Source organism: Streptomyces smaragdinus (assembly GCF_009604385.1).
GTDB classification, from domain to species: domain Bacteria; phylum Actinomycetota; class Actinomycetes; order Streptomycetales; family Streptomycetaceae; genus Streptomyces; species Streptomyces smaragdinus.
The window spans coordinates 1-57,250 of sequence record NZ_WEGJ01000003.1; the positions used below are offsets into that span (position 1 = coordinate 1).

Below are 57,250 nucleotides of genomic sequence, written 5' to 3' on the forward strand. Positions count from 1 at the left end.
CACTGGACGCGGCCGTCTCCGACACCCCCAACACGGGGCCGCGGCCTTACAGGGGTTCAGAGCTCCTCGAGCTCCACCCCCACCTCCCACAGCTCCTCCACCCGCTCCACCCGGTTGGCCACCCGGTCCTCGCGCAGGACGAGCCTGGTCGCGGCCACGGACGGGACCTCGGAGCGGGCGCCGTCCTCGGGGACGACCTCGTAGCTCACCGTCTGGTCGAAGACGATGAACCCGTACATCGGGTCGGCCCCCAGCGGCAGGTTCTTCTTGAACGCCACCCGCACCTCGAAGCCCAGCTCCCGCTGGCCCCAGCACTGGTCGCGGACCCGGTCGTCCACGCTGTCGCGGTCGTCGACGATGAACAGCCGCCGCACGGACACCCCGCGCCGCGCCGCCTCCCGCTGCGCCGTCAGATAGCGCCGGCCCAGCTCACTCGGCCAGAACAGCAGGTCGACCTCGGTGCTGATGGCGTCGATGGAGTGGGCCGCGCACCGGGTGAGGCCGAGCATCCAGTCCCGGTCCTCCCCCTCGTACTCCACCTGGTCGGCCTTCAGCTCCCGCATCAGCGTCGCCACCCGGTCGATCTCCCGGCGGGCGAAGTCGCTGATCAGGGAGCTGCCCGCGGCCCTGATGTCGGCCACGTTCTGGACGAGCTGGACGACGCCCTCGGTCGGCAGCGGATGGGTCTGCAGGGCACCGAAGACCCGGGTGGCCTCGTTGATGTCCTTGAAGCCCTCGTGGACGGTGTCCTTCATCTGCTCGGAGTTGTCCGTCATATGGCGGTCGACGTCCTGCAGCCGGTGGTCGAACTCCGCCATGTACTGCACGATCATGGCCGCGCCCGCGAAGAAGATCGTGATGATCAACCGGGACGCCTCGGCGTTCGGATTCCCGTCCTCGCTGATCAGTCCGTTGGTGACGAGATAGGTCAGGCCGCCGACGATCAGCGTGATCAGCACCTTGACGACTAACGGCGATATCTGACGTGAGCGGTCCATCTTCCGGGTCCTCCCCCTAGTGGGTCGTCATATGCTCCGCGGGTACCCGCTCGGCGTGCAGCAGCGAAATGGTGTGGAGCGCGAGCTGGTCCCGGATGCGCTGGACCAGGGTCTGCCACTGGCGGGAGAACCCGGGCTCGCCCTCCAGCACGTCCCACAGCGGGGAGAGTTCCTTCGCCACCCGGGCTCCGGGCATCCACAGGTGCAGCAGCTGGTCGATGGCGGGGCTGAGCGAGCGGACGGCCCGGGCGCGGTCCGCGGAGCCGAGCCGGCCGCGTTCGACGAGGTGGACGAGGTTCGTCAGCAGCCAGTCGTGCTGGGCGATGTCCTCGCAGAACGCGGCGACGACGCCCGGCGCGGCGAGGGTGCTCGCGGGCAGCCGCAGCGCGAGGGTCCGCAGGCCGCCCTCGGCGAGGGTGAAGCCCTCGATGACCGCCTCGCCGTCCGGCGCGGCGCGGGCGGTCCAGCGCAGTCTGGTACGACGGGACTTGAACGGCACCCGCCGGTTCCCGTCGAGGGCCGGATGCGCGGTGACCCGGGTGAGCAGCCGCTCCGCTGTCGCGCCGGCGTCGAGCACCCCGGCCGCGGTCTGGCCGGTGCCGAGGAAGCCGCGGACGATGTCGTCGTGCCGCAGCCGGCCGAACGTCTCGACCGTGCCGGGTCGGGCGAGATAGTGGCTCCACTGCCGCCGCTCGCCGCCCTGCGCCACCGCGACCCCGAAGTAGCCGGCGGCCTGCAGCACCCGGCCGTCGTTGACGCAGGCGCGGGCCCGTACCGTACCGACGCAGCGGGTGCGGGCGCCGCTGACGCTGGGCAGCACGCAGTCGACGCCGGTGAGCACCTCGGGCGAGCGGGCGTGCAGATTGGGGCGCTCCGACAGCAGTACGGGCGCGTCGCCGCGCAGCTTCAGCAGCTGGGCGGCGCTGGAGTGGGGCACCGGGTCGTACGAGTGGAGCAGCGCGGTGCGCACCTCGCCGCAGAGCAGCTCCGGGCGGCCCGGCTCCGCCCCCGGGGCCCGCATCAGGACTCCGGGAGGAAGACGTAGGCGATGCGGTCGGGGATCTCCTCCGGCAGCGTGATGCCTTCGGCCATGGCCCGCTCGGCGGCCTGGGCCAGCGGGCCGGGCTCGACCTCGGTCTGCTCGAGGATGACCCGTACGGCGTGCTCGACGGGCAGGAAGCGCGACGGCAGCAGGGACCAGATGCGGTACGCGCTGAACGCCGCCGCCCGTTCGTTCAGCCGGATCACCGACGGCAGGGCGTCCCAGTCCTCGGGGAACGCCCCGGGGTGGTCCTGCGGTACGAGCAGGGGCTCCCCGCGGTGGCGCAGCAGCCCCAGCCGGGCGAGCTGCCAGACGGCCGCGAGGAACGGGCAGGACCACACCCGCCGCTGCTCGGGCTCGTCCCATAACTCGACGTCGACGAAGACCGAGTGCCGCCGCGCGGCCGTCTCCCGCGGCGGCTGCCAGGGCGTCCGCGGGCTCAGCGCCTGCAGTGGTACGTCCAGGGGGCTGGTCCCGGGCGTGCGGGCGCCGTTGGACAGCCAGCCCACCTCGCCCGCCGGCGGCCGGCGTCCGTCGCTGCCGGGCGCGGGCGATTCCACCAGCCGCTGCTCGACGACCCGGGCCACATCGGTCTCACCGGCGCGGGCGCAGGCCGACTCGCGGGCCAGGTAGTCGATGACGAGTCCGGACTCCTTCGCCGCCTCGAGCACCATCGGCACCAGCTCGGCGGGCGAGGAGAAGCGGGTGAAGTAGTCGTCGATCAGAAAGCACGTGCTGATCCGGGGCCGGCCGCGCGGAACCGCCGCGGCAGCCGCCGCGCGGGCCGTCTCGGCCCAGGGCGCGATCTTCGCGAAGTGCTCCCGCAGCCGCTCGGGGCCGCCGGCGAAGTCCTCCATGTACAGGTGGCCGAGCTCCAGTGAGACGTGCGACAGCGGCACGGACCGCGTCTGCGGTTCGGCGGCCGTCTCGTGGAACACGCTGGTCATCGCTCCCCCCATTCCTCGTCCAGGGTGAGCTTCCCGGCAAGCTCGACGAGGGCGTCGCGGGTGGCGGTGTTGGCCACACCGCTGTCCGCGTCCTCGTCCGTGATGAGCACCTCCCGCCACTGCAGGACGGGCTCCAGCGGCACCGTACCGAGCCGCCGGCTGTCGGCGGCGTCGAGCCGGGCGGCGAGATCCATGAGCTGTTCGTCGCACTTGCGCATCCACGAGACCTGCGCGGCCGGCACCTGGTTCCACGGCACGGCCTCGGGGTCCGGGACGGCCGCCCGTACGAACCGGATCGCCTCGCGCAGCTCGTCGCCGTCGTGCCCGTGTCCGACGCCCGCGGCGAGGATCCCGCGATCGCCGTAGACCAGGCCGGAGGCGGCGATGACGTGCTGGCGGGTCCAGCGGTGGAACACCAGCCAGCGGCTGGTCAGCTCGGCGAGGCCGGGCTGCGCGGTGGCCGCGAGCACCATGTCGACGGCGTACGACCGTCCGGCGCTCAGGTCGACCATGACCAGGTCGTACTCCTCCTCGAGCCGCTGCAGCAGGGAGACGCAGCGGCCCACTGTGTCGTGGCCGAGGGCGAACTCACCTCCGCCGCTGTCGCCGGGCAGCAGCACCATCCGCCCCGAGCCGAGCGGCCGGGTGCGCAGGGCCTCGTGCTCGGTGTCGGCCCAGACGTCGACGAGCATGGGCTCGGGGACGTCGCCCTGGAGATACGAGTGGAGCCCGCCGCTGGTCACGCCGCGCACCACGCGCGGCACGTCGAAGACGGCCGCCGCGGTGGGCGAGCCGAAGTCGAAGTCGAGATAGCACACGTCGTCGCCGGACAGCGCCCGCCGGTAGGCGAGGTTGGCGCTGGTCACGGAGCGGCCGGTGCCTCCCTTGTCGGAGGCCGAGAACAGGAGCACGGCTCACATCCCCCGGACGGCCGCGCGGCGGCCACTGGCCAGGTTGTCCAGCTCGGTGAGCGCCTGCATGGCCAGGGCGCCGGCCGTGCCGGGCTGGTCGTCGAGGAGCCTGGTCGAGCGGTTGAGCTTGCCCTCGACGCTCTTGAGCGCGGCGCTGCGGGACCCGCCCTCCGACGACGAGGGCTCCAGCAGCTCGTTCCCGTACAGATGGCCGGCCTCGCTGAGCAGGGCGCGCGCCAGCTGGGCGAGTTCGGTGCTGCGGATCGGCACCTGCTGGTAGAGGTTGCGCCCGGCGACCATGCACTCGGTCATGCGCTCGGTGTTGCTCCAGGACACCGGGACCAGCGGGGTGCCCTGCGGGAACACGCCCGTGATGTCGTCCCAGAGCCGGGCACCGGCCCGGTCGGTGCGGCGGCGGCGCCACAGATGTCCCAGCACCCGCTCGGCGAGGCGCAGCAGCCGGTCGTGCGAGTCGCGGTTGCGCGACAGGGTGCACAGCTGGATGCAGCGTTTGAGCAGCTGCGCGGAGAAGTCCGGCGCGGTCCAGGTCATCAGCGGGCCGAGCTTGTCGGAGCCGGCCAGCGACAGCTTGACGCCCGGGTTGTGCAGCTCGAGCACGGGGTCGTCCTCGGCCATCCGGCTGGTGATCCTGGCGCGTTCGGCGAGGCGTTCCATCACGGCGACCGTACGGGTCAGGTCGTCGTCCGTGGCACGCAGCCGGACGAGGTCCTGGACCACGATGGCCGCGACGGAGAGGGAGAAGTACGGCGACTCCTGCTTCTGTCCGGTGGCCCGCCAGGGGATGTCCTCCAGCGGCCAGCGGTCCTCGCCGAAGCGGGCGAGCGTCGACCAGTACTGCTGGGTGATCTCCCAGCGCAGTCGCAGCGCCTCGGCCAGGGTCTGCTGCTCGGAGTTGAGCAGACCGAGCGAGAGCGTACGGTCGGAGTAGAGGTCGGCCAGACCGTCCAGGGCGTTCACGGTGAAGTACAGGTACGGCGTGGCCTGCGCGACGCCGTCCGCCTGGACGCCGATCCCGGATTCGACGGTGACCTCGGGCGCGCCCTCGATGACACTCCAGCCCCAGCCGCACTCGAACAGCTGGCCCTCGTCGTCCAGTCCGCCCTCGACCTCGAGGCCGAGGGAGAGACGGTCCTCGATGACCGCGCGCACCGGTCGCAGATCGCGGTGCAGCTGCTGGAGCACCTGGCGGTCGGCGCCGCGGCCCTCGCTGACCAGCCGGCCGAGCTCGCGGCCGCGGCTGGAGTCGGTGTCGAAGACGTTGACCGTGAAGCTGCGCAGCAGGCAGACCAGGGCGGCGGTCAGCCGGGTCTCGGTGGCGTCCTTCAGCTTCTCGGCGGCGGCGAGGACGGCGGGCCGGCGCGGCTTCTGCGTGAAGACCTTGAGGAAGCCCAGTGTGGCGAGGCAGAGGGTGACGGCCAGGGAGTAGCTGTCGACCACGCCCAGGGCCCGCTGGTCGGGCGTGAGTTCCTCGCCCGTCTCGACCGGGACGAAGTAGTAGCCGCCGGCGAAGCTCGGTGTGCCGTCCTTCGCGGTGTGGTTGTCCGTGTACGACTGGAGGGCCTCGATCAGCCGGACGGGGATCTCCCGCCGGCCGCCGACGCTCTCGAGCGCCTGCAGGACATCCCGGTCCGTCGTGTCGGGATCATCCAGGCGGAACGCCGGGACCTCTGTGGCCGGATACATCAGGCACAGCAGCCGCTCGGCGTCGGCCACACTGCTCAGCCCGCCCGTCTCGCCCCAGTTCCACTTGCCGTTCCGGAACGAGTGGGCGGCGAGCGCCTCCCAGATCTCCAGCAGCTGCTGCCGAGGCTGGATCCGCATCCCCCGGTTCCCCCTTGTCTGTACGTGTCACTCACCTGTCAGGACGCGCGGCGTCCGCAGGCCAGGATCATCCCCGTGTAACCGTCACGGATCGGGTCGGCCCCGTGCCCGAGACGGTGAAGTTCCAGTTCACCCTCCCGGACGTACGAGGCCAGTGCCTTCTCCACGTCATCCTGCACGATCTTGCAGGCAGGGAAGATCTGTGATCCGACTTCATACCCCCGGGAGTTCTCCATAAACGCCGCCGCGAACGGGGCTCCCGGGGCGAGGACGCGCATGAAGCAGCCGACGGCGTCCTCGAACTCCTGATGTGACGTGGACATGGATTCGGCCACGAAGAACATCGTCCCCATGCCGCGGGGGGTGACGTCGAGTTCGAAGAGATCGCCTTGAGTCACGATCGCGCGCCGGGGAAGTTCCGTACGGGGATCGGCGACTTCCGCATACGCCTCCGCGGACCGGAACACATCCCAGAACTGATCCCAGTTCGATCCGTAGTCACGGACCTCGTCCCTGAGCCAGGCGACGTTTCTGGCCGATCTCTCGTAAAGGACGATCTCGTCACACCACGGCAGCATGCCGAACGCGGGGTAGAGATTGGTCCCGGCACCGATGTCGATCCCCTTGGCGGGGACCGTCGACGGGTGGTTGGCAGCGAAGAAGTCCCTGATCAGCTCCATGATCTGGCGATCTACGGGCCACATCTTCGCGTAGTTGTGATCGACGTACGATCCCGAGTCGAAGTCGTCCCACGGAGCCTCGCGATTGCGGACCGAGCCCATTCCCGCCGATTTGAGATCCATCTCGCATTCCTTACGCGTAGTGCCTTGCGTGCGACTTGAGGGCACGACTACCCGCCACGCGGTCTGGACAAAACGGAAACCCGCAGAGTACACCCGCAATGCGACCTCTCGCTCACGCGCGCGAGGGTCTCGGCAACGTGAATCCTAGCCCCCACAAGGAGCGGTATGGATCAGATCACCTTCACCAATCGGGATAGTCGCACGTCGTTAGGGGTACGACTCGCCACTGAGGAGGACCTTCTGGAACTCGACCGCATCGACCGCGCGTTGTTCGGGCCAATGCACTACCCGTTCTTCGTATTGCGCCAACTGTTCGATGTCCATGGCCAAAACCTTTTGGTGTTGGCCGATAAGCACTCCCTGTACGGCTACGTTCTGCTCGGGACCAACCGTGCGTCGGAACTTGGCTGGATATTGGGCCTCGGTGTTGACGAGCCCAGCCGCCGCAGCGGCCACGGCCGCCGGCTCATGCTCGCCTCCCTCCGCCAGGCCGCGGCGATGGGGCTGCGCGAGGTACGGCTGACCGTGGAGCCGGAGAACGCCGCGGCCATCCAGCTCTACCGGTCGCTCGGGTTCACGGCCGGGGAGCAGCGCGACGAGTGCTTCGGCCCGGGCGGCGACCGGCTGACGATGTCGGCCACCCTGCCCGCCGCGACCGTCTGACGGCCCGTCGCGTACGCGATCTCCCCCGCCCTACCGGGGGAGCTCCGTCGAACGCGTGAACTGATCTTGAGGCTCAAGCCGCTATGCTCCCGCGGAACCGTTCGCGACGCCGCCCTGTCTCCCCTGGTGCGCCGCACGCGCGCTGGGGAACGGATCGCCGTCCCCGTACCAACTGACCGTCCCCCGGGGGTAACCCGTAATGTCCTGGCAGAACAACCCGCAGCCGCCGCAGAATCCGTACCAGCAGCAGCCGCAGGGGCAGAACCCGTTCGCACAGCAGCCGCAGAATCCCTACGGTCCCCAGCAGGGGTTCCCGCCCGGGCAGCCGCAGCCGCCCCGGCGGCCCAGCCGGCTGCAGCCGGTCCTCGTCAAGCTGATCGGCGTGGTCGTCGCGCTCGGCATAGCCGGCGCCATCGCGGTGCTGCGGGACGACGACTCGTCGTCCCCCCGGTCCTCCGGCTCCGACTCGTCGCAGGAGTGGAAGGAAGGCGGCTGCGGCGGACCGGACAAGGACAAGGGCGGCACCGCCTACCGGACGTACGACTGCGACGACGCCGCGGCGACCCTCAAGGCGCTGAAGGTCATGGGCGGCAGCTTCATGCCGGACTCCATCCAGTGCCCGGCCGGCACGGACGCGATCATCGAGGTCAAGACGACCTACGGCTCGGGCGGCGGCGGCATCCCCAGCTCCACCGTCTGCGGCCGCAACCTCAAGGGCGACCACCCCGGCGACGCGGGCGCCGGCGGCGGCCAGCTGGTCGAGGGCGACTGCATCGACAACACGGCCAAGGAGATCGCCTGCGCCACCGCCGGCGACTCGGACTTCAAGGTCATGGGCCTGGTCAAGGACAAGGCCCAGTGCCCCTCGGGCACCACGGAGCCGCTGGAGCTGATGATGGCGATCGGCCGCCCGTACAGCGTGATCTGCGGCGGCAAGCCGTAGCCTCCACTGCCTGACGCATCGGGAAGCGGGAGCGGTCGCAGGCCGCTCCCGCTTCTGCTGCCGCGGCCCCACCGCCCGTCCCCGGTACCGAAGATGTGCGCGGTTCGGCGCCGCCTGCCCTAGAATGGTCAGGTTCATGATCAGAATTACCGGGTGGTGAGCAGGGCTCGGTCCCCTGGCACAGCAGAACATCCACCGAACGCCGCACAGGCCGAATGAACCCCCCACAGGGTGCGGCACCTTCGGTGGCAGCGCCGGCCGCATCATGCCTGCCGGTATCCATGCCTTGGCCTGACGGGGGCTCCATGAGGGTTCAGATCAGCGTTCCGGACGACCCTGCCGCGCTCGCGCAGTTGCACGCCTCGCTCAAACGGCATCCGCGGACGAGGCGGCTGGCGGCGGAGCCCGCGACACGGCCGGGTGACGGTCATATGGGGGCGCTCGATGTGCTCAACCTGATCCTGCCGAACACCGCCGCGTACGGATCGCTCGCCGTCGCCGTGGCCACCTGGCTCGGCACCCGGCGTACGCAGACCGCCCCCGTGTCCGTGACGCTGCAGGTGAACGGGGCTCCGGTCACCGTCAGCGGCGGATCCCCGCAGGACATCGAGCGGATCCTCCGGTCGCTGGACGAACGCGCCCGGTCCACGGCCCCCGACGCGCCCGGCCGGGAGCCCCGTTGACCGTCCCCGTCCCGGGCACCTCCAAGGCGATCCTCCTGGGCGCCCACGAGTACGCCCGGCTCAACCCGCTCACCGCCGTCCGGGCCAACCTCGAGTCGCTGCACGCGCACGTCCTCGAGGACGAGGTCTGGCGGCTGCGCGAGGAGGACTGCCTCTTCCTCTCGCAGCCCGAGGCCGGTGTCTCCGCGATCACCGACAACCTGTACGAGACGACCGCCCAGGCCACCGGCACCCTCCTCGTCTACTACGCCGGCCACGGCACCGGCGACCCGGACCACGCCGACCGGCTCATGCTCGCCCTCCCCGGTTCGCACTACGACCGCCCCTGGACCTGGCTCGACTACGCCCATCTGCGCCGCGCCGTCCAGGACTCCCCCGCCGCCCGCAAGCTCGTGGTCCTCGACTGCTGTTACGGCGGGAAAGCCATCGACGGCGGCATGTCCGGCGACAGCTCCCCGTCCCCCACCGCGACGAGCCTCATCGACCTCGCCGACATGGACGGTACGTGCGTGCTGACCGCCGCCTCCGGCGAGGAGCGCGCGATGTGTCCCCCGGACGCCGAGTACAGCGCCTTCACCGGCGAACTCCTGCGACTCCTCCGCCAGGGCGCCACCGGCCCCATCCCCTCCGACCCGCACGGCCGCCACGGCGAGCAGCTCGAGGTCCTCGACATCTCGACCCTCTACGCCTACCTCCGCGACCGCCTCTCCGCCCGCTCCGTCGCCGGCTTCCCCCTCCCCGAGCCCCAGCTGGGCACCCGCAACAACGGCGGCGGCATCGTGGTGGGCCGCAACCGCTCGTACGTCCCCCCGGCCCCGCCCCCCGGCACCAGCGCGCCCGACGCCCCCGTCACCCCCATGTCCCTGACGGCCCCCGACGCCGTCCACGTCGGCCGCGGCAGCGAGCTCCGCCAGATCCTCGACCTCGCCGAACGCATCCGCCCCGGCGAGGGCCGCCCCGCCTCCTGCCTCGTGCACGGCATGGGCGGCAGCGGCAAGACCCACCTCCTGCGGATGGCCGCCGCGGAGCTGCGCGAGCGCTTCCCCGACGCCGCCTTCGAGATCGACCTCCACGGCTTCGCCGCCGCCCGCTCCGCCGCGTACGACTCCTCGACGGAGGGCATCCGCCAGCCGGCCGAAGCCCTCGAGTCCCTGCTCAGCCAGGTCGGCCACCCCAAGATCCCGCCCGGCCTCCAGGCACGTCAGGAGGAGTGGCGCGCGTGGCTCGCGGGCCGCCGGGCCCTGCTGCTCCTGGACAACGCCCACGACGCCAAGCAGGTCGCGCCCCTGCTCCCCGGCCAGGGCGCGGAGTGCCTGGCGCTGATCTCCAGCCGGAGCCGCGACTTCCCCTCGGACATCCGCATCGGCCTCGGCGAGCTGCCGGAGAAGCTGGCCGTCGACCTGCTCACGACGATGGCGCAGGCGGAACGCCCCGAGGGCCCGGTCTCCGCCTCCCCTGCCGACCTCGTCGAGATCGCCCGCCGCTGCGGCCATCTCCCCGTCGCGCTACGCCCCATCGGCGCCGCACTGGCCACCCTGTCGGCGGCGGCCATCCTGGACGCGACGGGCGGCCCGGAGCCGTTCCGCGAGCTGCCGAGCGCGGAGTCGGCGGTACGGCTGGCCTTCGAGTCCTCGTACAACCGCCTCCCCGACGACCTCAAGGAGACCCTCTGGGCCTGCGCCTGGCATCCGGGCCGGACGTACTCGGCGCCCACCATCGGTGTGATGCTCGACATCTCCCCCAGCTACGCCGAGCTCCGCCTGGACCGGCTGACGCGCCTCCACCTCCTCCAGGGCTCGCACACCCGCCCCGACCTCCACGACCTGTACCTCCCCCTGGTCCGCGCCGCCGCCCGCGAGGTCCCCGGCCGCCGGGAGGCACGGGCGCGGCTGTACCGGCAGCTGGCCGACCTCACGACGGCCGCCTGGAAGATCGTCACGGAGGAGGCGTCCGGCGACCGTTTCGACTCCCCCGCGAGCGCCAGGGAATGGCTGGTCGAATCCACCACCGACCTCGAGGCGGCGGCGATCGCCGCCCTCGCGGACCGTTGGCCCGACGCGCACGGCTTCGCGGAAGCCACGGCCCGCTGGCTGCGCTTCAACAGCCAGTACGACACGGCGGCGATGGTGTACGTCGCGTCCCTGGAGCTGGCCCGCACCACCAACAACCGCCTGGCCCAGGCGAACGCCCTCCAGGGCCTGGGCGACTGCCACCGCCTCCAGGACCGCTACGACGAGGCGGCCGAGCACTACCAGCGAGCGCTGGAACTGGCCCGCACGACGACCAACCGCACGACCCAGGCGTACGCCCTGATCGGCCTCGCCCACTGCCACCGCCCCCAGGACCGCTACGACCAGGCCACGGAGCACTACCAGCAGGCGCTGGAGCTGGCCCGAAGCACGGGCAACCGCACCACACAGGCGTACGCCCTGATCGGCCTCGCGCACTGCCACCGCCTCCAGAACCGCTACGAGCAGACGGCGGAGCACTACCAGCAGGCGCTGGAGCTGGCCCGCGAGACCGGCAACCACGCCACCCAGGCCAGCGCCTTGGTCGGCCTGGCCGACTGCGACCGCCTCCAAGGCGACTACGACCACGCGATCGACCACTACCAACAGGCCTTCGACGTAGCCCGCCTGACGGGCAACAACCACGCCACGCAAACGAACGCCCTGATCGGCCTGGCGGACTGCCACCGCACGGAGAACCGCTACGACCAGGCGGCGGCCCGCTACCGGCAGGCGTTCGACCTCGCCCGCACCATCAACAACCGCACCACGCAAGCAATGGCGCTAATCGGCCTGGCCCACTGCGACCGAGTCCAGGACCACCACCCCGAAGCCATCAAGCACTACCGCCAGTCCCTGGAACTCGCCCGCGCCACCAACGACCGCCTCATCCAGGCATACGCCCTCAACGGCCTCGCCGACTCCCACCGAGCCCAGGGCCGCTACGACCACGCAACAGCCCACTACCGCGACGCCCTCGACCTGTCCCACGCCACGAACAACCGCACCATGCAGGCCCTGGCCCTGACGGGCCTCGCGGAATGCCACACCGCCCAGGACCAGCGCAGACCGGCGCGCAAGTACCTCCGCCGCGCGATCCGCATCTACACGGACATCGGCAGGGACGACCGCGCCGAACTCCTCCAGGAGCGCCTGCGGGAGCTCAAGTAGGGGAACGGCGCCCGCCTGGAACGTCCTCCACAGGGCGACGACTGCGTCGGGATATCCCCCCAAGCCATCCTCGTCCACGACTCCAAGGACCCCGGCGGAAACCGCGTATCCCACGTCACCCGTGACGTTATCCACAGGCAGACCCGCGTAGAGGGCTCCTCCCCGGGATAATGAGGGCCGTCCCCGCCGCCCGTGTGAGCGGTCCCCCTCGGAGGAGCCCTTGATGTCCATGCCGCCCGTCGCGCCCATCGCGCACTCCCTGCGGGAGCACATCCGTGAGCACATCGTGGAGGGGATCATCAGCGGGCGATGGAAGCCCGGGGAGCGGATTGTCGAGCGGCGGATCGCCACCGAGCTCGAGGTGAGTCAGACGCCCGTGCGGGAGGCGCTGCGGGAGCTGGAGAGCCTCAGGCTCATCGAGTCCGCGCCGAACAAGGGGGCCCGGGTGCGCAGCCTGACGGCGGCGGATCTGGAGGAGATCTATCCCGTACGGGCCGGGCTGGAGGCGATCGCCGCCGAGCTCGCCGCGCCGGCGCTCGCGGAGGACGCCTCCGCGCTCGAGCCCCATGTGACGGCGCTGCGGGAAGCCGACGCACGGGGGGATGGAGAAGCGCAGGTCAGGCACACCGTGGCGTTTCACCGGGAGCTGGTGCGCGCCGCGGGGAACAGCGTGCTGCTGCACACCTGGGAGGGGCTGGGCATCGAGGTCTTCACCTCGCTGTCGATCCGGTGGCTCGGGACCCATCAGCAGGCCTTCGCCCAGGAGCATCAGGACGTCGTCGAGGCCTTCCGCAGGCGTGATCCGCAGGTCGCGGAGCTGGTCAAGGCCCACGTGCTGGGCTGCGCCCCACGTAAGTAGACAGATCGACCGAAACGCACCCAAAGAACCGCCCATCTGAGCCACCTCAGACGCAGGTGGGCGGCACCCCGTGCCTGCACCTTTGGCACCGCGTGCCGACTTTACCCCCCGAGCTTTGATCGATCATCGATCAGATTTACAGTCGATGACATGACCGAAGCCGCACACCGCATCCGTCCGAGCGAGCTCGACCAGCTCCCGGACCGCGACCCGCAGGAGACCGCCGAATGGCGTGAGTCCCTGGACGCCGTGACGCGTCACGCCGGCCCCGAACGGGCCGCCCAGCTGGTCCGCCGTACCGTGGAGCACGCCGGCCGCAGCGGCCTGGACGTGCCGGGGCTGCTGCAGACCCCGTACGTGAACTCCATCCCCACCGCCGCGGAGCCGGAGCTGCCCGGCGACCCGGAGCTGGAGGCGCGGATCACCGCGTGGAACCGGTGGAACGCCGCCGCCATGGTCACCCGTGGCGCGAAGCACGGCGTCGGCGGGCACATCGCGACGTTCGCCTCGGCGGCCTGGCTGTACGAGATCGGCTTCAACCACTTCTTCCGCGGGAAGGAGGCCGACGGCTCCGGCGACCAGCTGTACATCCAGGGCCACGCCTCCCCCGGCATCTACGCCCGCGCATTCCTCGACGGGCGGCTGACCGAGGAGAACCTCGACAACTTCCGGCAGGAGGCCGGCGGCAAGGGACTCCCGTCCTACCCGCACCCGCGCCGGCTGCCGTGGCTGTGGGAGTTCCCCACCGTGTCGATGGGCCTGGGCCCGCTGTCGGCGATCTACCAGGCGCGTTTCAACCGCTATCTGACCGGCCGCGGCATCAAGGACACCAGCGCCTCGCACGTCTGGGCCTTCCTGGGCGACGGCGAGATGGACGAGCCCGAGTCGACGACCGCCCTGACGCTGGCGGCGCGCGAGCGGCTGGACAACCTGACGTTCGTCATCAACTGCAACCTGCAGCGGCTCGACGGTCCGGTCCGGGCCAACTTCCGGGTCGTACAGGAGCTGGAGGCGCAGTTCCGCGGCGCCGGCTGGAACGTCGTCAAGTCCCTGTGGGGCTCCGCCTGGGACGAGCTGTTCGCGCTGGACGTCTCCGGGGCGCTGGTGCGCCGGCTGCGCGAGGTGCCGGACGCCCAGTTCCAGACGTACCAGACGCGTGACGTGGCGTACATCCGCGAGCACTTCTTCGGCGCGAACGCCGAGCTGCGCGAGCTGGCGAAGCTGATCGGCGACGACAAGGTCGCCGAGTGCTTCCACTCCTCCCGCGGCGGCCACGAGGCGCGCAAGGTGTACGCGGCGTACCGGGCGGCGCTGGAGTTCGAGGGCGCGCCGACGGTGATCCTGGCGCAGACCGTGAAGGGCTACACGCTGGGCGGCGGCTTCGAGTCGAAGAACGCCAACCACCAGATGAAGAAGCTCACGAACGACCAGTTCAAGGACATGCGCGACCGGCTCGGCCTGCCGATCCCGGACAGCGCGTTCGTCGACGGCGTCGTCCCGTACGGGCACCCGGGCGCCGACTCCCCCGAGGTCCGCTACCTCCAGGAGCGGCGCGCCGCCCTCGGCGGTCCCGCCCCGGCGCGGCGGCTGCACGCGGCGCCCGCGCTGCCGGCGCCGGCGGACCGTGCCTTCCAGAGCGTGTACAAGGGGTCCGGGACGCAGGACGTGGCCACCACGATGGCGTTCGTCCGGCTGATGAAGGACCTGATGCGGGACAAGGAGACCGGCCGCCGCTGGGTGCCGGTCGTCCCCGACGAGGCCCGTACGTTCGGCATGGAGTCGCTGTTCCCGTCGGCCGGCATCTACTCGCCGCTCGGACAGACGTACGAGCCGGTCGACCGTGACCAGCTGATGTACTACAAGGAGGCCACGGACGGCCAGATCCTCAACGAGGGGATCACCGAGGCCGGGGCCATGGCGGACTTCATCGCCGCCGCGTCGTCGTACGCGACGCACGGCGAGCCGATGATCCCGTTCTACATCTTCTACTCGATGTTCGGCTGGCAGCGCACCGCCGACCAGATGTGGCAGCTCGCCGACCAGCTCGGCCGCGGCTTCATCGTCGGCGCCACGGCCGGCCGTACGACCCTGACGGGCGAGGGCCTGCAGCACGCGGACGGCCACTCGCAGCTGATCGCGGCCACGAACCCGGCGTCGCTGAACTACGACCCGGCGTTCGCGTACGAGATCGCCGTCATCGTCAAGGACGGTCTGCGGCGGATGTACGGGGAGAACCCCGAGAACGTCTTCTACTACCTGACCGTCTACAACGAGCCCAAGCCCCAGCCGGCCATGCCGGAGGGCGTCGAGGAGGGCATCCTCAAGGGGCTCTACCGATTCAAGACCTCCGAGCTGAGCGACCCCGAGGCCCCGCGCACGCAGCTGCTGGCCTCCGGTACCGCGATCCACTGGGCGCTCGACGCCCAGCGGATGCTCGCCGAGGAGTGGGGTGTCGCGGCCGACGTCTGGTCCGCCACCTCGTGGAGCGAGCTGCGCCGCGATGCCCTGTCCAGTGACGCGGCACAGCTCCGGGGTGAAGACCGGGTCCCGTACGTCACCCGTGCCCTGGAGGGCGCGCGTGGCCCGGTCCTCGCCGTCAGCGACTGGATGCGGCAGGTGCCGGACCAGATCGCGCAGTGGGTGCCCGGCGACTACACGTCGCTCGGCACGGACGGGTTCGGCATCTCCGACACCCGCGACGCGGCCCGCCGGTACTTCGGCGTGGACGCCCAGTCGGTGGTCGTGGCGACGCTGGCGCAGCTGGCGCGGCGCGGCGAGGTCAAGCACTCGACGGTCGCGGAGGCGGCTGCCCGGTACGGGCTGTAGGACTCATACAAGAAGCGGGGCCGCCGGTCTTCCGGCGGCCCCGCTTTGGCATGGTGGCCGTATGCGTGCCGCCCGGCTCATCCATCTGGTCCTGCTGCTCCAGCTCCGCGGCGGGCTGACCGCCGCGGAGCTGGCGTCGGAGCTGGAGGTGTCGGAGCGCACCGTGCAGCGCGACGTGCTGGCCCTGTCCGAGGCCGGGGTGCCGGTGTACGCGGACCGGGGGCGGGCCGGCGGATACCGGCTCGTCGACGGCTACCGGACGCGGCTGACGGGGCTGGGGCGGACGGAGGCGGAGGCGCTGTTCCTGTCCGGGGTGCCGGGCGCGCTGCGGGAGATGGGGCTCGGGGACACGGCGTCGGCGGCGCGGCTGAAGGTGTCCGCGGCGCTGCTGCCGGAGCTGCGGGACGCGTCGGCGAGTGCTTCTCAGCGGTTCCATCTGGACGCGCCGGGGTGGTGGCGGGAGCCTCGTACACCGCCGCTGCTGGCCGGCGTGGCGCGGGCGGTGTGGGCGGACGAGCGGCTGGCGGTGACCTACCGGCGGCGGGCGGGGGCGGAGGCCGTCGAGCGGGAGCTGGAGCCGTACGGGCTCGTGCTGAAGGCGGGGGTCTGGTATCTGGCGGCGCGGGTGGACGAAGGCTGGCGGGTGTATCGCGTGGAGCGCTTCGAGGCCGCCGTGGGGTGCGGGTCGCCGTTCGTACGGGATCCGGACTTCGATCTGCCGGGGTTCTGGGCGGAGCGGGCGGCGGCGTTCGCGCGGTCACTGCTGCGGGAGCGGGTGGTGCTGCGGCTGACGGAGGCGGGGGTACGGGCGCTCCCGAGGGTCACCGACCCGGTGGCCGCGCGGGAGGCGGTGGAGGGCGCCGGGGAGGCTTTTGCCGGGGGGTGGGTGAGCGTGACGCTGGCGGTGGAGTCGCTCGACGTGGCTTACGGGCAGCTGCTGGGGCTGGGGCCTGAGGTGGAGGTGCTGGAGCCGGCGTCGCTGCGGGGGCGGTTCGCGGAGGGGCTGCGGAGGGCGGCGGGGTTGTACGAGGGGGCTCTCGTACAACCCCGGGAGGGTCAGCGGTAGTCGGCGGGGTCGGGCTTCTCGCCTGTCGTGTAGCGGGCGAGGAAGCCCCAGGCGTCGGGGCGGGAGCCGTCGGTGTCGGTGAAGTCGTACTCCTTGGCGAGCTGTCCGCTGGAGAGGGACTGCCCGTTCCAGCGGGCGCGGTCGGGGTCCGCCGCGAGGGAGGCGACCGCGCGGCCGACGAGCGCGGGGGTCTCGGAGATGGCGAAGGTCGGCTCCTTGGCGATGCCGTCGCGCCAGTTCTCCTCCGTGACGCCGAAGCCGTCGAGCATCTGCTCCGAGCGCAGGAAGCCGGGGGTGATCGAGACGGCGGTGGCGGCGGCCTCCTTGAGGTCGTGGCTGAGGGCGAAGGCCATGCGGATGGGGGCGTTCTTCGTGAGGTCGTAGAAGAACTGCTCGCGGTAGCCCTTGTTCGACTCGGCCGTCCCGTCCGTCACCTCGACCACCAGGCCGCCGGGGTTGCGGATGAGAAGGGGGAGGGCGAAGTGGGAGGTGATGATGTGGCTGCGGACACCGAGGTCGAGCATCCGCAGACCGCGGTCGAGCTCGATCTCCCACATCTTCCTGCCGAACTCGATGAGGTTCTCGCCACCCCAGATGTCGTTCACGAGGATGTCGAGCCGACCGTGATCGGCGTCGATCCGCTCGACGACGGCCCGTACCTGCTCGGGCTCGAGATGATCGGCGGGTACGGCGATGCCCCGGCCCCCGGCGGCGTCGACGAGCTCGGCGGTCCCCTCGATGGTCTCGCTGCTGCGCCCCACCTCGCTGACGCGCTCCCGGGTGGTCCGCCCGGTGACGTACACGGTCGCGCCCCTCTCCCCGAGCGCCACGGCGATGGCCCGCCCGGCCCCCCGGGTCGCCCCGGCGACGAGGGCGATGCGTCCGTCCAGTTCCTTGCCTGTGGTGTTTCCCATGGGTCGATCATCAGGGGGATACCCGACATCTGCTGTCGGGATTGGAAACCGGCAGCACACAACACCCCGCACCAATACCCCACTCCGCATGCGCCCCGGCCCCCCAGGCCGGATCCTGGACCGTGTGATGGACGAGACGGAGTTCTGGGAGCTGATCGACCGCACCCGCGAGCTGACCGGGGGCGACCCCGAGGAACACGCCGACGCCCTGGTCGACGCCCTCAAACAGCTCGACCCCGACGCCGTGCTCGACTTCGCCAGACACTTCGAGTCCCGGATGAACCGCTCGTACCGCTGGGACGTCTGGGGCGCCGCCTGGGTCCTCATGGACGGCGCCAGCGACGACGCGTTCGAATACTTCCGCTGCTGGCTGATCGGCCGCGGCCGGGACGTCTTCGAGGGCGCGCTGCACGAGCCGGACGATCTGGCCGACCTCCTCGACGACTTCGACGAGGAGACGGACGGCGAGGCGGAGGCCCTGGGCTATGTCTCCGACGAGGCGTACGAACAGCTGACCGGCCTCGAGGCGCCCCCGCTCGACCTGCCGCCCCCGCCCCCGGAGCCGGCCGGACCGCCGCTGGATTTCGAGAGCGAGCGCGTACTGGCGGACCGCTTCCCCCGGCTGTGGGAGCGGTACCGGGAGGAGTGACCCCCTACAGCGCCCGCCCCATCAGCACGTCGTCCACCGGCTTCCCCTCGAGCAGGAACTCCCCCGGCAGCACGCCCTCCACCGCGTACCCCTCGGACTCGTACAGCGCCCGCGCCGGCGCGTTGTGCCCCAGCACGCGCAGCGTCAGCCGTACGGCGCCCTGCCGCCGCGCGGCGTCGGCCGCCGCCCGCAGCAGCGCGCGGGCGATGCCCCGGCCGCGCGCCCAGTCGTCGACGGCGAGGCCCTGGATCTGGCGGACGTGCGCGTTGGAGGCGAGGAACGTCGCGGGCGCCACCCGGATGTAGCCGGCGAGCCGGCCGTCGGCGTCCGCGACCAGGTAGTCCTCCGGGCGGTGGCGGCTGTCGAAGAACGGGTCGTACGGCGGCCGGGGCTTGGGGGTGACGGCGTGCAGCGGCGACCAGGTGCGGATGTCGAGGTCGCGCAGGTCGCGTTCGTCGGTGTACTCGGCGGGTCGTATGAAGTGTCGCGCCATCGCCTCACTGTGCCATGTCCCTCGTCATCGGGGCGGCGTACGGGGGAGGATGTCCCCCATGCGTATCGCCATCACCGGAGCCTCGGGACTGCTCGGATCCGCCCTCGCCCGTTCGCTGGAGGGCGACGGGCACGAGGTCGTACGTCTCGTACGCCGGGAGGTGGAGCGGGCCGGCGAGGTCCGGTGGGATCCGGAACGGGGATATGTCGACACCGCGGGGCTGACGGGGTGTGACGCGTTCGTCCATCTGGCGGCGAAGAGCATCACGATGCGCCGGTGGACGCCCGCGGTGAAGCAGGCGCACTGGGACAGCCGGGTGCACGGCACGGCGGCGGTGTCGGAGGCGCTGGCGTCGATGGACCGGCCGCCGCGGGTGTTCCTGTGCGGCAGCGCGGTGGGGTATTACGGGGACACCGGGGACCGGCGGACGGACGAGACGGCGCCGCCCGGGGAGGGATTTCTCGCCGACATGGTCCAGGCCTGGGAGGCCGCGGCGGCACCGGCCCAGGAGGCGGGGGTGCGGACGGTGTTCGCGCGCACGGGGCTCGTGGTGGCGCGCGGCGGGGGCGCGTGGGGGAAGCTCTTCCCCATTTTCCGGGCGGGGCTGGGCGGGCGGATCGGCAACGGGCGGCAGTACTGGAGCTTCGTCGCGCTGCACGACCATGTGGCGGCGATGCGGCATCTGATCGACACGGACTGGGTGTCGGGGCCGGTGAACGTGACGGCGCCGGAGCCGGTGACGAACCGGGAGGTCACGGCGGCGATGGGGCGGGTGCTGCACCGGCCGACGGTGCTGGCGGTGCCGGGGCCGGTGCTGAAGCTGGTGGTGGGTGACTTCGCGAACGACATGCTGGGGAGCCAGCGTGTGGTGCCGGCGCGGCTGCGGGAGTCGGGCTTCAAGTTCGCGTTCCCGACGGTGGAGCAGGCGGTACGGGCGGTCGCCTGAGGCTGGGGTGACGGACGTTGCTCACGCGCGGGCGCACACGCGCCGGTTGTGCTGCCGTGCCCACCCCGGTGCGCGGCGGACCCCGGCCGGAATCCGCCTTAATGTCGGTGCCGACCCGGATAGCGGACGCCCGGGTTGGGCATGAAACAGGCGCCTGATGGCACTCGAGTAGCGCTCGGCCGTGACTTCACAACCCCAGGAGGACCCGTGACCGGTAGCGCACGCCGGAAGCAGGTGGGCGGCAGCGAGAGCAGGTCCGACGTGGTGATCGTGGGCTCGGGCATCTCCGGGCTGGCCGCCGCCCAGCATCTGACCAGGGCGGGACTGTCGGTGGTGGTGCTGGAGTCCGGCGACCGCGTCGGCGGGCGGATGGCGACGGACACCGTGGACGGCTTCCGGCTGGACCGGGTGCCCCAGCTGCTCAACACCTCGTACCCCGAGCTGAGCCGCACCCCGGGCCTCGCGTCCCTGCCCCTGCGCCGCTTCCCCGGCGGTGTGGTGGTCGCGCACGACGGACGGCGTCACCGGCTGCGGCCGGGAGGCGCGAGCGGGAGCGCAGGGGGCGCAAAGGCCACCGCGCGCGCCCTCGTGAGCGCGGCGCGGGCGCCGCTGGGCGGGGTCGTCGACCACGCCCGCTTCGCCGCCGTCCTGGCCCGGCTGGCGTCCACGCCGGTGTCGCGGCTGCTGGCCCGCCCCGAGTACACCGCCCGGCGCGCGCTGGCGGAGCGGGGGCTGCGGGCGGGCGCCGTGGACACGCTCGTCCGGCCGCTGCTGCGCGCCCTGCTCAGCGACCCCGGCCTGGACACCTCGAGCCGCGGCATGGACCTGGTCCTGCGCAGCTTCGCCCTGGGCGCGCCGTGTCTGCCGGAGGGCGGCGCGGACACCGTGCCCCGGCTGCTCGCGGCCTCGCTGCCGCGCGGTGCGGTACGCACCGGCGTACGGGCGGTGGCGGTGTCCACGACGTCCGTGACGACGGCGGAGCACGGCACGCTGGACTGCCGGGCGGTGCTCGTCGCCACGGGGGCGCGGGCGGCGGCCGAGCTGCTGCCGGGGCTGCGCCTGCCCGCCTTCCACCCGGTGACGGTGCTGCATCACGCCGCCGACACCCCGCCGGCGGGGGACGCCGCGCTGCTGCTGGCGGGGGCGGGTGACGGGCCGGTGGCGCACACCGTGGTCGCGAGCGGGGTGGACGCCTCGCGGGCGCCGGCGGGCCGGGCGCTGATCACGTCGACCGTGCTGGGCCCCGCCTCGCGGACACCCCTCGCGGTGCTCGACAAGGAGGTCCGCGGGCAGCTGGGGCTGCTGCACCGGACGTCGGCGCACCGCTGGGAGCTCGTGGGGGCGTACCACGAGCCGGACGCGGTCCCCGTGATGGCGGCGCCGCACGACGCGATCCGGCCCGTACGGATGCTGTGCGGGCTGTACGTGTGCGGCGACCACCGGGACACCTCGACCCCGCAGGGCGCGCTGTACTCCGGGCGGCGCGCCGCGGAGGCCCTGCTGCGGGACGTGGGCGTGCTGCGCAAGGGCACGCCGGCCGGGGAGCTGCGGACGGCGGCGTGACCCTGCTTTTCCACGGACAAACCGGCTACCGCACCGCCGCCCCCGCAGCGCTGAGGGCGGCGGCGCGGTCGCGGTAGGCCCGTACCGGGGCGGCGTCGCGATAGGGCTCCAGACGGCGCTCAAAGTCCCGTACGTACTCCGTGGCGCGCGCCGAGCGCATCTCCGCCGCCGCCTGCGCCGCCTCCGCGCCCAGCTTGCACGCCACGTCGAGCTCGCCCAGCCCCAGCCGCGCGGAGGCCAGCACCACCCGGCAGAACAGCCGGCTGCGGGCGAACGCCGGGGCGCGCAGCTGCAGCGAGCGCTCGGCGTGCTGGGCGGACATCCGGTACTGCTGCATGTCCCGGTGGCAGTGGCCGAACTCGTCCGCCAGCTGGGCCTCGTCGAAGTACCGCGCCCAGTGCGGCACGTCGTCCCCCGGCCGCGCCGTCTCCAGCGCCCGCTCCGCCCGCGCGAGGGACGCCGTACAGGCACGCACCTCGCCCAGCACGCCGTGCCCGCGCGCCTCCGCCGCGTGCAGCATCGCCTGCACGGCCGGCGGCACCCCGCCGCCCACGCCCTGCTGCGCCACCCGCGCCAGCTGCACGGCCTCGCGCCCGTGCCCCAGATAGACGGCCTGACGGCTCATCGTGACCAGCACGTACGCCCCGTACGCCCGGTCCCCCGACGCCTGCGCCAGCCGCAGCGCCTGCACGAAGTACCGCTGCGCCAGCCCGTGCGCGGCGATGTCGTACGACGTCCAGCCCGCCAGCCGCGTCAGATCCGCAACCGCGGCGAACAGACGCCGCCCCGTCGTCTCGTTGTACGAGCCGCGCAGCATCGGCTCCGTCTCGTGCTCCAGATACCGCACGAGGGCCTGGCGCGCGTGCCCGCCCCCGTACGCGTGGTCGAGCGCCCGGAAGAGCTCGCCCACCGAACGCAGCGCCGCGATGTCGCCCTGCGACACCCGCTGCCCCGGCACCCGGTCCACCGACGCGAGCTCCGGCGCGCGGCGCGGCGCGGGCGGCACGGGGCGCAGCTGGGCCGGCACCCGCGCCTGCCCGTCCTGCGGGACGGCCTCGCCGCGGGCCACCCGTTCGTCGGGGCGCCCGATGAGCCAGTCCCGGCTCGGCACCACCAGCCCCGCCGGGGTGAACGCGATCTTCCGCAGCTCCGCCTGGCTCCCCGTGTCCTTGCGCCACAGCCCGGCCACGATGTCCACCGCCTCGGCCGGCGAGGCCGCGAACTCCAGCCCCGCGTAGACCGGCGCGCAGGCGTCCAGCCCCAGGTCCTGGGCGCTCAGCCGGCGGCCCAGCCGGCGGGTGAAGACCTCGGCGATCAGCGCCGGTGTCGTCCCCCGCGGCTGCTGCCCGCGCAGCCAGCGGGTGACGGAGGTCTTGTCGTAGCGGAGGTCCAGCCCGTGCTCGAGTCCGAGCTGGTCGACTCGTCGGGCGAGGCCGGCGTTGGAGAACCCCGCCTCGGCGATGAGCGCGGCGAGCTGGCGGTTAGGAGTGCGCTGTGAGGGTCGTTCCGTCGTCACCTGTCGGATCTCCTGCCTGCCCTTAGTAGATCGGCGTGAATTTAGCTACCCATGACGCCCTCATCGCCACCTTCGTCCCTTATTCATCCGATCGTGTGAGGAGACCCGCTGGCAGGAGCCTCGCGGAGGCCGCCGTACAGTTGCTGGAGAGACATCGCGAGAAGAGCGGGAGAGCGGGCAGTGTCGACACTGAAGTTCACCCACCTGGGATTCGGCGCCGACGCCGTCGAATACGGGGAGGCCTGGCAGGAGCAGCGGCGCGTGCACTCGGCGCGGTTCGCCGACGAGATCGGCGACACCGTCCTGCTGCTCGAGCACCCCCCGGTGTACACGGCCGGTCGGCGCACGACGGACGACGAGCGCCCCCTGGACGGCACCCCGGTCATCGACGTGGACCGCGGCGGCAAGATCACCTGGCACGGTCCGGGGCAGCTGGTCGGCTACCCCATCCTGAAGCTGCCGCGTCCGGTGGACGTCGTGGCGCACGTACGGCGGCTGGAGGAGGTGCTGATCCGCACCTGCGCGGAGTTCGGCGTCGAGTCCACCCGGATCGAGGGCCGCAGCGGCGTGTGGATCCTCGGCGACCCCATCGACGAGCGCCCCACCTCGTTCGGCGGTCTGTCGCTGGACCTGGACCCGCGGCTGAACGACGAGGAGTACGACCCGCGTCTCGCCGGTCCGGAGTACGCGCCGTCCAACGCCGGGCAGCGGCGCGAGGACCGCAAGATGGCCCAGATGGGCATCCGGGTGGCCAAGGGCGTGACGATGCACGGCTTCTCGTTCAACGTGAACCCCGACATGACCTGGTTCGACCGGATCGTCCCCTGCGGCATCCGGGACGCGGGCGTGACGTCCCTCTCGTACGAGACGGGAAGAGAGATCACCATCGCGGAGGTTCTCCCGGTGGTGGAGAAGCATCTGCGCGACGTACTGGAGTCGGCCGAGCCCCTGCCCCGGGCCGTCTGACATCACACCTCTTGCGGGGTCCGACCCACACAACTCAAGGCGTATTCTGGGATGCGCCGAAGAATCGAAGCTGAGGAGCCCGGACGTGTCTGCTGTCGCACCCGACGGTCGCAAGATGCTCCGCCTGGAGGTCCGGAACAGCCAGACCCCCATCGAACGCAAGCCGGAATGGATCAAGACCCGGGCGAAGATGGGCCCCGAGTACAACGCGCTGCAGAAACTCGTCAAGGACGAGGGCCTGCACACGGTGTGCCAGGAGGCGGGCTGTCCCAACATCTTCGAGTGCTGGGAGGACCGCGAGGCGACGTTCCTCATCGGCGGCGAACAGTGCACCCGGCGCTGCGACTTCTGCCAGATCGACACCGGCAAGCCCGCCGACCTCGACCGTGACGAGCCGCGCCGTGTCGCCGAGTCCGTCCAGCAGATGGGCCTGAAGTACGCCACGGTCACCGGCGTCGCCCGCGACGACCTCGAGGACGGCGGCGCCTGGCTGTACGCCGAGACCGTGCGCCGGATCCACGCCGCGATGCCCGACACCGGCGTCGAGCTGCTGATCCCCGACTTCAACGCCGTCCCCGAGCAGCTGGCCGAGGTCTTCTCGTCCCGCCCCGAGGTGCTGGCGCACAACGTCGAGACGGTCCCGCGGATCTTCAAGCGCATCCGCCCCGGCTTCCGCTACGAGCGCTCCCTCGCCGTCATCACCCGCGCCCGTGAGGCCGGCCTGGTGACGAAGTCCAACCTGATCCTGGGCATGGGCGAGGAGCGCGAGGAGGTCAGCCAGGCGCTGCGCGACCTGTACGACGCGGGCTGCGAGCTGATCACGATCACCCAGTATCTGCGGCCCACCCCCCGCCACCACCCCGTGGAGCGCTGGGTCAAGCCGCAGGAGTTCGTCGAGCTGCAGCAGGAGGCGGAGGAGATCGGCTACGCCGGTGTCATGTCCGGTCCGCTCGTCCGTTCGTCGTACCGGGCGGGGCGGCTGTACAAGCAGGCCGTCGAGCACCGGGCCCGGTCGGCGGCGTAACGGGCCGTCACCGGCCTTTTATGGGCGTTTGACCGGCCGGTCATGCGCTGGTAACACCCAGATGTGAGCATCAGAGCCGGGAGGAAGCCCTCCTTCCGGCACACGGACTCTCGGGGAGGGAAGACGCTGATGCAACCGGTACACGCGCGGACAGCCACGGTCACGGAAACCCTGCGCACGCTCGAGAGGGTGCTGCTGCGGGCCGGTCACAGCACGGCCAGGCGCAATGCCTGGAACGCGGTGCTGGAGGACCGCCGGCGGGCACGGGACCGCCGGGAGACCGAGCAGGTGATGAGGGCCACGACGACCGGGGGCGTGCGGCCCACGTAGAATTCTGGACATGGCCACCGCATCCCCCGAGAACAGCCCCGGGCGACTGAAGCAGATCGCCCTGACGTACAAGATGACCAAGAAGGCCGATCCCGCGATCGGTCTGTGGATCGCCGGCACCGGCATCGTGATCCTGGGCGCCCTGCTGGGCCTCGGCTTCGCCCTCGGTCATCCGGTCTACCTGGGCATTCTCGGTCTGCTCCTGGCCCTGCTGGGCATGGCGATCATCTTCGGCCGGCGGGCCGAGAAGGCCGCCTTCGGTCAGATGGAGGGCCAGCCGGGCGCCGCGGCGGCCGTGCTGGACAACATGAAGCGCCAGTGGACGGTCACCCCGGCCGTGGCGATGAACCGCAACCAGGACGTCGTGCACCGCGCCGTCGGCAAGGCCGGCATCGTGCTGGTCGCCGAGGGCAGCCCGAACCGGACCAAGAGCCTGCTGGCCGCCGAGAAGAAGCGCATGGCGCGGATCGTGGCCGATGTGCCGGTGCACGACTTCGTCGTGGGCAACGAGGAGGGCCAGGTCCCGCTGAAGAAGGTCCGCGCGACGCTGATGAAGCTGCCGCGGACGCTGTCGGGGCCGCAGGTGACGCAGGTCAACGACCGGCTGAAGGCGCTCGGGGACCTGATGTCGAACATGCCGATCCCGAAGGGGCCGATCCCCGGGCGCGGGATGCGGATGCCGAAGGGGCAGGGGCGGATGCGCTGAGCGTTTTTCTCCCGTACGTACGCCGAAGGGGCCGGAATCCGGCCCCTTCGGCGTTTTCGTTTCCGTACGGCTAGATCCGGACCTCGACCGAGCCCGCCAGGCGGTCGTGCAGACCGCGGGTGTCCCGGTCCCAGATCACGGCGGGGATCACCAGGCAGAGCAGCGCGGTGCGCACGACCGTACGGCCGAGGCCCAGCCGGGCGCCGCCGGCGCCGATCACCCGGATGCCCAGGATCCGCTTACCCGGGGTGACGCCGATCGTGCCCACGGTGACGACGGCGAGCACGAAGTAGACCAGGATCGCCCAGTTGCCGATCGAATTCTGTTCACCCCGGGCGAACAGGCCGTATGCGATCACGAGGCACAGGATCCAGTCGACGAAGAGCGCGGCGAACCGCCGCCCCACCGGCGCGATCGACCCCGGGCCCTCCTGGGGAAGTCCCAGCCCCTCGCCGCGGTAGCCGAAATCGACGCCCATCGACTCCGCCGCCGCACGGGGCCCCGAGAGCCACGAACCCGCCGCCTGACGCTTATCCATCTCTGCCACACGTCCACGGTACGCCGCCGCCCGAAACACCCCGCCGCCCGGGTCGCGCTGCGGGGCTGGTGGGACGGGGCTGGTTAACATCGACGAAACAGATGGGTCATGCCCGAGAAATCCCCGGAATCTAAGGTCGGGGCGAGCATGCCACCGCACTGGCCTGCCGAAGCGCAGCAATCCCGATCGCAGCTGAGCGCCGGGATAAGGAGGAGTTGGATGTTCCAGAACGCCGAGGATGTCAGGAAGTACATCGCCGACAACGACATCAAGTACATCGATGTCCGTTTCTGCGACCTTCCGGGCATCATGCAGCACTTCGCGGTGCCGGCCGAATCGTTCGACCCGGCCGAGACGCTGATGTTTGACGGCTCGTCGATCCGCGGGTTCCAGGCCATCCACGAGTCCGACATGGCGCTCGTCCCGGACCTCACGACGGCCCGTCTGGACCCGTTCCGGGAGGAGAAGCACCTCAACATCAACTTCTTCATCCACGACCCGATCACCGGCGAGCAGTACAGCCGTGACCCGCGGAACGTGGCGAAGAAGGCCGAGGCGTATCTGGCGTCCTCCGGCATCGCCGACACGGCGTACTTCGGCCCGGAGGCCGAGTTCTACGTGTTCGACAGCGCCCGGTTCGAGACCTCCGCGAACCGCTCGTTCTACGAGATCGACTCCGAGGCCGGCGCCTGGAACACCGGCGCCCGCGAGGACAACCGCGGTTACAAGGTCCGTTTCAAGGGCGGCTACTTCCCGGCCCCCCCGGTCGACCACTTCGCCGACCTGCGCGCGGAGATCTCCACGGAGCTGAGCAAGTCCGGCCTGCAGGTCGAGCGCCAGCACCACGAGGTCGGCACGGCCGGCCAGGCGGAGATCAACTACAAGTTCAACACGCTGCTGGCCGCCGCCGACGACCTGATGCTCTTCAAGTACATCGTGAAGAACGTCGCCTGGCGCAACGGCAAGACCGCGACCTTCATGCCGAAGCCGATCTTCGGCGACAACGGCTCGGGCATGCACGTCCACCAGTCGCTGTGGCAGGGCGGCGAGCCGCTCTTCTACGACGAGCAGGGCTACGCGGGCCTGTCGGACACCGCCCGCTACTACATCGGCGGCATCCTGAAGCACGCCCCGTCGCTGCTGGCGTTCACCAACCCGACGGTGAACTCGTACCACCGGCTGGTGCCGGGCTTCGAGGCGCCGGTGAACATGGTCTACTCGCAGCGCAACCGCTCCGCGGCGATCCGGATCCCGATCACGGGCGCGAACGCGAAGGCCAAGCGCATCGAGTTCCGCGCCCCGGACCCGTCGTCGAACCCGTACCTGGCGTTCGCGGCCCTGATGATGGCGGGCCTGGACGGCATCAAGAACAAGATCGAGCCCGCGGAGCCGGTCGACAAGGACCTCTACGAACTCGCCCCCGAGGAGCACGCGAACGTCCCCCAGGTCCCGACCTCCCTCCCCGCGGTCCTGGACGCCCTGGAGGCGGACCACGAGTACCTCCTGGCGGGCGGCGTCTTCACGCCGGACCTGATCGAGACGTGGATCGACTACAAGCGGACGAACGAGATCGCGCCGATGCAGCTGCGGCCGCATCCGCATGAGTTCGAGCTGTACTTCGACATCTAGGATCCGCGCGGGTCGGACGGGGTTCTCCCCCTCCGGACCGGATGCTGACCGTGGGCCGTGCCTTCCAGTCCGGAAGGCACGGCCCACGGGTCGTTTCCGGGGCGTACGTCCGCGGGCGCGCTACGGCCGCAGCCGTACGGGCAGGGTCTGGTGGCCGTTCGTGATGAACGATTCCAGTTGGCGGAGGTCGGTGGGGGGTGTGGCCAGGGTCAGGGTTGGGTGGTGGGTGAAGAGGGCTGGGAGGGATATCGCGGCCTCCAGTCTGGCCAGGGGGGCGCCTATGCAGTGGTGGACGCCGTGGCTGAAGGCCAGGTGGTCTTTTGTGGGGCGGGTTATGTCGAAGGCCGTGGCCGTTTCGCCGTGCCGGGCCGGGTCGCGGGAGGCTGCCGCGTAGCAGCCGAGGATCGTGTCGCCCTTGTGAAGGGTCAGGCCGTTGGCCAGGGTGATGTCTTCCGTCGCGAAGCGTAGGGGGACGTTGGGGACCGGGGGTTGGTTTCTGAGGGTTTCTTCTATTACGTCGTCCCAGGTGGCCTTGCCCGTGCGGACCAGGGTCAGTTGGTCGGGGTGGGTGAGCAGCGCGAGGATCGCGTTGCTGAGGAGGTTGCCCGTTGTCTCGTAGCCCGCGCTGACGAAGAGGAGGAGGGTGTCGACCAGCTCTTCTTCGGTGAGGGGTGTTGTGTCCGCGTCGCGGGCCGCGATCAGGGCCGAGGAGAGGTCGTCGCCGGGGTGGGTGCGCTTCCGCGTGATCAGGTCGCGGAGGATTCGCTGCAGGCGGGGGTACGCCGCGACTACCTCCTCGGGGGGTGACTTGGCCAGGTTGGCCAGGAGGTCCACGCAGTGGGATGTCTCCTCGCGGGTCTCCTCGTCCGTGATGCCGAAGAGGTCGCAGATCACCGCGATCGGGAGCGGGTACGTGAAGTGTTCGCGCAGGTCCACGGGCTCCGTCGGGGGGTGGGTCGCCAGGTCGTTCAGGAGGGCGGTCGTGATCGCCTCGATGCGTGGGCGCAGGGCCGCCACGCGGCGGGGGGTGAAGGCGTTGCCGACCAGGCCGCGGAGGCGTTGGTGGTCGGGGCCGTAGGCCGTGAGCATGTTGCGCATCGCGACCCAGGGGAACAGGGGCCAGTCCGGGGAGATGTCGCCGTTGATCCACGCCGGCCAGTGCTGGTGGGCGTCCTTCGAGACGCGAGGGTCGGTTAGTAGGCGTTTGAGCAGGTCCAGGTCGGTCACGGCCCAGGATTGGACGCCGCCGGGTAACTCGACGCGGGTGACTGGGCCCCGGGCTCGGAGGCGTTCGGCCTCCGCGAGGACGTCGTGGCCGGTGGGGTCGATCACGAAGGGGGGTAAGTCGGCCGGTCCGTTCATCGGGGCCTCCGGGGGGGCGTGGGTCCGCCCCCGCGGTGGTCGTGGGTGGCGGCGACGGGCATCGGGACTCGAACGGTAGGCGTAGCGGTGACGGCGCCGCTACGGGGCCTGTGCGGTGGCGGGGTCCCCCTCACCCGTGCGGGCCTGCCGGGTGGCGGGGCGGGGAGTGCTGGCCGACCGTGGGGAGCGGTCCGGCAGCGACGGCGGGAGGAGGGGCCGCGGGCGTGGGTGAGCCGAGCGCGGTGCAGGGGGGCGGGACGCCGGTGTCCGGTGCGGTGCGGACCCGGGCGCCCCGGCGGGGCGGGGGGCGCGGGAACCGGCGCGTCTATGTGCTGCGCAGCCAGGCCTCCGCCCTGCTCCTGGTGGTCGCCGGGGCCGCCCTCGGCCGGCTGGTGCCGGACTGGGAAGGGCGTTCCTCGGGGCTCGGGCTGGCCTTCGACACGTCCACCGCGCAGGCCGCGCTCGCCGCCATCGCCGGCAGCATGATCACGCTCGCCGGCTTCGTCGTCACCGCGATCACCCTGGTGGTGCAGACCGTTCAGACGATGTCGCCGCGGCTGGTCGGCGCGCTGGGGCACTTCAGCCGCTACGTCCTCCTCTTCGGGCTGCTCATCGGTACGGCCCTGTACGCGCTGGTGGCGCTGAGCCAGATCCACGGCGACCAGGTGCCGCAGATCACCGTCACGGTGGCCATCGCCCTGGTGCTCGTGGACGCGGCGGCCGTGCTCGTCCTGCTGGCGTCCCTGCGCCACGCCGTCACCGGCGGCGGGCTGGCGCGTGCGGTGGGCGACCGGCTGCGCGAGGTCATCGACCGTACCTACCCGCCCGGGGGCGGCACCGGGAGCCCGGTCGCCGAGGAGGCCGGGCCGTCCGTCGCGTCTGTCGTCCGACGTGGCCGGCCGGGGGTGCTGTGCGGCGTCTCCGAGGCCCGGCTCACGGAGCTGGCGGCCCGGCACGGGGTCCGGGTGCGGCTCACGCGGGCCGTCGGCGACTTCGCCGGAAGCGGCGACACCGTCGCCCGGCTGGACGGCGACCGTATCGGGCCGCGGCTCACGGCCCGTGCCGCGGCGTGCTTCCGCTACGGGGCCGGCCGCGATGTCGAACAGGACGCGGCCTACGGCTTCCGGCTGCTCGCGGACATCGCCGTGCGGGCGCTGTCCCCGGCCGTCAACGATCCGACCACGGCCGTCCAGGTCCTCGACGAGATCGAGGACAACCTGCTGCGGATCACCGGCCGCCCCCTGGGCCCGGCCTGGCTGACCGACCGGAGCGGCCGCCCCCGGGTGTTCTGTCCGGAGCCCGGCTGGGAGGAGTTCGTGTCCGTCGCCCTCGACGAGACGATCCTCTACGGCGCCGGCAACCCGCAGACCGTCCGCCGGCTGCACGCCCTGTTCGACCGTCTGCTCGCCGTGGCCCCCGCGGACCGCCGCGCCGCGCCGGCCGCCCGCGCGGCCGCCCTGGACCGGCTGTCCGCCGCCGCCCTCACCGACCCCCTGATGACCCGGCTGGCGGGGCGCCCGGACCCCCAGGGACTCGGCGGCGCCGTCGCCCAGGACGCCGCGTAGGGGTGTCTCCGTCGCCTGCGTCCCGGGGGTCACGACAGCCACTCGAAATAATCGAATGAACGTCCACAACTGCCCGCTGACCAGCGGGATTTGTCAGTGGGGCATCGTACAATAGAAGAAGAATCCAAGCCGGGATTCTGTGACGCCGAGGAGGTCGCCGGATGACCGTGGCCCGCTCCCCCGTCCAGCCCACTCTGTTTCCGCTGCGCAAGAAGAGGCTGCCCGCCGGGAAGCCGCGTGTGTGGTACATCGCCCATAACCGACGGCTCAAGGCGATGCGGATAGCCATCGCCCTGCTGGACACCGGGGTGTACACCCCGCGGCAGGCCACCGACCGGGTCGTCCGTGAGACGGCCGCCCGGATCGGGGTGCATCCGCCGTCGGCCACGACGTGTGCGCAGGTGCGCCGGCTGCTGCCCAGGTTGTGAGTCCCGTGCCCGGCGCGGTCCTTCGGGGCCGCGCCGGGGCGCCCGGCCGTAAATGGGCTGCGTACGCCGCCCCGCGCGCTCCACACTGAGGTCCGCATCCGATCCCGCCTCGTCAGGAGCCCTCCCATCCAGGCCGCAGTATCCGTGACCCCGGCCCGCATCCCCGAGCTGCTGCTCAATCTCGCCACCGTCCGCCCCGTGTTCCTCTGGGGCGCGCCCGGCATCGGGAAGTCCTCCCTGGTGCGGGACTTCGCCGAGTCGCTGGGCCTGGAGTGCGTCAGCCTGCTCGGCACCCAGCTCGCCCCCGAGGACCTGATCGGCGTCCCGCAGATCCGCGACGGACGCAGCGTGTTCTGCCCGCCGGAGACCATTGCCCGTGACGAGCCGTACTGCCTCTTCCTCGACGAGCTGAACGCCGCCACCCCCGATGTGCAGAAGGCCTTCTACTCGCTCATCCTCGACCGCCGTATCGGCTCCTACGAACTGCCCGAGGGCAGCATCGTCATCGGCGCCGGCAATCGCGCCACGGACAACGCCCTGGCCCGCCCGATGGCCTCCGCGCTGGTCAACCGGCTGACGCACGTGCATCTGCGGGCCAGCGCCACGGACTGGCTTACCTGGGCGGGAGGCCACGGCATCCACCCCTGGGTCACGGACTACCTCGTCGACCGGCCCGACCACCTCTGGTCGGCGCCGCCCAAGACGGAGGAGCCGTTCTCCACCCCGCGGTCGTGGCACATGCTCTCCGACGCCCTGCACTCCTTCGGGCCCACGCTCGACGAGGACACCCTGGCGGTCGTCACCCACGGCACGCTCACCCCCTCCCACGCCGTCTCGTTCCGCGGCTACGTCAAGATCGTGCGGCACGCCCACGGCCTCGACGCGATCCTCAAGGGCGACGCCTCCTGGCCCCACCGCCCCGAGGACCGGGACCTGCTCTACTACCTCGCCGAGGCGTTCCGGGGCCGGCTGGTCAAGGACCTCCCGGCGAGCAAGGACCACGCCTCGCCGGCGGTCCGTCAGACCGCCTACCGCGCGAAGGCGCTGCTGGTCCAGCTCGCGGAGATCTCCGTCGAGGTAGCGCAGACGGTCATCGCGGCGGACGCGAACGACCAGCCGGTACTGCCCGCCTGGTTCCTCGTCGAGGCCGCCCGCGACATGCCCCGCCTGGTGGAGGCCCGCCGGTGAGCCGGCGGCGCGGGGGAGACCGGCCCGACCCCGCCGGCGAGGCGTATCTGCGGGGCCGGGAGATCATCCGCGGCAACCCCGCCCTGGCCGCCCTCAACGTCACGTACTGCCGCTCGGAGGACTGCGACCACCGCCCGGAACACGGCCTGGCCCGCGTCACCTCGGACGGCACCGTCCACGCCCACCCCACCCGGCGCGCCGACCCCGCCGAGTGGGCCTGGGCCCTCGCCCACTGTCTGCTGCACCTGGGCTTCGGCCACGCCCCCGCCGCCACGGGCCCCCGCGCCCAGCCGGACCGCGCCGAACTGGCCGCCCGCTGCGCCGTGGTGAACCGCTTCCTGCTCTCCTTCCCCGTGGGCCGCGCCCCCGACCACCACCCCGCCGACTATCCCGGCGGCGACGAGGACCAGCTCACCGACCGCTGGCGGCGCGACGGCGTCCCTCCCTCGTACGCGGACTGCGGAGCGGCCCGGGGGGAGGCCGACATCGAGCTCGTCCCCTGGCACCGCTGGTCGCGGCCGGAGGACTGGCAGCTCGCGTTCGCCCACGCCCTCACCCGCACCGTGTCCGCCTCGATGGACGTCGCGGGCGGCCGCCGCGAGACCCTGGACGGCGAGCGGGTCCGGCTGCAGCCGTGGGACCGCGCCCTCAACTGGTTCATCTCCTCCTATCCGCTCCTCGGCGGCATCGCCGCCGGGCTCACCCTCGTCGCCGACGCCGAACTCGCCCACGCCCAGGGCATCTCGATCGCCGCGGTGAGCCCCGCCGCCGGCGAGATCTATCTGAACCCCCTGCGGCGCTTCACCGACGAGGAATGGCGCTTCGTCCTGGCCCACGAGATGCTGCACGCCGCCCTGCGGCACGGCGAGCGGTGCGGCGCCCGCGACCCGTATCTCTTCAACGTCGCCGCCGACTACGTCGTCAACGGCTGGCTGCTGGAGATGGACGTCGGCGACATGCCGGAGGGGCTGCTCCACGACCCGGCCCTGGCGGGGCTGTCCGCCGAGGAGGTGTACGACCGGCTCGTCACCGACCGGCGCCGGCTGCGCAGACTGGCCACCCTGCGCGGCAAGGGCCTCGGCGACGTGCTGGGCGAGCCCCTCCCCCACGCCCCCAGGGACTACGTCGACCTCGACGAGTTCTACCGCCGCGGCCTCCAGCAGGGCTTCGACCTGCACCGGCGCGAGCGCGGCCTCCTCCCCGCCGGACTCGTCGAGGAGATCCGCGCCCTGAGCCAGCCCCCCGTGCCCTGGGACGCCCGGCTGGCCCGCTGGTTCGACGAGTACGTCCCCCGCCCCGAGCCCCTGCGCAGCTACGCCCGCCCCTCCCGCCGCCAGGCCGCCACACCCGACATCCCGCGCGCGGGGCGATACTTCCCGCCCGAGAGCGTGCCCCGCCACACCTTCGGCGTCCTCCTCGACACCTCCGGCTCGATGAGCCGCACCCTCCTCGGCAAGGCACTCGGCGCCATCGCCTCCTACGCCACGGCCCGCGACGTCCCCGCCGCCCGCGTGGTGTTCTGCGACGCCGCCCCGCACGACGCCGGCTATCTCCCCGCGACGGAGATCGCCGGCCGGGTCCGCGTGCGCGGACGCGGCGGCACCGTCCTCCAGCCGGGCCTCGACCTCCTGGACCGCGCCGGGGACTTCCCCCGCACCGCCCCCGTGCTGATCATCACCGACGGCGCCTGCGACGTCCTGCGCGTGCGCCGCGAACACGCCTACCTGACCCCGCCCGACGCCCATCTCCCGTTCACCCCCCGCGGCCCCGTGTTCCGCCTCGGCTGACCCAGCCGGGCCCGCCGCCGCGCCCGCAGCCCGTGCCGCCGGGCCTCCCGGAACTCCGCCCTGACCTGCCGTCGCCGCGCCCTGCCCGCCGCCGCGGCGGCGATCCGCTCCCGTACCACATCATCCGCGTTCGTCATGTCACACAGAGTGACACACGCCGGCGACACGGCCCCGAGTTATCCACAGGGCCGGGCAACCGACCAGGTCACGGACGTCGGCGACGTACGGCGTACTGGCGCGAACGCGCCCGGACAACGCCGAATACAACGCGAATTCAGGGGCCGCCGGATGGCTGACGTGGACCCGGTGGGGGCATGTCAGGATGTGAGGGCGACGGTGTCAGGCGGTTTCCGGGGAGGGCTACATGCTGGGCATCCGGGTGGAGAGCGAGGTCGGGGAGCATGTGCTGCGGCCGACCGACGAGGCGTTTCGGGAGCTCGTACGGCGGATCGGCGGGGACGGGGACAAGTTCCTCGTCGTCGAGCGGGTCGACGCCGAGGAGAACGTGTACATACAGGTGTGGCACGAGGCCGGCGGCAACTACCAGCTGGAGCATCGCGCCGGCGGCCCCGACCGGCACTACCGGGTGGACGTCGACAACGCGGAGACCGTCGCCGAGGTGATGGTCGGCTGGGCCCTGCGGGCGTCGGGATGGGACGACCCGGTCGAGTGGGAGCGCGTCGATCTGGGGGCCGACCAGGAGCCCGTGCCCGAGCTCGACCCCGAGATGCGCGAGACGCTCGAGGAGCGGGTGCGGGAGGTGCTGCGTACCGGGTACGCCGACCGCCACGAGCTGGCCGAGACGGCCGAGGAGTATCTCGTCGACGGTGACGACCGGCCCGTGTCCGGGGCGCAGGCCTGGGCGCTCGTGCAGCGGCTGTGGCGGGAGCGGCTGGCCGAGGAGGCCGGCTGGGAGGGCGTCACGGATCCCGAGCGGATCGAGGAGGTCTTCGCCGGTCTCGAGGAGCGGGGTATCACCGCCCGCCCGGACTTCACCTGCTGCCGCAACTGCGGGATGTCGGAGATCGGCGCCGAGGGCGCGGAGGGCGCCCGGGGGTTCGTGTTCTTCCACCGGCAGGCGACGGAGTCCGCCGCCTCGGGGGGCGGACTGAGCCTGTACTACGGCGGGTTCGACGGTGCCGCCGACACGACGGCGGCGGTCGGCCGCGAGGTGGCCGACGCGCTGGGGGCGGCGGGGTTCACGGTGGAGTGGAACGGGTCGCCGGACAAGGCGATCAGCGTGGAAGGGCTGGACTGGCGCAAGCGGTTGCCCGGGCAGGCGACCGGATAGCGGACGCCCACTCCCGCCCGTGCGGCACGCGATCTAGGCTGCGGCGACAAGCAGTCGGACCGACCCGTACGAGGAGCCGCCGCAGTGACCGTCATCGCGAACGCCGCCGAAGCCGCGTCCCCGCCCCCGCTCGCCGCGCGGGCGTCCGCGATCGGCGGTTCGCCGGTACGTGACATCCTCGCGGTGACCGCACGGCCCGAGGTGATCAACTTCGCGGGCGGGCTGCCCGCGCCGGAGCTCTTCGACGCGGACGGGATAGCCGCCGCGTACGCCGCCGTACTCGGCGACGGCGGCGAGGCGCGGCGGGCGCTGCAGTACTCGACGACGGAGGGCGAGCCCGCCCTGCGCGCGGCGATCGCGGAGCGGACGACCGTACGGGGGCTGCCGACCGGCCCGGACGACGTGCTGGTCACGACCGGCTCGCAGCAAGGTCTGTCGCTGCTGGCGACGGCGCTGGTCGAGCCGGGCGACACGGTGCTCGTGGAGAGCCCCTGCTATCTCGCCGCCCTCCAGTGCTTCGCCTTCGCCGGCGCCCGCGTCGTCCCCGTGCCCTGCGACGCGGACGGCATCGATCCGGCCGCCCTGGACGAACTCGCCGCCCGGGAGCGCCCGAAGCTGCTCTACACGGTGCCCACCTTCCAGAACCCCACCGGCCGCACCCTCCCCGCCGACCGCCGGGCCGCCGTCGCGGAGGTCGCCGCCCGGCGCGGGCTGTGGGTGGTCGAGGACGACCCGTACGGGGAGCTGCGCTTCGCCGGCGTCCGCACGCCGTGGATCGCCTCCTACCCGGGCGCCGAGGACCGCTCCGTCCTCCTCGGCAGCTTCTCCAAGGTGATGGCCCCCGGCATGCGCCTGGGCTGGCTGCGCGCGCCTGCGGCCCTGCGGCGCGCCTGCGCGGTCGCCAAGCAGGCGGCGGATCTGCACACCCCGACCGTCAACCAGCTCGCCGCCGCCCGCTATCTGGCGGACCGCGATCTGGACGCCCACGTGGCGCGGGTCGCCGCCGTGTACGGGGAGCGCCGGGACGCGATGCTCGCGAGACTGCCCGGCGCGCTGCCCGCGGGGTCGGCGTGGAACGAGCCGGAGGGCGGCATGTTCCTGTGGGTCCGCCTGCCCGACGGCTACGACACCACGGAGCTGCTGCCGACGGCGGTCGCCCACAACGTGGCGTACGTCCCCGGCGCGCCCTTCTACGCCACCGGTCCCGATCCGGCCACCATGCGCCTGTGCTTCGTCACCCAGACCCCGGCGGAGATCGCCGAGGGCCTGGTCAGACTGGGTGCGGCGGTGGGCACCGAGGGCTGAGCGAGGGGCCGCTGTCAGTGCCCGCGGGCATACTCGCCGTATGACCCCGGACGAGTTGCGCACCGCCTGCCTGGACTTCAACGGAGCCGTGGAGGAACAGCCGTTCCCCGGCGCCTCCGAGGTGTCGGCGTTCAAGGTGGGCGGCAAGATATTCGCGCTCTCGTCGCTGCCGGCCGAGCCGCTGACGGTCAGCCTCAAGTGCGATCCGGAGCTGGCCGTACGGCTGCGCGCGGACCATCCGGGGATCGTCGGCGGCTATCACCTCAACAAGCGGCACTGGAACACGGTGTCGCTCGACGGCTCGGTGCCCGGCCGGCTGGTGCGGGAGATGATCGAGGACTCGTACGACCTGGTGGTGGCGTCCCTGCCGAGGGCCGAGCGGCTCAAGCTGGACTGGAGTGGCGAGCGGGGTCCGTGATGCCCGAGGTGCAGGGGTGGACATAGCGGCCAATACTGGTGGAGACCTGATGGAGGCCGTCATGACCGACGACTACTCGATGCTGGATCTCTTCCTCACCATGCTCTGGTTCTTCCTCTGGATCATGTGGCTGTTCCTGCTGTTCAGGGTAGTCATGGATATCTTCCGGGACCACGATCTGAGCGGCTGGGGCAAGGCCGGGTGGCTGATCTTCTGCATCCTTCTGCCCTACCTCGGCGTGCTGGTCTACGTCATCGCCCGTGGCCGCGGCATGGGGCAGCGGGACATCAAGCAGGCCAAGGACAACGACGCCGCCTTCCGCGCCTACGTGCGGGACGCCGCCGGCACGGGCTCCGCGAGCCACGCCGAACAGCTGGCCAAGCTCGCCGACCTGCGGGACCGGGGCGCGATCACGGAGGCGGAGTTCCAGCAGGCGAAGGTGAAGATCCTTACCTAGAAAACCGGTTCGCGATGTACCGGCCGGGATTGCAGGATGATCCGCATGACTTCCTTCCAGGCCCCGGACGGCACCTCTCTCGCCTACGACGAACACGGCGAGGGGGCGCCGCTGGTCTGTCTCCCGGGCGGGCCGATGCAGGATCCCGGCTATCTCGGCGAGCTCGGCGGACTGCTCCCCCGGCACCGGCGGCTGGTCGTGCTGCACGCGCGGGGCACGGGGCGGTCCGCGGAGCCCGCCGACCCCGGTACGTATCGCTGTGACCGGCAGGTCGGGGACGTGGAGGCGTTCCGCGCGGCGCTGGACGTGGACCGGATGGATCTCCTCGCCCACAGCGCGGGGACGAATCTCGCCCTGCTGTACGCGGTCCGGTATCCCCGGTACGTCCGCAGCCTCGTCCTCGTCGCCCCCAGCGCCGCCGCCGTCGATCTGCACCCGTCCGACGAGGTGCGGCGGGAGGTGGCCCGGCTCCGGGCGAAGGAGCCGTGGTTCGACGAGGCCTGGGCGGCGCTGACGGACCTGCAGGCCGGCACGGTGACCCCCGACACCATCACGGCCATCGCGCCGTTCCGGTACGGGCGGTGGAACGCGGACGCCCGGGCGCACGCGCAGGCGGAGGACAAGCAGCGCAACGCGGTCGCCGCCGCGGGCTTCAACGCCGAGGGGGCCTACGATCCGGCCGGGCTGCGGGCCGCGCTCGGGTCGCTGTCCGTGCCGGTGCTGCTGGTCGCCGGCGAGCTGGACGTCAATTCGCCGCCCGCCGCCGTCGCGGAGCAGGCCGCACTCTTCCCCGACGCCCGGCTCGTCGTCCAGCCCGGGGCCGGGCACTTCCCGTGGCTGGACGATCCGGAGGCGTTCACCGCCACGGTCGCCGACTTCCTGGCGGAGGTCAGCTGACCCGGTTCAGCCGCCGGGCGGCCTCGACCGCGTCCCCCAGCTGGACGTGGTTCACGGCGATGACCGTGGGCAGCCGGCCCCGCAGCCGGGCGCACAGGCGGGCCCGGCCGACGATGAACTCGGGCTGGTTGATCCGGGCGGCGGCGGCCCGGTCGGCGCTGCGGTCGCGGGTGACGAAGTGGTTGAGCAGGAAGATCCGTTTGGCGTGCCCCGCCCCGCCGCGGTTCGGCGCGCAGTCCAGCTGCTCCGGGTCGGCGATCTGGTACGGGGTCTCCGTCGCGTACCGGTAGAGGTTCGGGTACCACGGCATCGGCCCGTCGGCCTGTTCCGCGAACACCACCAGCCGCTGCCCCCGGCGGATCATCGTCCCCAGCGTGGGCCAGGGCCCGGTGGGGTCGGCCGGCGGGCGGGCCAGCAGCCGGGTCAGGCCCGCCTCGCGGAACGCCCTCTCGGTCGCGGCGGGGGTGATCCCGTCCTGCACGATCAGCGTGACGACGTCCCGGGGATGCGCGTCCAGCCAGCGGCCGATCGCCCGCAGCTGGGCGGTGAGGCCGGAGGCGCCCAGGCGGCACGGGCCGTGGCAGAGCCAGGTGCCGCGGCGGGCGGTGACCACGTCGTCGACGGCCCGTACCAGGGTGTCGCGGGTGGGTCCGCGCAGGCCGAGGCCGGGCGGGAGGAGGGTCTCGCCGGTCTCCCAGTAGTGGGTGTCGAGCAGGAGGGCGCGGACGCCCCGGTCCAGCTGGCCGGTGATGGTCTGGTCGTGGTGGGCGTTGAGGAAGCCGTCGGCGACGGTGGCCATGGCGTTGTGCGCACCGATCTGGACGACCCGGTCGTACGGGCGGTCGCACAGCTCCGCGGACCCGTCGCAGAGGGGGCCGGCGGCGGCCGCGGTGGGCGGGACGGCGGGGAGCAGCGCGAGCTGGGCGGCGACCAGAGTCCCGGCGGCCAGGGAACGGCGCCGGGAGCGGCGGTGCAGCGTGGGCAGCAGCACGGCGGCGGCGGTGAGCGCGACGACGGCGAGGGCCCAGCGTTCGGCCGCCGCCGCGTACAGCCGCGCGGTGACGTCGGCGAGGAGCGCCCCGACACTGGGCGGCAGCCCCGGCGCCGGCTCCGCCGGGGCGGGCAGCAGCGCCCAGGCCAGCAGCCCGGCGCCGGAGGCCAGCACGGCGGCCCCGGCGCACACGGTGGCGGCGGTCCGCACGGGGGCCGCGGAGGACCGTACGGCCAGCAGACCCACGGCGGCCGTGACCAGCAGCACGGCGATGAACGCGGGACCCGAACCGGCGACGATCAGCACCGGCCGCAGATAGCCGAAACCAACCGTCGGACCGGCCGAAGCGGGGGCGGCGACCCGGGCGGCGGGCGCGGCGGCGAGCAACGGGGCGCTGGGCGAAGGCGGTTTGGCGCCGTCGTCGGAAGGGGAGCCGGACCCGCCCAGGACCTGGAGCAGCGGATCGAGCACCCCGTTGATCCGCGCCGCCGTCCGCGGGTCCCAGGTGTCCGTGACGAACGCGTTCAGCGGCGGCCGCAGCGCCGCCGAAGCGTCACCGGAGCGCCACTGCTCGGCCGGTACCTCCTTCAGGTCCCGCGCCAGCTCGTCCAGCCGCTCGGCGGTCCGCGGCTCGGCGTCCGCCCGCAGCGCGGTCAGCTGCCGCTCCCCGGCCGCCTGCGCGCTGTGCGCGAGCGGACGCAAGAGCTCCTGCCGGGACACGCTGCCCGTACGCCCGGTGAGATACGAGGTCAGCGCCGTCGCCGCCCGGTCGCCGGCCGCCTCCAGCGCGGGGCGCGGGACGAGCAGCGGCAGGTTGTCGATGACGACGTCACTGCGCAGGGGGATGCCCAGCGCCCCCGCGCGCAGCTCGGCCCGTACCACCGGATCGGTGAGGATCTCGTCGTACGCCCGGTCGTAGCCGTCCACCGCCCGCAGCGCACGGGTGTACGACGCGGGATCGGCGAAGGTGAGGCGGGCGAACGCCAGCACGGTGAGCGCGAAGAGCAGCACGGCGGCGACACCGTCCACCGCACGCCGTCCGCCGCCCATGCGTCCCACCCTCGGCGGGACGGACGGGCGGCGCGAGCGGAGCTAGGCCGAACCGGTGCGGAGATCGGCGGAGGTCAGACCAGCCCGGACTTCTCCAGCGACGAACACACCGTGTCGACGATCAGCCGCGTCACCACATACGGATCGACGTTCGCGTTCGGCCGCCGGTCCTCGATGTAGCCCTTGCCGTCCTTCTCCACCTGCCACGGGATACGCACGGACGCGCCGCGGTCGGAGACGCCGTACGAGAAGGTCTCCCAGGACGCCGTCTCGTGCGCGCCCGTGAGGCGGGACTCGACGCCGGCGCCGTAGTTCCTGATGTGCGTCAGCGGCTTGTCGCCCTCGCCGAGCGCCTCGCAGGCGGCGACGATCGCCGTGTAGTCGGCGCGCATCCGCTTGGTGGAGAAGTTGGTGTGCGCGCCCGCGCCGTTCCAGTCGCCCTTGGCCGGCTTGGGGTCCAGGGTGGCGGAGACGCCGAAGTCCTCGGCGGTGCGGTAGAGCAGCCAGCGGGCCACCCACAGCTGGTCGGCGACCTCGAGCGGGGACAGCGGGCCGACCTGGAACTCCCACTGGCCGGGCATGACCTCGGCGTTGATGCCGGACAGGCCGAGGCCCGCCTTGAGGCAGTTGTCCATGTGCGCCTCGACGATGTCGCGGCCGAAGATCTCGTCGGCGCCGACGCCGCAGTAGTAGCCGCCCTGCGGGGCCGGGAAGCCGTTCTCGGGGAAGCCGAGGGGGCGGGAGCCGTCGAAGAACGTGTACTCCTGCTCGATGCCGAAGAGGGACTCCTGGCCGGCGAAACGCTCGGCGACCTCACGCAGCTCCGCGCGGGTGTTCGACTCGTGCGGCGTCATGTCGATGTCGAAGACCTCGCACAGCACCAGGATGTCGGCGCCGCCGCGGATCGGGTCCGGGCAGCTGAAGACCGGCTTCAGCACGCGGTCGGAGGCGTGGCCCTCGGCCTGGCTGGTGCTGGAACCGTCGAAGCCCCAGATGCCCGGCTCGGCGCCGTCGGCGACGATCTTCGTCTTGGAGCGGAGCTTCGCCGTCGGCAGGGTGCCGTCGATCCAGATGTATTCGGCCTTGTACGCCACGGTCGCCGTCCTTTGCGGGTCACTGGGTCCTTCTGTCCCACACAGTGCCAACAGGCGATTTCCCGGCCGTTGCCCGTTTGTGAACCCCACGTAACACAGGTGTCTCACGCGCCGCCGCGGCGATGGGCGTGGTCGCGGACGTGCTGCTGGACCAGCTCCCCGAAGCCGAGCCGGCCGATCCGGCGGACCAGCTCCTCGTGGGTGCAGCCGAAGGCCTCGGCGGCGGCCCCGATGTGCCAGTCGTGGGCGGCGAGGGTGGTGAGGAGGTGGCCGCGGCGGACCTGGTTCTCGGAGAGGCGGAAGGTCTTCAGGTACGCGAGCCGCCCGTCCCGGCCGGTGATGGCCTCGCCGATGTGCTGCTCGCGCTGCCGTTCGAAGGGCGGGCGGAAGCGTACGAGGTCGTAGCGGCCCATCCGGCGCTGCCGGTCATAGGTGTACGTCTCGTCGGGCAGCCCGGCGGCCATGGTGGAGTCGTGGAACGCGGCCCACTCCCGCTCCTGCGCCCGCGCGGCGGCGCGCAGGTCGTCGAGGGAGCGCACGCCCCCGGCGTCGAGGCGGGCGGTGAACTCCGGGACGGGGCCGCCGTAGACGGCGTAGTGGTGGATCAGCTCGCCGTACATGTCCTGCAGCAGGGTCGCGTGCAGGACACGGTAGTCGTCGGGGTGGGGGACGACGAAGGCGGCGGCGAGGGCGTCGGCCGCGTACACGAGGACGCCGCACTGCCCCGGGTGGATCTCGAAGATCCGCAGCGCGTCCCGCAGCCCCTCGACCTCGCCGCCGGTGTACGCCTGCTCGGTGCGCGGCGACAGGCCCTGGCGGACGGCGCGCTGCGACCACTCCTCCCAGATGACGGACGGGCCGCCGAAGTGCAGCGCGAGATAGCCCTCCATGGCCAGGTGGAGGGGGAAGAAGCGGACGCGGCCTCGGTCGCCGCGCCGGACCATGCGGCGGTGGAAGCGCACGGGGCAGCAGCGGACGGGCCGGTCCGGCTCGACGATCTGGGTGCCGTAGGCGACGGCGGGGCCGCCGTCGCGGGTGAAGGAGGCGACGAGGCCGTGCGGGATGTACGAGGTGTAGGCGGTGCCGTCGTTCAGGCGGACCACGCCGTACGGGGTCTGCTCGTACACCTCGCGGTGCAGCCGGAGGTCGGTCAGGGGCTGGGCGCGCAGGAGGGGGACGAGGCGGATGGCGCCCCAGACCTGGGAGGGGGCGGGGGTGAGGCCGTCGAGGTTCATCGGGGGTCCTCCAGGAAGCGTGCCACCCTCCGGTCCAGATGCGCCCGCAGCTCGGCCGGGCCGGTGCGTCCGGTGGCGAAGGCGGCGAGCTCCACCAGCGCCGGGAGGTCCTCGGCGTCGCGGATGCCGGCGGTGGGGACGGCGGGCGAGAGGCGGTGGACGTCGAATGCGTCGGCGTCGTACACGGGGTTGAGGTGGACGACGGCGGTGCGCTCCTCGGGGTCGAGGCGCTCACGCCAGGCGCGCAGGACCTCGCCGGCAAGTCCGGGCGGGGCGTTGTCCCAGCCGTCGGAGACGATGACGAGGCGCTCGGGGGCCGGCTCCAGGGCGTCGAGGATGCGCAGGCCGAGGGGGGTCGGCCCGTACGGGTACAGCAGCAGTTCGTCCGTGCGCCCCGACGTCCACAGCGTGCGGTGACGGGGGGCGAGGGCGGCCAGCAGATAGTGGGCGGCCAGGGCCACGGCGAGGGGGCGGCGGCGCTTCTGGGTGGAGCCGGCGGTGGAGAAGCTGTCGTCCAGGACGGCCGCCGTGGGCCCCCACGTCCCCGCCCGGTCGCCCGCGGCCCGGCGGGCGGCGGTACGCAGGGCGGCGGTGAGCTCGGCGCGGCGGGCGGCGCGGGTGTCGAGGGGCAGGGCGAGGACGTACGACGCGAGGCGGGTCAGCGGCATCCGGCCCAGGTCCGCGGCGACCTCGCCGGCCCTCGCCTCGCGGGCGGACTCCTGCAGGCGCAGCCGCTCGAGCCGGGTCATCCCGGGGGCGATGCGGTCGAGGAACACCCGGCGGGGGATCCGGTGCTTGGCGGCGAAGCCCTCGGCGACGGTGAACGGCAGCTCGTACAGGGCGGCCTGGGTGTAGCGGGCGCGGCGGTAGGTGTCCAGCAGAGGGTGGTCGTAGCGGGTGCGGGCGCGGGGGGCGAAGAGGAAGTCGCCGAGCTCGCCGCGCGTGGGCAGATGGGCGTGCCGGGCGGCGGTCTTCACGCCGCTGCGGTACTTGACCGCGTCGAACGCCGGGTCGGGGCGAGCGGCGAGCCAGTCCCGCATGATGGCGCGGGTGCGGCGGTTGTTGACCTTCGCGGTGCGCAGCCGGGCGAAGAGCCGGTAGACGCGCTGCGGCGGCATCGCGGCGAGCCGCCGGGCGATCAGCCGGCCCTCGGTACGGCGCTGCCCGGGGGAGATTCCGGCGGTGTCCGCCAGCAGCCGGTGGATGATCAGCGCCGCGTTGTGGTCGTTGATGTCCAGGGCGAGGGTGGCGGCGTACAACTCCCGGTAGTTTCCCTGCACATAGGCGTGCAGGAATTGCAGGGACATCCGCTGTTCCGCCGCGTCGGAGCGGAATTCCCGCTGTCCGGTCGAGGTGATCGCGGCGTTGACAAAGAACAGCACGTCCTCGGCGGCGACAAGATTCGCGCGGGTGTCCATGACTCCTCGGCCGGCATACGTCGAAAGGACGGGTGCCGGCCGGGGAATGAGGGCACGAGCTGCGAATCATCGCTTCAAAGGCGGGTTCCGGAAGTCGCACCGGAGTCCCGCGGCCGGCCCGGCGAACGTATCATCGCGGGCCGTCCGCGCTCCCGTGGATTTCGGGGACGGACGGCCCGCGTCCCGTGGCTAGCCGACGTTGTCCGTGTGCGTCACGCCGCTGCCGCGGTACGCCGCGACCTGCGCGGTGACCTGGGCCGGGGTGAGGATCTGGTCCTTGGCGTAGTAGACGTAGTCGACCTTCTCGTCGTACGCCCGCGGGGTGGTGGAGCCGGCCAGACCGCCGGAGATGATCCAGTGGTTGAAGTTGATCGACATCGGGGTCTCCGGCAGATACGGCTCACCGTGCGTGCCGAAGAGGGCGCCGTCGACGTAGTACTTGATGGACGTGTTGTCGACGGTCACCACCAGGTCGTGCCAGCCGTTGTAGCTCTGGCGGACGTTGGTGTTGGTGTTGACGGCGTTCCAGGGGTCGGGGTTGTACGTCTCCCAGGACGTCGTGTAGAGGATGTTCGTCTGCTCGCCCCAGCCGCCGTTGGGCAGGTACTCGAAGTCCAGCTCGCCGTAGTTCGGGTCCATGGGGGCGTTCAGCGGGGTGATGGTGAAGAACGTCTGCACCATCTGGTCGCCGTCGGGGCCCGACTTGGGGGCGTCGGAGAAGTACACCCGGGCCGCGTAGGTGCCCTTGGTGAACTTCTGCTGGTGGTAGAGCTCGGTCTGCCGGGTGCCCTCGTTGGTGCCGTTGGTGGACGTCTCCAGGTTCAGTACGGCGTTGCCGCCGGTCACCGGGAAGGTCACCTTCGACGGGTCCCAGGTGGCGCCGGGGATGCCGGGGCCGCCGGCGTACGAGCGGACGGTCCAGCCGCGCTGCTGGAGGCGGGCGTCGGCGGAGGAGGTGTAGTTGAAGTCGTCGAACATGGCGGGCTTGGTCGGGTCCGGGCCGCCGGGCTCCCCGGGCTCGCCCGGCTCCCCCGGTTCGCCGGGCTCGCCGGGGTCGTTGCCCTCGGGGGCCGTGCCCCACAGCAGGGTGCCGCCGCGGTTGACGGTGACCTTCGTCCAGTCCGCGTACGTGGTGCGGGCGGCGGAGAAGGAGTAGTCGTCGTTCTGGTTCAGCGACTGCCAGTCGGCGCGGTAGAACCGCAGCTGCATGTCACCGGTGTCGGCGCCGGGCGCGAGGGAGCCGGCGCCGGAGGTGAAGCCGACCTCGAGATAGCGGTCGGCGGTCGCGGTGGGATGGGCGAGGGTGCCGAAGGTGCCGGTGATGTTGGCGCACCCCTTCACGGCCCAGGAGCAGGCGAAACGGTACTGCTGGGACGCCGAGTCGGCCTTGAAGTAGTAGCGGACCGTCAACCCGGCCAGCGGCACGCTGGTGGTGCCGGAGTTTCTCAGCTTCAGCCAGGGCTCCGCCTGGTCGGAGCCGGTCGATCCGGTGTGGTACTGCGCGGCGACGGACTCGTCGGCGGCATTCGCGGCGGAGGGGGCCAGGACGGCGCCCAGGGCACAGGCGGTGACGATGGCGGAGGCGGTGCGCAGACGGGTACGGCGGCGTGTTCTCACGGTGGTTCCTCCTTGGTGGGGGGTGGCGCGGGGGGTGCGTACCGAAGCCGAGGATTGACCAATTGGTAAGGTGTATCTGCCGAAAAGCAAAGTGGCATAGACCACGATGAGCGTCAAGACCCCCGGTCCCGACGGGGGTTGAAGCCGAGCTCCGGTACTGGTACCGGACCAACTGGTAAGGTCTCTTCCATGAATGCCGGTACGGGCAGCGAACCCTCCGGAGTGCTGAAGCGGGAGCGGGTGCGCGACTTCCTGCTCCAGCTCGTCGACGAGCGCCGCCCCGGCGACGCCATCCCCTCGGAGCGCACCCTGTGTGCCCGGCTCGGCGTCTCCCGTCCCACCCTGCGCGCGGCGGCCGACGAACTGGTCGCCACCGGGCTGCTGGTGCGCGAGCACGGCCGGGGCATGTTCGTCGCCCCGGAGAAGATCACCCAGGAGCTGGTCTCCGCCGACCGCTCGCTCACCGTGCCGCAGGCGGCCGGCGCCTGGTCGAGCCGGCTGCTGGAGTTCACCACCCGCCCTGCGGGCGCCCGCGTCGCGCGCCGGCTGCGGATCTCCCCGGCCGCGGAGATCACGTACGTGGCCCGGCTGCGGATCGTGGACGACGCCCCGATGGCCATCGAGTATCTGCACATCCCCGCCGTCCTGGTCCCCGGCATCGGCGCGGAGGAGCTGGAGACGGGCGATCTCTACGAGCATCTGCGCACCCGGCACCAGGTGTTCGTCCGCGAGGCCCTGCAGTCCATCGAGCCCACGGTGACCAGCGCCGCCGAGGCCCGGCTGCTGGACGTCCCCGAGCTGTCGCCGGCGCTGCTCTTCGAACGGCTGACGACCGACGCCGGCGGCCGGCCGGTGGAGTACGTGCACTCCCTCTACCGGGGCGACCGCTACCGGATCGTCTCCCGGCTCACCCTCGGCGACGCCCCGGCGGGCGCCGCCCCGCCCGCCGGGGCCGCGCACCACCCGGGCATCCCGCCGGACGAGCGGGGCTTCCGCGCGGCGGTGTCGTCGTCGACCAGCGGGGACGTGCACGGGGCCGGCTGACGGCGCGCGAAGACCAGGGCCCCGCCCTCCCGCTGCAGTTCGGGAGGCCGGGGCCCTGGTCGAGGTGCGCGGTCAGCTGCCCGACAGGGCGGCGGTGATACTCGCCGACGCCTCCTTGGCCGCTTCCTTGACCGGTTTGACGCCCGTGAGCACCTGTGTCTGGTAGGCCTTGATCGGGTTCAGCGGACGCAGGCCCTCCACGGCCGCCCAGTCCGGCGAGCTCGGCGCGGCACGGCCGTTGACGGCCGACTGCGCCATCATGCGCGTCACGGGGTCCTTGACCTCCCCGGCCAGGGTGGTCTTGTTCGGCGCGCAGCTCATGGCCTTGGAGAGCTCCATCTGCCAGTCCTCGCCGGTCATTTCCTTCATCACCTCGTACGCCTCGTCGCCGTGCTCCGAGGCCTTCGGGATGATCAGCTCCGAACCGCCGGTGAAGACCGTGCCCGTCTTGCCCGCCTTCTTCCCCGGGATGGGGAAGAACCCGAGCTTGTCCTCGAGCCGCGGGTTCGACGCGATGGCCTCGCCCGCCTGCCCCGGCACGCCGATGATCTGCGCGATGGGGAGGTTGGCGAACTGCTCGGTCTGCAGCGGGGTGGACTCGTCGGCGTCCTTCGGGCCGTTGCCGAGAGCCTGCAGCTGCTGGTAGAACTCCATGCCCCTGACGGCCTCCGCGCTGTCCAGGGCGCCGGACCAGTGGCCGTCGTCGCCCTGGACGGCGAGTTCGCCGCCCTCGTCCCAGATGAACCCGGAGAGCACGTACCAGTTCTGGCCGGCGAGATAGATCCCGTGCGTGCCCTTCTGGTTCAGCTGCTCCGTGACGGCGAGCCACTCGGCACGGGTTTTCGGCGGCTTGGTGATGCCGGCCGCCTTGAACATGTCCTTGCGGTAGATCACCACCCGGCTGGCCGCGTAGAAGGGCACGCCGAACTGCCTGCCGTCGAGCCGGCCCGGCTCGGCGAGACCGCGCAGCCACTCCTCGCCGCCGAGTTCGCCGACCTTGTCGCTCAGGTCGCGCACCTTGCCGCTGGCCGCGTACCCGGCCACCTGGGTGTTGCCGACCTCGATGAGGTCGGGCTGGTCGGCGGAACCACCGTCCAGCGCCTCGGCCACCGCCTCGCCGATGCCCGTCCACTCCTTGATACCGATGCTCAGCTTGACGCCGGGGTGGTCCGACTCGTACTCCTCACGGAAGTCCGTGACGTACTTGTTCGTCACACTGCCCTGCATCAGCCACACTCTTACGATCTTGTCGTCCTTCGGTACGAGCGGCATCGCACCCGTCGCGACCAGCGTTCCGGTTACGGCGACCAGCGCGACGACAAGAATCAGGAACACAACGCGGAATCGGCTTCGATCCCTGGCCCTCACCATGGACCCCCCAGGGTCTGACACTTTCGGAGCCAGAAACTTGGCATAGACCAATTACCGGCGTCAACGAAACCGTCGGTCACAATTGACACACAGTTCACACTGCGGCTCGTTATCTCATATCGCGGACACCGTTTCCCACCCGGGCCGTGACGCTTTCCCCCGGTTCGGGGGTGTACCTGGTGACACCCCCGGGCCGGGGGCTCGGTCCAGTGACCCCTTCGGCCGCGGGCGGCAGACTGGCCGGCGTACCGGCCGATCGGCGCCGGCGGCAGGGGAAGGGGTTCGGGATGTCGGTACGGAACTGGCTGTTGGCCGGGGTGCGGGGGCTGGGGCTGGCGGTCGTCGCGATCGCCGGGTCGGTGACGCTGTTCGTTCTCTCGGTGGTCTCGATCGCGCTGACCGTCATCGGCGTCGGCGCGATCACCACGCCCTGGGTGCTCACCGCCGTACGCGCCTGGGCGAACTGGCGGCGCTCGCTCGCCGCGCACTGGGGCGGCGTACGGATACCCGCCGTCTACCGCCCCTTCCCCGCCGACCTGACGCCCGGCCCCCTCGGCCACCCGCGCAAGACCGGGCTCATGCTCCGCGACCCGGCCACCTGGTGGGACCTGCGCTGGCTGGCCGTCGACATGACCGCCGGCTTCGTCACCGCGCTGCTGCCGGCGGTGCTCGTGTGCTACCCGGTGGAGGGCTACGTGATCGCCGCCGGCCTGTGGCGGGCGTTCTCGCACCACGGGGAGATCGGCTACTGGTACGGCTTCGTCCCGGTCAGCGGCCAGCTCTCCGCCCTGGGCGCCGCCCTCCTCGGCACGGTGCTGGCGCTGGTCGGCATGCGGATCAACCCGCTGCTGCTCACCGCCCACTTCCGGCTCGCCGGGGCCGTCATGGCGCCGCGGGAGGTGGCGCTGGCGGCCCGCGTCGAGGAGCTGACGGAGAGCCGCAGCGACGCCGTCGACACCTCCGCCGCGGAGCTGCGCCGCATCGAACGCGATCTGCACGACGGGGCGCAGGCGCGGCTCGTCGCCATGGGCATGAGCCTCGGCACGATCGAGGCGCTGATGGAGAGCGACCCCGCGCAGGCCAAGGCGATGCTGGCGCGGGCCCGCAGCGACTCCGCCGAGGCGCTGACGGAGCTGCGGGACCTGGTCCGCGGCATCCATCCCCCGGTCCTCGCCGAGCGCGGTCTGCCGGACGCGGTACGGGCCCTCGCGCTGCGTCTGCCGCTGCCGGTGGAGGTCACCGGGTCGCTCCCCGGGCGGGCACCGGCTCCCGTCGAGTCCGCGGCGTACTTCGGGGCCAGCGAGATCCTCACCAACGCCGTCAAGCACTCCGGGGCCTCGCGGCTGTGGGTGGACCTGTCGTACGACGGGGGCGCGCTGCGGCTGTCCGTCACCGACAACGGCCGCGGCGGGGCCGATCCCGCGGGGTCCGGGCTGCGGGGGGTCGAGCGGCGGCTCGGTACATTCGACGGGGTCATGGCCGTCAGCAGTCCCGCGGGCGGTCCCACGATGGTCACGATGGAGATTCCGTGCGCGTTGTCCTCGCCGAAGACCTCTTCCTCCTCCGCGACGGACTCGTGAGGCTGCTGGAGGCGCACGGGTTCACCGTCGTGGCGGCGGTGGACAACGGGCCGGAGCTGTCCCGGGCGTTGTCCACCGCCGACCTCGACGTCGCGGTCGTGGACGTACGGCTCCCGCCGTCGTTCACGGACGAGGGGCTGCAGTGCGCGCTGGCCGCCCGTGCGGCCCGGCCGGGGCTGCCTGTGCTCGTGCTGTCGCAGCACGTGGAGCAGCTGTACGCGCGGGAGTTGCTGGCGGACGGGTCGGGGGGTGTCGGGTATCTGCTGAAGGACCGCGTCTTCGACGCCGCGCAGTTCGTCGACGCGGTGCGGCGGGTGGCCGCCGGGGGGACGGCGATGGATCCCCAGGTCATCTCGCAGCTGGTGGCCCGGCGGGCGGCGCAGGACCGGCCGATCTCGCGGCTGACGCCGCGGGAGAAGGAGGTGATGGAGCTGATGGCTCAGGGGCGGTCCAACGCGGCCATCGCGTCCCATCTGGTCGTGACGGAGCGGGCGGTGGCGAAGCACACGTCGAACATCTTCGGCAAGCTGGGGCTGCCGCCGTCGGACGACGACAACCGCCGCGTGCTGGCGGTTCTGGCGTATCTCGACCAGGGGGCGAGCTGACGCTCCCCGCACACCCTCTGTCGGGGCTGCGCCCCTCGGCCTCAAACGCCGGCCGGGCTGGAGGGTGGCGTTTTGCGCCGATAGTCGCAGGCTGACAGCACGGAGAACGCTCGCTTCGGCGCGACGGGCAGCCGAGAGCGAGAAGCGCTCCCCATCCGGCCTCGCCGGCGGCCAAGAGCGCAAAGAACTCCCTATCCAGCCCGGCCGGCGTTTGAGGCCGAGGCGCGCAGCGCCGACTGCCCGGCCGGCGGCCGAGAGCGCGAAGCACCCCCCTCCAGCCCGGGCGGCGTTTGAGGCCGGAGAGGCACAGCCCCGACCAGGGGGTCCGGGGGCGGAGCCCCCGGAACGGTGACTTACCCGGGGTTCACTCGTTAGCCGTACGTGGATGTCATCGCCACCCCTCCCCCCGTCGACCTCCCCCAGGCCGAGGCCGCGCTCATAGCGAACTACCCCCGGCTGGCGAGGATCGCCTACCTCACGCTGCCGGCCGGCCTGGGCCGCCCCCGCCGTGTGCTGACCGCCCACGCCCTCGTGCAGCGCGCCCTCCCCCGCGGAGGGACCGGCCAGGTCCCGCGGCAGCGCCAGGAGGACGAGCGGGACCCGGGGTACGCCTATCTGCGCCTCCGCGTGCTCGCGGGGGCGCTGGCGCAGGACACCCCCCGCAGACCGTTCGGGCTGCCGAAGCGTGCCCAGCTTCCCCCGGGGCTTCCCCGGGTGTGGGGGCTGCGGCTCTTCCCCCGCTCCGGCGGCTCGGACGAACTCGCCCTGGACCACACCCTCGCCGCGCTCCCCACGAGCGCCCGCGCCGCCTTCGTGCTGCGCGCCCTCGAGGACCTCCCCGACCGGGACGTCCGCCGCCTGCTCGGCGCCGCCGGGGCCACCGACGCCCGCGCCGCCATCGCGACGGCCGCCGCCACCGAGGCCCCCGCGGACCTCAAGCAGCTCCTCCTCTCCCCCGAGTTCGACCCCTGCACCCTGCAGGCCCGCCCCACCGACCTGATGCGCCGCCGCCAGCACACCCGCGCCGCCCTCGCCGCCGCCGCGGCGCTGGCCGCCTGCGGGGCGCTGCTGGGCCTCCCCGGGAATCTGCTCGGCGGCCCGGAGGACGCCGCCGCCCCGGCCTACGCGCAGAACGAGTTCGCGCGGGCCGCGCTGGAGCCCGGGCGGCTGCTGCGCGCCGGGCTCGACGACTGGCGCCGCGCCTCCCGCCCCGACTTCGCCGCCTGGCCCGCCCGCGGCTCCCGCACCGACGACACCGCGCTGCTCTCCCGGGCGCTGCGCGTCTGGGCCCGGCCCAGCACCGACGTACACCTGTCGACGACGCCCGGCACCCCGGCGGGCCCGCCGGCCGGTCCGCCGCAGCTGCTGTACGCGGGGGACGTGAGCGGCGTGACCGTGGTGGTGTTCCACGACGCGCTGCGCATCGTGCGGTACGCGGAGCCCCGGGGGCACGCGGCGGCGCAGGTGGCGCTGGACTTCGCCCGTACGGACGGCGCGGACGCGGCGTCGGCGACGGCCCTGGTGATCCAGCGCGTCGACGACAACGTCCGCTATCTGACCGCCCCCTGGGTCTCCGGCGTCGCGGTCCGCGACCTGCTGCGCCCCGGGGCGCCGGCGAAGCGCGTGGACCGGGGACCGGACGGGGTGACGGAGCTGGTGGACACGCCGGCGACGGCGCGGGAGTGCGGCCGGTGGTCGGCGCTGGAGTTCCGGATGCGGGCCGCCGCGGGCGTGCCGGCGCAGCTGGCCACGGACCTCGGCGAGCTGACCCCGGCGAGCCTGTCGTACGGCTCCCCTGACGGCCCGGCGCCGGTGGCCGGCGCCCCCGCGCGGACGGCGTGGGCGCGTACGGCGTGCGCCCTCGGCCGGCTGCGGGGCACGGGTGTACGCCAGGTCAACGCCTGGACGTTCGCCGACCAGGACCTCCCCGAGGGCGCGGGCACCGCGGCGTGGATCTGCACCCGGGCGGAGACCTGGCGGGGCTCGGGGGCGCAGGTGCTGGCGCAGTTCCGGCCGCCGAACGGCGAGCAGGCGGCGATCGCGGCCCGGGCCACGGACACCACCGCGTGCGGGGCGCGGGCGCCGCGGGCGCTGGCGGGCGTGCTGTGGCAGTCGGCGTCGGGCAGCTGGTACGTACTGGCGGCGGGCAGCCGCGGCGTCACGTCGGTCGCGGCGACGGGCGGCGTCCACGGCTCGGCCGACGGCCGCTATCTGGCGCTCCCGGCCGCGAAGGGCGCCCGCGCGGAGCTGACGGCCCGTACGGCGGACGGCACGGAGCTGACGGGCGTGGGGTAGCGCGCCGGGCGCCTACGCGTGCGACATCCCGAACGACACCAGGAACCCCGTCACCGTCACCAGCCCCGTCAGCAGATGGGCCTCCTCGTACGCCTCCGGGATCATCGTGTCCGCGATCATCGCCAGGATCGCCCCCGCCGCCACCGCGGTGATCACCGCCAGCGCCGTCCCCGACGCGTCGCCCAGCAGCAGGAAGCCCGCCAGCGCCGCGAGCCCGCTGACGGCCGCGATGGACCCCCACAGCCCGAAGACGTACGCCGTCGGCCGGCCCGCGCGCCGCATCCCGGCCGCGCTGGACAGGCCCTCCGGGACGTTGCTGATGAACACCGCGGCGACCGTCGCCCAGCTCACCCCTCCCCCGCCGATGAGGCTCGCGCCGATCACCACGGACTCGGGGATGCCGTCGAGCGCCGCGCCCAGCGCGATCGCCGTGCCGGAGCCCGACACGTCCTCCTCCGACGGCTGGCGTCCGGGGGCGGAGCGCTTGCGGTGGCGGGCGCCGCGCCGGGCGAGGAGGGCGTTGGCCCCCGTGTAGACGGCCGCGCCGCCGAAGGCGCCCAGCGACGTGGGGATCAGCCCGCCCTTCTCGTGGGCCTCCGCGATGAGCTCGAACGCCATCGCGGAGATGAGCACTCCGGACCCGAAGGCCATCACGAGCGCGACGACCGTCGCCCCCAGCGGCCGCAGGTACCCCACGGCCGCCCCCAGCACCAGGGCCAGTCCGGCGACCAGCCCCCACCCCCCGGCCTGCAACGCTTCCACCCGTACCCCCTGTTGTCCGACGCCGGCCGCCCCAGCGTAGAGCGCGCCCGCGAAGGACCCCGTCCACCCCGTATCCTGCGGGGCAGACACGCGAGGTGAAGGAACCGTATGGCTCAGCAGCCGCCCTCCCGGGCCAAGGCACCCGCGACCGCGAGGCTCGCCGACATCGCGGCCCAGGCGGGGGTCAGCGAGGCGACGGTCAGCCGCGTGCTCAACGGCAAGCCGGGGGTGGCCGCGGCCACCCGCCAGTCCGTCCTCGCCGCGCTGGACGTGCTCGGCTACGAGCGTCCCGTACGGCTGCGCCAGCGCAGCGCGGGCCTCATCGGGCTCATCATCCCCGAGCTGGACAACCCCATCTTCCCCGCGTTCGCCCAGGTCATCGGGCAGGCCCTGACGCGTCAGGGCTTCACGCCGGTGCTCGCGACGCAGTCGCCGGGCGGGTCGACGGAGGACGAGCTGACGGAGATGCTCGTCGACCGCGGCGTGGACGGCATCGTGTTCGTGTCCGGGCTGCACGCGGACACCTCGGCGGACATGGGCCGCTACGAGCGACTGCGCGGCCAGGGTGTCCCGTTCGTCCTCATCAACGGCTTCTCCCCGAAGGTCCGCGCCCCGTTCGTCTCCCCGGACGACCGGGACGCGATGCGGCTGGCCGTCACCCATCTGGGTTCACTCGGCCACCGCCGGATCGGACTGGCCCTGGGGCCGCGCCGGTTCGTTCCCGTACAGCGCAAGGTCGAGGGGTTCCTCGCCGCGATGAAGGACTCCTTCGGGCTGACGGCGCAGCAGACGGAGGAGTTCGTCGAGCACTCGCTGTACACGCTGGAGGGCGGTCAGGCCGCGGCGGCGGCGCTGCTGGACCGGGACTGCACGGCGATCGTCTGCGCCAGCGACATGATGGCGCTGGGCGCCATCCGGGCCGCCCGCCAGCGCGGACTGTCCGTGCCGGCGCGGGTGTCGGTGGTCGGCTTCGACGACTCGCCGCTCATAGCGTTCACCGATCCGCCGCTGACCACGATCCGCCAGCCGGTGACGGCGATGGGCCAGGCGGCGGTGCGGGCCCTGCTGGAGGAGATCGCCGGCACCCCCGCGCCGCACAGCGAGTTCGTCTTCCACCCGGAGCTGGTGGTCCGGGGGTCGACCGCGTCGGCGCCGGCCGATCCGCCCACAACGGACGTATCCCGTCCTGAGGGATGATCCGGGGATCACGGCACGTCTGGCACACTATGTCCCTATGGGCGCGTCGTATTCGCGGGATTTTGCACCCCGCCCGGGAGAGATCGCGAGGACCCTGGAGGACCGGCGGGCCGACGCGCGGGAGAAGACCCCGCTCCTGGCGCGGCTGCGTTCGCCGCGGCCGCCGCGGCTGTGGTTCGAGATCATGCTGGTGGCGGTCTGCTACTGGACGTACTCCCTGATCCGTAACTCCGCCCCGCTCCAGGAGCGGGCGGCGATGCGGCACGCGGACGAGATCTGGGGGCTGCAGCAGGATCTGGGGCTGGCCTTCGAGCAGTCGCTCAACCACGCGGTCGACGGCGTCGCCTGGCTGGTCGTCCCGATGAACTACTACTACGCGACCCTGCACTTCATCGTGACGATCGGCGTGCTGGTGTGGCTCTACCGCAGCCACCCCGGGCGCTATGCGGCGACCCGCTTCGCGCTCTTCGCGGCGACCGGGGTCGCGCTCTTCGGCTACTACTTCTATCCGCTGGCCCCGCCGCGGCTGATGCACGGCGTCGCCTTCGTCGACACGGTAAGGGTGCACGAGACGTGGGGGTCCCTCGCGTCGGGGAATCTGGCGAGCGTGTCGAACCAGTACGCCGCCATGCCGTCGATGCACATCGGCTGGGCGCTGTGGTGCGGGATCGTCGTCGTGATGCTGGCGCGGCCGGTGTGGGCGCGGGTGCTCGGGGCGTTGTATCCGGTGGCGACGCTGTTCGTGATCGTGGGGACGGCGAACCACTTCTGGATGGACGCCGTGGGCGGGATGGTGTGCCTGGCGTTCGGGTTCGGGGTGTCGTACCTCTGGTACGGCGCGAGCGCGTTCCGGCTGCCGCGCCGGGTGGCGGTGGGCGGATCGGTCTGATCAGTCCTTGGCCGGGGGCGACGCGCGGCGGCGGCGTACGTACAGCACGCCCGCGATGCCGACGGCCAGGGCGGCGACGGCGCTGATCGTCATGTACGCCCGGTTCCCCCGCCAGAACGGCCGGCTGACCGGTGCGGAGGAGGTGCTGCAGGTGAGCGCCCGGCCGTGGTCCGGTGCCCGGACGCACACCGTGGTCTCCAGCCGGGGCGGGCCGCCGGTCTTGTCGTCGGCGGGGGACGCGAGCCGGACGGTGCGGCCCGCGGCGAGGTCGTGGCCGTCGAGGTCCCCGACGCGGCCGGTGGTCGTCAGCGAGCGGACGGCGCGGGCGGGCAGCGGGACGCGCCAGACGACCTCGCGGCCGGTGACCTCGGCGGCGGGGCGGGCGGAGACGTGGCGCAGCGGGGCGGGGAGCAGCTGGGTGACGATGGTGCGGGGCAGGGGCTCGGCGGTGCGGTTGCGGACGGTGATGGTGTACGTGGTGACCTCGCCGGCGGCGAGCTCCGGGTCGGGGTTGGTGACCCGGACGGCGACCGGGGGGCGGTCGTTCCCGTCGTCCTCCGCCAGCGCGGCCGTCTGACCCGCCGTGATCGCGCCGAGCAGCACGGCCAGCGCGGCGGCTGTGGTGCGGGGCGCGTGCATGGTCCCGGTCTATCAGCCCGTAACGACCCGGCGAAGGCGGACAGACCGGACGGGTGATCCGAAGCGCCCGGTCGGACTATCAGTGAGGCTCAGTCTTCGTAGAACACCCGATCGACCACAGCCCGGGCGTGTCGGGTGGCGCGCCGGTACTCCTCCAGCATGTCGCCGACGTGGCCGGGGCCGTAGCCCAGATAGCGGGCGACGGCGCTCAGTTCGCGGCCCTCGGCGGGGAAGGTGTCGCCGGGGCGGCCGCGGACCAGCATCACGGCGTTGCGCACCCGGGAGGCGAGCAGCCAGGCCTCGTCGAGCACCTGGGCGTCGTCGGCGCCGAGGAGGTCCGCCTCGCGGGCGGCGGCCAGGGCCGGGCGGGTGCGGGTGGTGCGCAGGCCGGGGACTTCGGCGCCGTGGCGCAGCTGGAGGAGCTGGACGGTCCACTCGACGTCGGAGAGCCCGCCGCGGCCGAGTTTGGCGTGCATGGACGGGTCGGCGCCGCGCGGGAGGCGTTCGGCCTCCATCCGGGCCTTGAGGCGGCGGATCTCGCGGACGTCCTTGTCGGACAGGCCGTCCGCGGGGTAGCGCAGGGGGTCGACGAGCTCGGTGAAGCGCCGGCCGAGGTCCTCGTCGCCGGCCATGGGCTCGGCCCGGAGCAGGGCGTGGCGCTCCCAGACCAGGGCCCAGCGGCGGTAGTAGGCCTCGTACGAGACGAGGGTGCGGACCAGGGGGCCGCTC

Annotated in this window: 50 protein-coding genes (1 of these 50 cut by a window edge); 30 read left to right on the plus strand and 20 right to left on the minus strand. The window is 72.5% G+C overall.

Features of this window, described 5'->3' with window-relative positions:
* Positions 1-56: 56 nt before the first annotated feature.
* Genes SRB5_RS06165 through SRB5_RS06190 form a run of 6 tightly spaced genes read right to left on the minus strand, consistent with a single transcriptional unit; the run spans position 57 to position 6,543 of the window.
* Positions 57-998, minus strand: coding sequence for a hypothetical protein (locus SRB5_RS06165; protein ID WP_153450444.1), 942 nt, complete (start codon positions 996-998; stop codon positions 57-59).
* Between the two features lie 16 nt (positions 999-1,014).
* Positions 1,015-2,019, minus strand: a complete 1,005-nt coding sequence (locus tag SRB5_RS06170) for an SCO2521 family protein (RefSeq protein WP_153450445.1) — start codon at positions 2,017-2,019, stop codon at positions 1,015-1,017.
* Positions 2,019-2,987, minus strand: coding sequence for an SCO2522 family protein (locus SRB5_RS06175; protein WP_153450446.1), 969 nt, complete (start codon positions 2,985-2,987; stop codon positions 2,019-2,021). Before SRB5_RS06175 ends, SRB5_RS06170 begins: the two co-directional genes overlap by 1 nt.
* On the minus strand, positions 2,984-3,898 hold the full coding sequence (locus SRB5_RS06180; RefSeq protein WP_323377155.1) for an SCO2523 family variant P-loop protein: 915 nt from the start codon (positions 3,896-3,898) through the stop codon (positions 2,984-2,986). Before SRB5_RS06180 ends, SRB5_RS06175 begins: the two co-directional genes overlap by 4 nt.
* 3 nt (positions 3,899-3,901) lie before the next feature.
* Positions 3,902-5,740: an SCO2524 family protein gene (locus SRB5_RS06185; protein ID WP_153450447.1), complete on the minus strand. Its 1,839-nt coding sequence runs from the start codon at positions 5,738-5,740 to the stop codon at positions 3,902-3,904.
* 38 nt (positions 5,741-5,778) lie between these two features.
* Positions 5,779-6,543, minus strand: a complete 765-nt coding sequence (locus tag SRB5_RS06190; RefSeq protein WP_228389852.1) for an SCO2525 family SAM-dependent methyltransferase — start codon at positions 6,541-6,543, stop codon at positions 5,779-5,781.
* A 165-nt stretch (positions 6,544-6,708) separates the two neighbouring features.
* Between SRB5_RS06190 and SRB5_RS06195 the strand changes: the two genes are divergently transcribed.
* From SRB5_RS06195 to SRB5_RS06225, 7 genes are all read left to right on the plus strand, one after another.
* Positions 6,709-7,206: a GNAT family N-acetyltransferase gene (locus SRB5_RS06195; RefSeq protein ID WP_153450448.1), complete on the plus strand. Its 498-nt coding sequence runs from the start codon at positions 6,709-6,711 to the stop codon at positions 7,204-7,206.
* A gap of 199 nt (positions 7,207-7,405) precedes the next feature.
* On the plus strand, positions 7,406-8,149 hold the full coding sequence (locus SRB5_RS06200) for a hypothetical protein (protein WP_323377156.1): 744 nt from the start codon (positions 7,406-7,408) through the stop codon (positions 8,147-8,149).
* A gap of 305 nt (positions 8,150-8,454) precedes the next feature.
* Positions 8,455-8,832 (plus strand): effector-associated constant component EACC1, encoded by a 378-nt coding sequence (locus SRB5_RS06205; RefSeq protein WP_153450449.1) that lies wholly within the window; start codon positions 8,455-8,457, stop codon positions 8,830-8,832.
* The gene (locus SRB5_RS06210) at positions 8,829-12,011 is read left to right on the plus strand and encodes a caspase, EACC1-associated type (protein WP_153450450.1); all 3,183 of its coding nucleotides are present in this window, start codon (positions 8,829-8,831) and stop codon (positions 12,009-12,011) included. Before SRB5_RS06205 ends, SRB5_RS06210 begins: the two co-directional genes overlap by 4 nt.
* Before the next feature lie 229 nt (positions 12,012-12,240).
* Positions 12,241-12,870, plus strand: coding sequence for a GntR family transcriptional regulator (locus SRB5_RS06215; protein WP_153450820.1), 630 nt, complete (start codon positions 12,241-12,243; stop codon positions 12,868-12,870).
* 150 nt (positions 12,871-13,020) lie between these two features.
* Positions 13,021-15,696: a pyruvate dehydrogenase (acetyl-transferring), homodimeric type gene (aceE, locus tag SRB5_RS06220; RefSeq protein ID WP_153450451.1), complete on the plus strand. Its 2,676-nt coding sequence runs from the start codon at positions 13,021-13,023 to the stop codon at positions 15,694-15,696.
* Between the two features lie 61 nt (positions 15,697-15,757).
* Positions 15,758-16,762, plus strand: a complete 1,005-nt coding sequence (locus SRB5_RS06225) for a helix-turn-helix transcriptional regulator (protein ID WP_153450452.1) — start codon at positions 15,758-15,760, stop codon at positions 16,760-16,762.
* On the opposite strand, the gene SRB5_RS06230 is transcribed toward SRB5_RS06225, so the two are convergent.
* The gene (locus SRB5_RS06230) at positions 16,753-17,676 is read right to left on the minus strand and encodes an SDR family oxidoreductase (protein WP_153450453.1); all 924 of its coding nucleotides are present in this window, start codon (positions 17,674-17,676) and stop codon (positions 16,753-16,755) included. The genes SRB5_RS06225 and SRB5_RS06230 overlap by 10 nt on opposite strands.
* A gap of 124 nt (positions 17,677-17,800) precedes the next feature.
* On the opposite strand from SRB5_RS06230, the gene SRB5_RS06235 reads away from it, so the two are divergent.
* On the plus strand, positions 17,801-18,325 hold the full coding sequence (locus tag SRB5_RS06235; protein ID WP_323377157.1) for a DUF4240 domain-containing protein: 525 nt from the start codon (positions 17,801-17,803) through the stop codon (positions 18,323-18,325).
* A 4-nt stretch (positions 18,326-18,329) separates the two neighbouring features.
* On the opposite strand, the gene SRB5_RS06240 is transcribed toward SRB5_RS06235, so the two are convergent.
* Positions 18,330-18,818, minus strand: coding sequence for a GNAT family N-acetyltransferase (locus tag SRB5_RS06240; protein ID WP_153450454.1), 489 nt, complete (start codon positions 18,816-18,818; stop codon positions 18,330-18,332).
* 49 nt (positions 18,819-18,867) lie between these two features.
* Between SRB5_RS06240 and SRB5_RS06245 the strand changes: the two genes are divergently transcribed.
* Positions 18,868-19,764, plus strand: a complete 897-nt coding sequence (locus SRB5_RS06245; RefSeq protein WP_153450455.1) for a TIGR01777 family oxidoreductase — start codon at positions 18,868-18,870, stop codon at positions 19,762-19,764.
* A 207-nt stretch (positions 19,765-19,971) separates the two neighbouring features.
* Entirely contained in the window at positions 19,972-21,327 is a 1,356-nt protein-coding gene (locus SRB5_RS06250) for an NAD(P)/FAD-dependent oxidoreductase (RefSeq protein ID WP_323377158.1), read from the plus strand.
* Positions 21,328-21,352: 25 nt separating this feature from the next.
* Here the strand turns inward: SRB5_RS06250 and SRB5_RS06255 are convergent, their stop codons facing one another.
* The gene (locus SRB5_RS06255) at positions 21,353-22,843 is read right to left on the minus strand and encodes a regulator (RefSeq protein WP_323377159.1); all 1,491 of its coding nucleotides are present in this window, start codon (positions 22,841-22,843) and stop codon (positions 21,353-21,355) included.
* Positions 22,844-23,023: 180 nt separating this feature from the next.
* On the opposite strand from SRB5_RS06255, the gene lipB reads away from it, so the two are divergent.
* The 4 genes from lipB (at position 23,024) to SRB5_RS06275 (ending at position 25,869) form a co-directional block, all read left to right on the plus strand.
* The gene (lipB, locus tag SRB5_RS06260) at positions 23,024-23,809 is read left to right on the plus strand and encodes a lipoyl(octanoyl) transferase LipB (RefSeq protein ID WP_323377160.1); all 786 of its coding nucleotides are present in this window, start codon (positions 23,024-23,026) and stop codon (positions 23,807-23,809) included.
* Between the two features lie 85 nt (positions 23,810-23,894).
* Positions 23,895-24,833 (plus strand): lipoyl synthase, encoded by a 939-nt coding sequence (gene lipA / locus SRB5_RS06265; protein ID WP_323377161.1) that lies wholly within the window; start codon positions 23,895-23,897, stop codon positions 24,831-24,833.
* A 129-nt stretch (positions 24,834-24,962) separates the two neighbouring features.
* A complete protein-coding gene (locus SRB5_RS06270) occupies positions 24,963-25,163 on the plus strand; it encodes a hypothetical protein (protein ID WP_153450457.1) in 201 nt (66 codons plus the stop codon).
* 10 nt (positions 25,164-25,173) lie between these two features.
* A complete protein-coding gene (locus tag SRB5_RS06275) occupies positions 25,174-25,869 on the plus strand; it encodes a DUF4191 domain-containing protein (RefSeq protein WP_153450458.1) in 696 nt (231 codons plus the stop codon).
* A 70-nt stretch (positions 25,870-25,939) separates the two neighbouring features.
* Here SRB5_RS06275 and SRB5_RS06280 read toward each other — a convergent pair whose 3' ends face one another.
* Positions 25,940-26,407: an RDD family protein gene (locus SRB5_RS06280; protein ID WP_153450824.1), complete on the minus strand. Its 468-nt coding sequence runs from the start codon at positions 26,405-26,407 to the stop codon at positions 25,940-25,942.
* 219 nt (positions 26,408-26,626) lie between these two features.
* On the opposite strand from SRB5_RS06280, the gene glnA reads away from it, so the two are divergent.
* Positions 26,627-28,036, plus strand: a complete 1,410-nt coding sequence (gene glnA / locus SRB5_RS06285) for a type I glutamate--ammonia ligase (RefSeq protein WP_153450459.1) — start codon at positions 26,627-26,629, stop codon at positions 28,034-28,036.
* A 120-nt stretch (positions 28,037-28,156) separates the two neighbouring features.
* Here the strand turns inward: glnA and SRB5_RS06290 are convergent, their stop codons facing one another.
* Positions 28,157-29,398, minus strand: coding sequence for a cytochrome P450 family protein (locus SRB5_RS06290; RefSeq protein ID WP_153450460.1), 1,242 nt, complete (start codon positions 29,396-29,398; stop codon positions 28,157-28,159).
* Positions 29,399-29,622: 224 nt separating this feature from the next.
* Here SRB5_RS06290 and SRB5_RS06295 point away from each other — a divergent pair, with 224 nt between their 5' ends.
* From SRB5_RS06295 to SRB5_RS06335, 9 genes are all read left to right on the plus strand, one after another.
* On the plus strand, positions 29,623-30,963 hold the full coding sequence (locus tag SRB5_RS06295; protein WP_153450461.1) for a DUF2254 domain-containing protein: 1,341 nt from the start codon (positions 29,623-29,625) through the stop codon (positions 30,961-30,963).
* Between the two features lie 161 nt (positions 30,964-31,124).
* The gene (locus SRB5_RS06300; protein ID WP_153450462.1) at positions 31,125-31,391 is read left to right on the plus strand and encodes a hypothetical protein; all 267 of its coding nucleotides are present in this window, start codon (positions 31,125-31,127) and stop codon (positions 31,389-31,391) included.
* Positions 31,392-31,517: 126 nt separating this feature from the next.
* On the plus strand, positions 31,518-32,579 hold the full coding sequence (locus SRB5_RS06305) for an ATP-binding protein (protein ID WP_323377291.1): 1,062 nt from the start codon (positions 31,518-31,520) through the stop codon (positions 32,577-32,579).
* Positions 32,576-34,366 carry a vWA domain-containing protein gene (locus SRB5_RS06310; RefSeq protein WP_323377162.1) on the plus strand — a complete coding sequence of 597 codons (1,791 nt, stop codon included), beginning with the start codon at positions 32,576-32,578 and terminating at the stop codon, positions 34,364-34,366. Before SRB5_RS06305 ends, SRB5_RS06310 begins: the two co-directional genes overlap by 4 nt.
* A gap of 364 nt (positions 34,367-34,730) precedes the next feature.
* Positions 34,731-35,657, plus strand: coding sequence for a DUF6891 domain-containing protein (locus SRB5_RS06315; protein ID WP_153450464.1), 927 nt, complete (start codon positions 34,731-34,733; stop codon positions 35,655-35,657).
* An 84-nt stretch (positions 35,658-35,741) separates the two neighbouring features.
* Entirely contained in the window at positions 35,742-36,962 is a 1,221-nt protein-coding gene (locus tag SRB5_RS06320; protein ID WP_323377163.1) for an aminotransferase-like domain-containing protein, read from the plus strand.
* Positions 36,963-37,002: 40 nt separating this feature from the next.
* Entirely contained in the window at positions 37,003-37,380 is a 378-nt protein-coding gene (locus SRB5_RS06325; protein ID WP_153450465.1) for an MmcQ/YjbR family DNA-binding protein, read from the plus strand.
* A gap of 61 nt (positions 37,381-37,441) precedes the next feature.
* On the plus strand, positions 37,442-37,837 hold the full coding sequence (locus SRB5_RS06330; protein ID WP_153450466.1) for an SHOCT domain-containing protein: 396 nt from the start codon (positions 37,442-37,444) through the stop codon (positions 37,835-37,837).
* Between the two features lie 45 nt (positions 37,838-37,882).
* Positions 37,883-38,734, plus strand: coding sequence for an alpha/beta fold hydrolase (locus tag SRB5_RS06335; RefSeq protein WP_153450467.1), 852 nt, complete (start codon positions 37,883-37,885; stop codon positions 38,732-38,734).
* Here SRB5_RS06335 and SRB5_RS06340 read toward each other — a convergent pair.
* From SRB5_RS06340 to SRB5_RS06360, 5 genes are all read right to left on the minus strand, one after another.
* The gene (locus SRB5_RS06340) at positions 38,727-40,775 is read right to left on the minus strand and encodes a PI-PLC domain-containing protein (RefSeq protein WP_153450468.1); all 2,049 of its coding nucleotides are present in this window, start codon (positions 40,773-40,775) and stop codon (positions 38,727-38,729) included. The genes SRB5_RS06335 and SRB5_RS06340 overlap by 8 nt on opposite strands.
* A gap of 74 nt (positions 40,776-40,849) precedes the next feature.
* Positions 40,850-41,869, minus strand: coding sequence for a glutamine synthetase (gene glnII, locus SRB5_RS06345; protein ID WP_323377164.1), 1,020 nt, complete (start codon positions 41,867-41,869; stop codon positions 40,850-40,852).
* Between the two features lie 104 nt (positions 41,870-41,973).
* Positions 41,974-43,104 (minus strand): ARPP-2 domain-containing protein, encoded by a 1,131-nt coding sequence (locus SRB5_RS06350; protein WP_153450469.1) that lies wholly within the window; start codon positions 43,102-43,104, stop codon positions 41,974-41,976.
* Positions 43,101-44,522, minus strand: coding sequence for a hypothetical protein (locus SRB5_RS06355; protein ID WP_153450470.1), 1,422 nt, complete (start codon positions 44,520-44,522; stop codon positions 43,101-43,103). Before SRB5_RS06355 ends, SRB5_RS06350 begins: the two co-directional genes overlap by 4 nt.
* 189 nt (positions 44,523-44,711) lie before the next feature.
* A complete protein-coding gene (locus SRB5_RS06360) occupies positions 44,712-46,139 on the minus strand; it encodes a cellulose binding domain-containing protein (protein ID WP_323377165.1) in 1,428 nt (475 codons plus the stop codon).
* 189 nt (positions 46,140-46,328) lie between these two features.
* Here SRB5_RS06360 and SRB5_RS06365 point away from each other — a divergent pair, with 189 nt between their 5' ends.
* Positions 46,329-47,183 carry a GntR family transcriptional regulator gene (locus tag SRB5_RS06365; protein WP_153450471.1) on the plus strand — a complete coding sequence of 285 codons (855 nt, stop codon included), beginning with the start codon at positions 46,329-46,331 and terminating at the stop codon, positions 47,181-47,183.
* 72 nt (positions 47,184-47,255) lie between these two features.
* Here SRB5_RS06365 and SRB5_RS06370 read toward each other — a convergent pair whose 3' ends face one another.
* Positions 47,256-48,554, minus strand: coding sequence for an extracellular solute-binding protein (locus SRB5_RS06370; RefSeq protein ID WP_153450472.1), 1,299 nt, complete (start codon positions 48,552-48,554; stop codon positions 47,256-47,258).
* Positions 48,555-48,841: 287 nt separating this feature from the next.
* Between SRB5_RS06370 and SRB5_RS06375 the strand changes: the two genes are divergently transcribed.
* The 3 genes from SRB5_RS06375 to SRB5_RS06385 all read left to right on the plus strand — a co-directional run bounded on the left by SRB5_RS06375 (position 48,842) and on the right by SRB5_RS06385 (position 53,034).
* Positions 48,842-50,134 carry a sensor histidine kinase gene (locus SRB5_RS06375; RefSeq protein ID WP_153450473.1) on the plus strand — a complete coding sequence of 431 codons (1,293 nt, stop codon included), beginning with the start codon at positions 48,842-48,844 and terminating at the stop codon, positions 50,132-50,134.
* A complete protein-coding gene (locus SRB5_RS06380) occupies positions 50,083-50,739 on the plus strand; it encodes a response regulator transcription factor (RefSeq protein ID WP_323377167.1) in 657 nt (218 codons plus the stop codon). The genes SRB5_RS06375 and SRB5_RS06380 overlap by 52 nt, the downstream gene beginning before the upstream one ends.
* A gap of 381 nt (positions 50,740-51,120) precedes the next feature.
* Positions 51,121-53,034, plus strand: coding sequence for a hypothetical protein (locus tag SRB5_RS06385; RefSeq protein WP_323377168.1), 1,914 nt, complete (start codon positions 51,121-51,123; stop codon positions 53,032-53,034).
* Positions 53,035-53,046: 12 nt separating this feature from the next.
* On the opposite strand, the gene SRB5_RS06390 is transcribed toward SRB5_RS06385, so the two are convergent.
* Positions 53,047-53,796 (minus strand): ZIP family metal transporter, encoded by a 750-nt coding sequence (locus tag SRB5_RS06390; RefSeq protein ID WP_323377169.1) that lies wholly within the window; start codon positions 53,794-53,796, stop codon positions 53,047-53,049.
* A 108-nt stretch (positions 53,797-53,904) separates the two neighbouring features.
* Here SRB5_RS06390 and SRB5_RS06395 point away from each other — a divergent pair, with 108 nt between their 5' ends.
* Entirely contained in the window at positions 53,905-54,993 is a 1,089-nt protein-coding gene (locus tag SRB5_RS06395; RefSeq protein WP_153450474.1) for a LacI family DNA-binding transcriptional regulator, read from the plus strand.
* A gap of 37 nt (positions 54,994-55,030) precedes the next feature.
* Positions 55,031-55,882, plus strand: a complete 852-nt coding sequence (locus SRB5_RS06400; protein WP_153450475.1) for a phosphatase PAP2 family protein — start codon at positions 55,031-55,033, stop codon at positions 55,880-55,882.
* Here the strand turns inward: SRB5_RS06400 and SRB5_RS06405 are convergent, their stop codons facing one another.
* Entirely contained in the window at positions 55,883-56,521 is a 639-nt protein-coding gene (locus SRB5_RS06405) for a DUF11 domain-containing protein (protein WP_153450476.1), read from the minus strand.
* An 89-nt stretch (positions 56,522-56,610) separates the two neighbouring features.
* On the minus strand, positions 56,611-57,250 hold the end of the coding sequence (locus SRB5_RS06410; RefSeq protein WP_153450477.1) for a bifunctional [glutamine synthetase] adenylyltransferase/[glutamine synthetase]-adenylyl-L-tyrosine phosphorylase. Its footprint extends 2,363 nt past the window's final position; the window shows 640 of its 3,003 coding nt (coding positions 2,364-3,003); its start codon lies beyond the right edge, outside the window; its stop codon occupies positions 56,611-56,613.

Bases quoted from the DNA above. Each gene is read 5' to 3' on its own strand.
- SRB5_RS06165 (WP_153450444.1), bottom strand. From the start codon at position 998: ATGGACCGCTCACGTCAGATATCGCCGTTAGTCGTCAAGGTGCTGATC.
- SRB5_RS06170 (WP_153450445.1), bottom strand. From the start codon at position 2,019: ATGCGGGCCCCGGGGGCGGAGCCGGGCCGCCCGGAGCTGCTCTGCGGC.
- SRB5_RS06175 (WP_153450446.1), bottom strand. From the start codon at position 2,987: ATGACCAGCGTGTTCCACGAGACGGCCGCCGAACCGCAGACGCGGTCC.
- SRB5_RS06185 (WP_153450447.1), bottom strand. From the start codon at position 5,740: ATGCGGATCCAGCCTCGGCAGCAGCTGCTGGAGATCTGGGAGGCGCTC.
- SRB5_RS06190 (WP_228389852.1), bottom strand. From the start codon at position 6,543: ATGGATCTCAAATCGGCGGGAATGGGCTCGGTCCGCAATCGCGAGGCT.
- SRB5_RS06195 (WP_153450448.1), top strand. From the start codon at position 6,709: ATGGATCAGATCACCTTCACCAATCGGGATAGTCGCACGTCGTTAGGG.
- SRB5_RS06200 (WP_323377156.1), top strand. From the start codon at position 7,406: ATGTCCTGGCAGAACAACCCGCAGCCGCCGCAGAATCCGTACCAGCAG.
- SRB5_RS06205 (WP_153450449.1), top strand. From the start codon at position 8,455: ATGAGGGTTCAGATCAGCGTTCCGGACGACCCTGCCGCGCTCGCGCAG.
- SRB5_RS06215 (WP_153450820.1), top strand. From the start codon at position 12,241: ATGCCGCCCGTCGCGCCCATCGCGCACTCCCTGCGGGAGCACATCCGT.
- aceE (WP_153450451.1), top strand. From the start codon at position 13,021: ATGACCGAAGCCGCACACCGCATCCGTCCGAGCGAGCTCGACCAGCTC.
- SRB5_RS06225 (WP_153450452.1), top strand. From the start codon at position 15,758: ATGCGTGCCGCCCGGCTCATCCATCTGGTCCTGCTGCTCCAGCTCCGC.
- SRB5_RS06230 (WP_153450453.1), bottom strand. From the start codon at position 17,676: ATGGGAAACACCACAGGCAAGGAACTGGACGGACGCATCGCCCTCGTC.
- SRB5_RS06240 (WP_153450454.1), bottom strand. From the start codon at position 18,818: ATGGCGCGACACTTCATACGACCCGCCGAGTACACCGACGAACGCGAC.
- SRB5_RS06245 (WP_153450455.1), top strand. From the start codon at position 18,868: ATGTCCCCCATGCGTATCGCCATCACCGGAGCCTCGGGACTGCTCGGA.
- SRB5_RS06270 (WP_153450457.1), top strand. From the start codon at position 24,963: ATGCAACCGGTACACGCGCGGACAGCCACGGTCACGGAAACCCTGCGC.
- SRB5_RS06275 (WP_153450458.1), top strand. From the start codon at position 25,174: ATGGCCACCGCATCCCCCGAGAACAGCCCCGGGCGACTGAAGCAGATC.
- SRB5_RS06280 (WP_153450824.1), bottom strand. From the start codon at position 26,407: ATGGATAAGCGTCAGGCGGCGGGTTCGTGGCTCTCGGGGCCCCGTGCG.
- glnA (WP_153450459.1), top strand. From the start codon at position 26,627: ATGTTCCAGAACGCCGAGGATGTCAGGAAGTACATCGCCGACAACGAC.
- SRB5_RS06290 (WP_153450460.1), bottom strand. From the start codon at position 29,398: ATGAACGGACCGGCCGACTTACCCCCCTTCGTGATCGACCCCACCGGC.
- SRB5_RS06300 (WP_153450462.1), top strand. From the start codon at position 31,125: ATGACCGTGGCCCGCTCCCCCGTCCAGCCCACTCTGTTTCCGCTGCGC.
- SRB5_RS06315 (WP_153450464.1), top strand. From the start codon at position 34,731: ATGCTGGGCATCCGGGTGGAGAGCGAGGTCGGGGAGCATGTGCTGCGG.
- SRB5_RS06325 (WP_153450465.1), top strand. From the start codon at position 37,003: ATGACCCCGGACGAGTTGCGCACCGCCTGCCTGGACTTCAACGGAGCC.
- SRB5_RS06330 (WP_153450466.1), top strand. From the start codon at position 37,442: ATGACCGACGACTACTCGATGCTGGATCTCTTCCTCACCATGCTCTGG.
- SRB5_RS06335 (WP_153450467.1), top strand. From the start codon at position 37,883: ATGACTTCCTTCCAGGCCCCGGACGGCACCTCTCTCGCCTACGACGAA.
- SRB5_RS06340 (WP_153450468.1), bottom strand. From the start codon at position 40,775: ATGGGCGGCGGACGGCGTGCGGTGGACGGTGTCGCCGCCGTGCTGCTC.
- SRB5_RS06350 (WP_153450469.1), bottom strand. From the start codon at position 43,104: ATGAACCTCGACGGCCTCACCCCCGCCCCCTCCCAGGTCTGGGGCGCC.
- SRB5_RS06355 (WP_153450470.1), bottom strand. From the start codon at position 44,522: ATGGACACCCGCGCGAATCTTGTCGCCGCCGAGGACGTGCTGTTCTTT.
- SRB5_RS06365 (WP_153450471.1), top strand. From the start codon at position 46,329: ATGAATGCCGGTACGGGCAGCGAACCCTCCGGAGTGCTGAAGCGGGAG.
- SRB5_RS06370 (WP_153450472.1), bottom strand. From the start codon at position 48,554: ATGGTGAGGGCCAGGGATCGAAGCCGATTCCGCGTTGTGTTCCTGATT.
- SRB5_RS06375 (WP_153450473.1), top strand. From the start codon at position 48,842: ATGTCGGTACGGAACTGGCTGTTGGCCGGGGTGCGGGGGCTGGGGCTG.
- SRB5_RS06395 (WP_153450474.1), top strand. From the start codon at position 53,905: ATGGCTCAGCAGCCGCCCTCCCGGGCCAAGGCACCCGCGACCGCGAGG.
- SRB5_RS06400 (WP_153450475.1), top strand. From the start codon at position 55,031: ATGGGCGCGTCGTATTCGCGGGATTTTGCACCCCGCCCGGGAGAGATC.
- SRB5_RS06405 (WP_153450476.1), bottom strand. From the start codon at position 56,521: ATGCACGCGCCCCGCACCACAGCCGCCGCGCTGGCCGTGCTGCTCGGC.